Here is a 56,625-nt window from a genome sequence, read left to right as displayed (position 1 = left end):
GGGTTTGCGGATGGAATCGACGTAGCGGGCCAGGCCATCGAAATCAGAGGGATCCGACCCCACGCGGAGTACCGGCACCTCCACCGTGATCCGAAACCCATGCGGTTTGCTTCCAGTTGGCTTACTGGCCGTCATGCATGACATTATGCGCCGCTCCCGGCTCGCTTGGCAGGCCCCCAACAGAGCCCAGTGCCGCCGTCGTGCTTGACACCTACTTTTTGGTGCGGGCCTGAACGAGACTCGCGCGCTTCACGGCTTCTCCGCTTCCAAAGGCGTCTTCATCACCACCGGCCGATTCTCACAAGGGGCCAAAGAATATGCGGCCAGCGTTGGCACTCGAACGATCCTCATCGATGGCACACGTATTGTCAGCCTCATGATCAAGTACCGGGTGGGCGTTCAGGTGAAGCGGAGCTACGACGTCGTCGAACTGGACGAGGACTTCTTCGAATCAACCGAGTGCCTAAGCAGCAATCTACTGTCGCCGTACGGCAACAAAAGTTAAAGCCGGCGTACGGCGACATTCTGGAAAGTCGGCGTACGGCGACAGGAGACTGAAATGCGAACCGTCCGTGAGGCTGGTCCACTCATACGTGAACTCCGCGAAGAGCGCGGTTGGGCGCAGGCGGAACTGGCTCGCAGGGCAAACGTTTCTCGAACCTTCGTCATCGACCTTGAGTCCGGCAAGCCCACGGTGGAAACGTCTAAGTTCATGGACGTCTTCCAAGCCTTGGGGTTCGAAGTTGCGATACGTAACAGCAAGACTGGCCAGGTCCGATGGTAAATGCCCGAGCACTCGACCTTTTTATGGATGGCACGCACTGCGGCCGTGTCGAGCAGACAAGCTCAGGCAATCTGACGTTCCGCTTCATGCGCGCGTCAGCTAGGGCCCGGCGCAATCAGCGGCGCTGCCCTGGTCCCCAAACCGTGAAGCATACCTTTCAGCGTTGACAGCCCCTTGTGACCCGTGCCATATTCAATACCGTGAACCTGTCAGACAGCCGGACAGCCGGACAGCAAGGCCCTGAAAACAGCCGTGCTACACCCACCCCGATCTCCCGCATTTCGGCAGCGGAAGCAGTCTTCGCTGCCCTCCGGCGGGCCATCGAGGGCGGCCAATTCGATATCGGCACCAAGCTGAGCTCCGAAGCGACCCTCGCAGCGCAGTACGGCGTGAGCCGCTCTGTCATCCGGGAAGCCCTGCGGTCCTGCAACACACTGGGCCTGACAGTCACAAAAACGGGCAAAGGCACGTTCATCGTGGCCAACAAGGTCGCTAATGACCTTACCTTGGGTCAATACAGTGCGCGCGATCTTAACGAAGCGCGACCCCACATCGAGATCCCCGCAGCCGGATTGGCAGCCCAGCGCCGCACCGCGGAAGAACTCGAGCACCTCAAGGACATCGTCCAGGAGATGCTCAACGAAAACGACCCCGAAGCCTGGGTGAACTTGGACGCGAGCTTCCACTCCGCCGTCGCACGCGCCAGTGGCAACCGCGTGTTCGCGAGCGTCGTCCAGGACATCCGCGACGCCCTCGCCCACCAGTCCGAAACACTTAACCTCGTCGCAGACAGGCAACACCGCTCCGACGAAGAACACGTCGCCGTACTCAACGCGATCGAAGCAGGCGACGCCGAAGCCGCAAGCAAAGCGATGGCCGACCACCTGCAGGCCGTCAGCGCGGCGCTGGACACGATCCTCAGCAAATGAACCACCCGAAGGACACCATGCCCAGCCTCAAAACGGCACAGCAAACACCTCATCAGGCGCTGGCCCCACAGCACGTCCCCCTCGTCGAGCAGACCCGCGACGGCCTGGTGGAGAGCGTCCACTACGGCTCACTGATCGCGCTGAACGCAGATGGCAGCACCGCGCTGGAAGCCGGGCAGCCGGACGCCCCGATGTATCCTCGCTCGAGCCTGAAGCCGCTTCAGGCCGTGGCACTCCTCAAAGCCGGCCTGGACATCCCTGAACACCTCCTCGCCCTGACCGCCGCGAGCCACTCCGGCAGCAAGCAGCACCGTGACGGGGCTGCCGAAATCCTGCGGCTCCATGGCCTCACCGAAGCAAACCTGGGCAACAGCACCGATCTCCCGTACGGCGTTGCCGAGCGCGAAGAATGGCTTCGCGACGGCAACGGCCCCACCCAGCTCGCCCAGAACTGCTCGGGTAAACACGCGTCCATGACCGCCGTCTGTGTCCTCAATGGCTGGCCCGTGGCAGACTACCTCCACCCGGAACACCCGCTGCAGGTCCTGGTGAGGGACACCATCACCGAACTGACCGGCGAAGACGCAGCTGCGGTGAGCACGGATGGTTGCGGGACGCCGCTTTTCGCCCACTCGCTGCACGGCATGGCCCGCGCGTACGGCCGCCTCGCTGCAGCCGACGAGGATACCGATGAAGGCAAGATTGCCCACGCCATGCGCCGCTTCCCGGAGATGGTCGCAGGTGAGGGCCGCGATGTCACGGCCCTCATGCGCGCAGTTCCGGGCCTCCTGGCCAAGGACGGCTTCGAGGGCCTGCAGCTGGTCGGCCTTCCGGACGGCCGCGGCCTCGCGGTGAAGATCTCCGACGGCGGCGATCGCGCGCGCATGCCCATTACCGTTGAGGTTCTTCGCCGGTTGAACGTCGACGGCGGCAGCCTGGACACGCTTCAGAGCCCGCCTGTGTTGGGCGGCGGCCTTCCGGTCGGCGAGCTCCGGGCAGCGCAAATTTTCAGCACGAACTAACCAAGGACAGCTATGACCACCGTCGATCAGGCGATCCCCGTCCGTTCCGAGCACGACCTCCTGGGCGACCGCGACATTCCCGCGGACGCTTACTGGGGCGTTCACACGCTCAGGGCCATCGAGAACTTCCCCATCACCGGGCAGGCACTATCCACCAACCGCCACCTTGTCAGGGGCCTTGCCGCGGTGAAGATGGCAGCAGCCCGGACCAACCACGAACTCGGACTCCTCGACGCCGAGCGCGCAGGAGCCATTGAGCAGGCCTGCCAGGATGTCATGGATGGCATGCTCCAGGACCAGTTCATGGTGGACGTCATCCAGGGCGGCGCCGGTACGAGTTCCAACATGAACACCAACGAGGTCATTGCCAACCGGGCGCTGGAGATCCTTGGCCACGCGAAGGGCGACTACTCCAAGCTCCACCCGAACGACCACGTCAACCTGAGCCAGTCCACCAACGACGTCTACCCCACCGCGGTAAACCTCGCCACGATCTTCTCCGTCAAGGAACTCCTCCTTGCGCTGGAGGAACTCGAAGAGGCGTTCGCTGAAAAGGGCCGGGAGTTCCGCACTGTAGTGAAGATGGGGCGCACCCAGCTCCAGGACGCGGTCCCCATGACGCTTGGCCAGGAGTTCGGCGGCTACGCTGTGACCATCGGTGAGGACCGTGCCCGCTTGGACGAGTCCCACATGCTCATTCACGAGATCAACCTCGGAGCGACGGCCATCGGCACCGGGTTGAACGCCCCGGCCGGCTACGCAGATGCTGCTTGCCGGCACTTGGCGGAGATCACCGGGCTTCCCCTCATCACGGCCGCGGACCTCATTGAGGCCACGCAGGACGTTGGCGCGTTTGTGCACCTCTCCGGCGTCCTCAAGCGTGTGGCCGTGAAGCTTTCCAAGATTTGTAACGACCTCCGCCTGCTGTCCTCCGGACCGCGCGCGGGATTGGGTGAGATCAACCTGCCGGCTGTGCAGTCCGGCTCGTCGATCATGCCCGGCAAGATCAATCCGGTGATCCCGGAAGTGGTCAGCCAGGTGGCATACGAAGTCATCGGCAACGATGTCACCGTCACTATGGCCGCGGAGGCGGGCCAGCTTCAGCTGAATGCCTTCGAACCGATCATTGTGCATAGCCTGCACAAGAGCATCTCCCACCTGGAAGCAGCGAGCCGCACCCTTACGGCTCGCTGCGTCCGGGGAATCACAGCAAACACCGAGCGGCTACGGCTTACCGTGGAGCAGTCGATCGGTCTCGTCACGGCATTGAACCCGCATATCGGTTATGCCTCCGCCACTGCCATCGCCCAAGAGGCGCTGGCCAGCGGCAAGGGTGTTGCAGAACTCGTCCTGGAGCACGGTCTGCTGACCGCCGCCCAACTCGAAGAACTGCTCAGCCCGGAACGTCTGGCAAACCTCAGCAAATAGGCCGCAACCGGCCAGTTAGCCCAGAACGGCTCAAGTGAGCCGCCCCGCCCGATGAGGCACACCCCCCGCGAGGCACTGCCCTGCGCCCCGGACCCCGGCCGGTGCGTGCAGGACACCCCCAACAGGACACCCCTAAGGATTCCAATGACCAACCAACCCATCACGGACCATACGGTCCCGGCCCAAGCGCACGCCAGCGAGAAGGCCCTCCACAAGGAGGACAAGGGCTACCACAAGGATCTCAAGCCACGGCAGATCCAGATGATCGCCATCGGCGGCGCCATCGGCACCGGCCTGTTCCTTGGCGCAGGCGGACGCCTCAACGCCGCAGGCCCATCGCTCGTGATCGCTTATGCCGTCTGTGGCTTCTTCGCTTTCCTGATCCTCCGCGCGCTCGGTGAACTTGTTCTGCACCGGCCGTCGTCGGGCTCGTTCGTTTCCTATGCCCGTGAGTTCTTCGGCGAGAAGGCGGCGTTCGTCTCGGGTTGGTTCTACTGGATCAACTGGGCTACCACCACGATTGTGGACATCACGGCCGCAGCGCTGTACATGAACTTCTTCGGCAAATACATCCCATGGATGGGTGCCGTTCCGCAGTGGGCCTGGGCGCTCATCGCATTGGTTGTGGTCCTCGCCTTGAACCTCGTGTCCGTCAAGGTCTTCGGTGAGCTTGAGTTCTGGTTCGCCTTGATCAAGGTTGCAGCGCTGGTCGCGTTCCTGGTGGTGGGCACCTACTTCGTGATCTTCGGTACGCCGGTTGACGGGCAGGAAGTCGGCTTCAGCCTCATCACGGACAACGGCGGCATCTTCCCCAACGGCCTGCTGCCCATGATCATCCTCATGCAGGGCGTGCTCTTCGCCTACGCTTCGATCGAGCTCGTTGGCACCGCGGCGGGCGAAACCCCGAACCCTGAGAAGATCATGCCCAAGGCCATCAACTCCGTGGTCTTCCGTATCGCCGTCTTCTACGTGGGCTCCGTCATCCTGCTGGCATTGCTGCTCCCGTACACGTCCTACGAGAAGGGCGTCAGCCCGTTCGTGACCTTCTTCGGTTCCATTGGTGTCCAGGGCGTCGATGTCATCATGAACCTCGTGGTCCTCACCGCCGCGCTGTCTTCGCTAAACGCCGGCCTGTACTCCACGGGTCGTATCCTGCGCTCGATGTCGGTAGCCGGTTCCGCCCCCAAGTTCGCCCAGCGTATGAACAAGGCGGGTGTCCCGTACGGCGGCATCGCCATCACCGCCGGCGTTTCGCTGCTCGGCGTTCCGCTGAACTACCTGGTTCCGGCTCAGGCCTTCGAGATCGTCTTGAACGTCGCGTCCGTGGGCATCATCGTCACGTGGGCCACCATCGTCCTGTGCCAGATGCAGCTCAAGCGATGGGCGGACAAGGGCTGGTTGAAGCGCCCGTCGTTCCGCATGTTCGGTGCCCCGTACACCGGCTACCTTTCGCTGCTGTTCCTGGTGGGCGTGTTGGTGATGGTCTTCATCGATTCGCCGCTCACCATGCTGGTTACGGCCATCGCCTGTGTGCTGATGGTGGTGGGCTGGTTCTTGTGCCGCAAGCAGATCCACGAGATCGCTGCCGCACGCGACGGCTACACCGGCAGCGCTCCTGTGGTTGCCAACCGCCCGATGCGCGGCGGCGACTCCTAGCACTCCCGCCCAGCGCCCGACGGCGGCACTTGGGTTCCGCAACAGCGGAACCCGGGTGCCGCCGTCGTGGGTTAACGAACCCAACTGAGTCGCAATTGTGCGCGTTTTGAGCCCTCAAAACGCGCACAATTGCGACCTAGTTGGGAGATCAACAGACATCCGATCAATGATGACTACTATTGGTCCATGGCTGTCACAGATGAGGCGATCGGCAAGATCAAGGACATGCTGATCCGCGGCGAGCTCAAGGCCGGCGACCGGCTCCCGCCGGAAAAAGAACTGAGCGAAAGGCTGGGGCTCTCACGGAGTTCGCTGCGGGAAGCCGTGAAGGCCCTCGAGCTGATCCGCGTCCTGGATGTCCGCCGAGGGGACGGCACTTACGTGACCAGCCTCGACGCCAAGCTCCTGAACGAAGCGGTGGCGTTCGTGGTTGACCTCCACCAGGACCGCTCCATCCTGGAGCTGTTTGAGGTCCGACGAATCCTGGAGCCGGCCACCGCCCACCTCGCCGCCAGCAAGATCACCCCGGACGAGCTCCTGGCCCTGCGCGGCACGATGGAGGGCATCGACGAGAACACAGCCGTTGAAGAACTCGTGGCCCATGATCTCGAATTCCACAGCATCATCACGGAAGCCGCGGGAAACGACTACCTCGGCAGCCTTTTGGAAGCCCTGTCCAGCAGCACAGTGCGGGCAAGGATTTGGCGCGGACTCACGCAGGAAAAGGCAGTCGCCCACACCCTGGCTGAGCACAAGGCCATCGCCGATGCGTTGGAGCGTGGAGATGCCGAGCTCGTGCGGGCCTTGGTGACCGTGCACATCAGCGGCGTGGAGAACTGGCTGCGGCAGGCGCTTTAATCCTGTGGAAGGGGCGTAACTGCAAGGCCGTATGTGCGGATAACGGTCTCCTCCAGCACAGCGTCCTGTTCAGCGGCGCTCAGCGAGGACACGAGCTCCAGCAACACGTCCATGGTGCGGCCGTATGGTGCGCCAAGGGTGCTGACGGGCCAGTCGCTTCCGATCATCAGCCGCTCCGGGCCAAAGGCGTCCACGGCTTCGTCGAACAATACACGCAGCGAATCCGCAGAATACGCAACACCCGGCACATGCAATCCGGACAGCTTGGCCACGGCATTGGGTTGTTGTCCGAGCGTCCGGAAGTCGGAACGCCACCTTTCCAACGCCTCGGGGTCTGCCAGCGGCGGCTTTCCCAAATGGTCCAGGACCACCGTCAATTGAGGCAGGTCGCGGGCCAACCGGACCGTTGCCCCCAAGTGTCGCGGGAAGGCATCCGGAATGTCCAAAGTGAGGCCCCGATCCGCCACCAGCGCCAATGATTGCCGGACTGACGGAAGGTCGAGGAAATCATCCCGGGGATCGTCATGCGTCAGATGCCGCACACCCCTGAAAACCGATTGCGCGGCAAGGCGATAGAGCTGGGCATCGGCTTCATCGGGCGAGTCGAGCCTGATCCAGCCAACCACTCCCAGGACCCAGGGTTGGCGTGCAGCAATAGCGAGCATGCTCTCGGTGTCTTCCAGGGTGTCATCCGCCTGGACCAGCACCGCACCCCTTACCCCTGCCGCGTCCAAAACTTCACGTGCCTCGTCCTCGCCAAAGCTGCGGTACAGCGCGCCGTGCTGCGGACCGAGCCACGAATAGGCCCGGACACCCCCGGTCACGAATGTGTCCAGGTTCCACAGGTGCAGGTGAGCGTCAATCACGCCGGACGGCCTCCAATGCATCCCAAAGCTCCTCGGGGATGGCCTCTTCCATTCGCGCCGCGTTCGAGGTGACCTGTTCCGGAGCGCTGGCCCCGACTGTCACATTCACCACGGCCGGATGGCGCAACGGGAACTGAAGTGCCGCCGTCGGGAGTTCCACGCCAAATTCGTTGCAGACGGCTGCGAGCGCCCGCGCCCGTTCAACCACCGCACGCGGTGCGCGGTCGTAGTTGTAGTGGGCGTCCTCGGGGACTTCGGGCCGGGCCAGCAGGCCCGAGTTGTAGACGCCCACATTTACGACGCCGGTGCGGCGCACCTCGCAGCGGTCAAGCAGCGGGACGTCGGGCTGCTCAAGCAAGGTGTAACGGCCGGCGAGCATGACGAGGTCGAGGTCGGCGGCTTCGACGCATTCCAAAGCGGCTTCGGCAGAGTTGATGCCTACGCCGATGGCTTTGACTACGCCTTCTTCGCGAAGCTTCTCGAGGGCCGGGAGTCCTCGGGAGATACCGTCTTGGAGATCGTGGACGTCGGCGTCGTGGAGGTATGCGATGTCTACGTGGTCAAGGCCCAGGCGCTCCAGGGAGTCCTCGATGCTGCACCTAATGCCTGCCTCGGAAAAGTCCCACACGCGCTTCTTGTCTGCGGGAACGTCGAATCCTTCAGGGTCGCGGCCGCCACCCGAGGCGGGTTCCAGCAGCCTGCCGACCTTGGTGGAGATGACGAATTCGTTCCGCGGTTTGTCCCTCAGGACGGCGCCCAGCCTTTGCTCGGACAGGCCGAGTCCGTAGTGCGGGGCGGTATCGAAGTACCGTATGCCGGCGTCCCAGGCGGCGAGGACCGTGGCGAGCGCCTCCCCGTCGGGGATGGCCCGGTACAGGTTTCCAATACCGGCTCCGCCGAAGCCGAGCTTACCGAGGTCAAGGCCTCCGGCAGTCATGGCAGTTCCCATACCTTGGGGATACCCGAATCTTGCCCGGAGTAATCGTCCTGGACCTCAAGAAGTTCTGCCATTCGCGCCTGCCAGGGCACGTTGGCAGGATGATCCGCGAGCGCGTGGCGCATGGCCTGGTAATCGTCCACGTCAACCACGTGGAAGAGGTCCAGCCCGCTGCGCCAGATCCGCCAGTTACGTACCCCGGCTGACTTCAGCGCTTCCACCAGCTCGGACGGGATGTGCGCGTGGGCATCCGAGTATTCGGCTTCCGTGCCGGGCTTGAGCCGGGTGTGGAGGGCGATCGACTCAGCCATCCCCAGCCTCCCGGTCAGGGACATTCGCAGCCTCCGGGCTGAGGAAGAGTTCGAGGACGGGAACGGCGACATCCGGCCTCTGGACCGGAAGCTTGATGGTCAGCGTTCCTGGCGGTTGCCCGGCGGGCGTGGTGTTCCATGCTTGCTGGTCGGGATCGACTTCCCTGAGGAACACCTCGGAGGCATCGTTGAGCAACTGCGCGTACTCGACTTTTCCGGCCAGACCGGGCAGATGGAGGTACTCGAAGGGCCATGCGAAGAGGTGCACGTAGAGCCGGTCGCCGCGCTGGGTGTAGCGGGTATCGGCGGGAGGTATGAACCCGGACGGACCGGCGCCGTAAATGGCGCGTGAGTGCAGTTTCATCCAGTCCCCGATTCCCTCCAAGGACGCGAGCGCCCGGGGGTCGATGGTGCCGCGCCCCGTGGGGCCGACGTTGAGCAGCAAGTTGCCACCGTTGGATACGCCGTCCACCAGCATGCGGATGAGCAGGTCCACGGATTTGTAGTTCAGGTTGTCCCGGTCGTAGCCCCAGCTGCCGTTCAGTGTCTGGCAAGCCTCCCAGGTGACAGGAACGCCGTCGAGCTTCATTGGCTCGGTGGGCTGGTACTGCTCCGGAGTGACAATGTCTCCGGGGATACCTAAGCGATCGTTGACCACGATGTCCGGCTGGAGTTCCCGCACCATGGCCAGCAGGGCGTCCGAGTCCCAGTCGTTCGGGCCCTTGCCGCCCCAAAATTCATTCTGGTCCGTGTAGGAGAAGTCGAAGAACAGGTAGTCGATGGTGCCGTAGTTGCTTAACAGCTCACGCACTTGGCCGTGCAGGTACTCGCGGTACCGCGCCATGTCGCGGCCTTTGTTGAGGATTTCGACGTCGGCAGCGTTGCGTTGCGGATGTACCCCGTCAACGGTGAAGTCCGGGTGGTGCCAATCAATCAGGGAGTGGTAGAAGCCGACCCTGAGACCCTCTGCCCTCAGCGCCTCAACATAGGGTCCTATCAAGTCACGGCCTGCGGGTGTGTTGGTGGCCTTGTAGTCGGTGAGCGCCGAGTCCCAGAGGCAGAAGCCATCGTGGTGCTTGGTGGTGAGGACAACGTACTTCATGCCTGCGCTGCGGGCTGCCTTGGCCCACTCGCGGGGATCGTAGAGGTCCGGATCGAAACGCTGGAAGTACTTGGAGTACTCCTCCACCGTGGCTTCTTCGATATTCATGACCCATTCGTGGCGCGCGGGCAGGGCGTAGAGGCCCCAGTGCACGAACATCCCCAGCCGTGCTTCTTCGAACCACGGTGCGTGCTGGATCATACAGATTCCTTCCATACGGGTCCGTCGGGGTAGTTGTGTGCTGCCAGTGTTTCACGGAGCATTTCGTTACCCGCTCCTGGTGCCGACGGCGGCCAGTACGCACCGGCGTGGACATCCACGGGTGTGACAAAGTGTTCGTGGAGGTGGTCCACGAACTCGATCGTCCGGTCTTCCTTTGTTCCGGAGACCGCAACGTAGTCGAACATGGACAAGTGCTGCACCGCTTCGCAGAGCCCCACCCCGCCCGCGTGCGGACAGACGGGGACGCCGAACTTTGCGGCGAGGAGCAGGATGGCGATGTTCTCGTTGACCCCGGCCACGCGTGCGGCGTCGATCTGGAGGACTTGGAGCGAGCCGGCTTGGAGCATCTGTTTGAAGACCACGCGGTTCTGGACGTGTTCCCCTGTGGCTACGGGAATGGGGGCTACGGCCCGGGCGATGGCGGCGTGCCCGAGGATGTCGTCGGGGCTGGTGGGTTCCTCAATCCAGGCGATGTCGTATGGTGCGAGGTGGGCCATCCATTCGATGGCGTCCTGGATGTCCCAGCGCTGGTTGGCGTCCACGGCGATCCTGATGTCCGGTCCCACTGCGGCCCGAGCAGCCCGGACGCGTCGGATGTCGTCCTCCAGGGACGCCCCGACCTTCAACTTGATCTGGGCAAATCCGTCGGCCACCGCTTCCTTGGCCAACCGCGCGAGTTTCTCGTCGCTGTATCCCAGCCATCCCGGCGTCGTGGTGTATGCGGGGTAACCCTCGGCCCGCAGTGCCGCTTTTCGCGCTTCCCTTCCCGGCTCCGCGGCACGAAGAATCGCCAGCGCGTCCTCCGGAGTGAGTGCGTCCGTAAGGTAGCGGAAGTCGACCAATGCCACGAGTTCCTCGGGTGTCATGCCGGCGAGCAACTCCCAGAGCGGTAGGCCGGCACGTTTCGCCTTCAGGTCCCAGAGCGCATTGACCACCGCGCCGATCGCCATGTGCATGACGCCCTTCTCGGGGCCGAGCCACCGGAGTTGGGAGTCGTGGGCGAGCAGCTTCCAGGTAGCGCCCATGTCGTTCAGGAGTTCCTCGACGTTGCAGCCCAGGATGTGGCCGCGAAGCGCCTCCAAGGCAGCCGTTTCAACGTCGTTGCCTCGACCGATGGTGAAAACGAAGCCGTGGCCCTCATGTCCGTCACCGGCGTCCGTGCCGATGATGAGGTAGGCAGCTGAATAGTCCGGATCCGGATTCATGGCGTCGGAGCCGTCGAGCTCCAAGGATGTAGGGAAGCGGATATCGAACGTATCCACCGAGGTAATGATGCTCATGGGGCTCCTGGATAGGGGGTGTCTTCCCTGAGCGTAAACATCGGATGTCTGGGTTGTCAACGGGTCACATTTCCGTATTATGGACGAGAACAGCACACTAGAGCTCGGATGTTAGTCCCGAACGCACGGAGGAAGCCATGACCTTGAAATTCGCCAGGCTGGGTACGACCGGAAACGAACAACCGGCAGTCATCGCCCAGGACGCCGACGGAGTTGAAAAGTACTTCAGCCTCGCGTCACTGACAAAGGACATCGACGGCGGTTTCCTCGCCTCGGACGGTATCGCCCGCACCCGCGAAGCCCTCAAATCAAGCGAACTTCCCGAGATTTCCGCCGAAGGCGTCCGTGTCGGTTCCCCCGTAGCCCGGCCCGGATCCGTGGTGTGCATAGGCCTCAACTACACAGCACACGCAGCCGAATCCGGCGCCACGCCGCCGGAAGTTCCGGTGGTGTTCCTCAAGCCGAGCAACACCGTAAGTGGACCGTTCGATCGTGCGCCCATCCCGCCGTCGTCGGAGAAGTACGACTGGGAAGTCGAGCTGGCAATCGTCATCGGCCGGGAAGCGTCATACCTTTCCTCCGTTGCGGAAGCGGAAGAGTGCATCGCCGGATACGCCGTAGCCAACGACCTTTCCGAGCGTGAGTACCAGATACCCGGGGCAGCCGGGCAATGGACCAAGGGCAAGTCGCTGCCGGGCTCCACCCCGCTCGGCCCCTGGCTCGTCCCGGCCTCGGACATCGATGCCGGCAACCTGCGCCTCACGACGACCGTCAACGGCGAAGCACGACAGGACTCGAATACTTCGGACATGATCTTCGACGCGCCCACGATCGTCCACCACCTCAGCCAGTACATGGTCCTCGAACCGGGCGACGTCATCATCACCGGCACCCCCGAGGGCGTCGCCCTGTCCGGCCGCTTCCCGTTCATTCACCCGGGCGATGTTGTTGAGCTGGAGATCGAGGGCCTTGGACGGCAGCGGCAGGAGTACTACCGCGCGCAGGCCGGGACTCCCGGGAGCTCGTCCAGCTCCGGCAGCCACACCGCCCTCGCCGGCACCAACGCCTGAGGCGGCACCACATGACAACCACGGTGGGCAACGAGTTTGGCGGATTGGCAGCTCTCGTCACCGGCGGAGCCTCCGGTATCGGCGCGGCCATTGCGGACCGTCTCGCCGCTGGCGGCGCGCAGGTGGCGGTCCTGGACCTGAACCCGGAAGCCAGCCCGCACTTCGGCGTGAAATGCAACGTGGCCGACGACGCGTCGGTGCGTGCCGCCGTCGAGACCGTTGCCGAAGAGTTCGGGCGGCTGGACGTGGTGGTCAACAACGCCGGGATCGGTGCGCAAGGCGACATCGCCGCCAACGACGACGACGAGTGGCTGCGCGTCCTCAACATCAACGTGGTGGGGATCGCCCGGGTTAGCCGGGCGGCCCTGCCGTACCTGCGCGAGTCGCCGGCCGCTGCGATCGTCAACACCTGCTCGATCGCGGCGACTGCGGGGTTGCCGCAGCGTGCGCTCTATTCGGCGTCGAAGGGTGCGGTCTTGTCACTGACACTCGCCATGGCAGCCGACCACATCCGCGAGGGCATCCGCGTGAACTGCGTCAACCCCGGCACCGTGGACACCCCGTGGGTGGGACGTTTGCTCGATTCCGCAGCCGATCCCGCCGCTGAACGCGCAGCCCTTAACGCCCGCCAGCCGCATGGCCGGATGGTGGACCCGGCGGAGGTGGCGGGCGCCGTCGCGTACCTCGCGAGCCCGCTGTCCGGTTCGACGTCGGGAACGTCCCTGGCCGTCGACGGCGGCATGCAGGGATTGCGGCTGCGTCCGGTTCAGTAGGGGGCTGGGGTTGTTTCAGTAGAGCCCGTTGAAAATGTTCCAGCCCCAGCCCACGGTCTCGACGCCCTTCCAGCCGCCGTGGCCGTCGCCGTAGTACATCAACAGATCGCCTGCCGCGTTGACACCGTGGACATCATTGAAGCCATCCCGGTTGAAGTCTCCCGCAATGCCGACCATGGTGAGGGCATTCCACCCCTGGCCGATCTGGCGGGAGGTGGCCCACCCACCGTGACCATTCCCTCCGTACAGGTAGAGCCGCCCGGCCTTGTCCTTGGCGAGTACGTCAACGTTGCCGTCACCGTCCCAATCGCCAGGACCGATGAGCAGGTCCATGACATCCCAGCCTTGGCCGATCTTTACGCTCGGACGCCAGCCACCCCAAGGGTGGGACGGGAACAAGTACAGGTCACCGCCCGCCGTGGAACCCAGGAGGTCGTTGAGGCCGTCCCCATCGAAGTCACCAGGGCCTGCCACTTTGTCGATTCCGCTCCAGCCCCAGCCAACAGCATGCCGGAAGGTGTAGAACCCGCCGTCGCCCGTTCCCTGGAACCGATACAACGTCCCGGAGTCGTCCGTGGCCATGAGGTCGGTGATGCCGTCGGTCGTGAAATCACCGGCTGCGATAATCCGCGTGAAGACCTCCCACCCCGGCCCCACTTGACGTGTTTCCTTCCACCCTTGGCGCCCGTCCTCGCCGAGGTACATCACCAGTGTGCCGCCATGGCCACGCCCCAGGAGTTCAAAAGTGTCCCTGCCCGTAAAGCCAGCCGCCCGCATCGGTTCCTTCTGGATGATCTCGCTAGGGTCTGTCACCACTTCCAGCCCTGCACAATTGGTGGCTGAGCCCGTGGCGACGGCTGAAATCCGGCTTCCGAGGTCGCTGGACTCCAAGGGAAACAAGTACGGGGAATAGGGCGGCCGCGCATCCACGGGATCGCCATCCCGCAACCATTGGATGGAGTAACCGGGCTCGCCGTTTCCACCGCAGTTGGCGAAGTGCGCGGGGGCACCCTCCACAGACAGCACTGCGCCGACGACTGGGTTGCCGTGCACGTAGACGTCATCCGTGGTGTCCGCGTCGGCAGGGACTGCGAGCGCAGAGATCCCGGCTGTGAGGGCGAGTGCCACCGCCCATGCCGCGCTACGGCGCACAAGAATGTTCCCGGTCAACCCCACTATTCCCCCTTGCCCACGCGCAAGCACAGCTGTTTGCGCCCATCGTAGACGGCACCCCCGACGGCGGGACGAAAGCAGGCGGCGACAGGCCGCCGTCGTGCTTTTGGATACGTAACGCAACTGTCCCGCAACGTTCCCACGGCGCAATTCCCCTATGCTCAACTCCAAGGAATCAACGGCGACTCACTCAGCAGACCCAGGAGACACGGGCAATGACCAACTGGCGTATCAGGGACTTCCACTCCTCCGATCTCGACGGCATCCTGCACCTCTGGGAGTCACTCAAGGCCGACGGCGTGGAGCCTGTCTACGCGTTGTCCGAGGTCCTGGCCTCGTGCGAGAAGGACCACGCGGTGGTGGCGGTGCAGGGCGACCAAGTGGTCGGGGCAGCTGTCGGACGTGCCGCACACGACCAAGGCTGGGTGGTCTTCCTCGCCACCCTGACCGAGTTCCGCGGGCGCGGGATCGGCACCTCGCTGCTGTCCGCCGTCGAAAACCGCATGGCACCGCACGGGCTCAACAAGCTGTCAGCGCTCATGCCGGAAACGGAGACCCGTGTGGAGGCGTTCCTTGGCCGCGGTTTCGTGGTGAAGAAGAACCTGCGCTACTTCGAACGGACCATCCCCGTGCAGCGGCAGGAACTGGAACCGCTGAGCCTTTTGGGTGGTCGAATCCTGGCGCGGGACCTGTGGGAGAACGTCGCCGGGATGAAACGGGAAAAGGAACTCCTGGAACGCCGCCTCGTGCTTCCGCTGGCCGAAGCCGACCTCGCCGATGAATACGGCGTTGTCCCGCCGCGTGCCGTGGTGCTGTTCGGCCCTCCCGGCACCGGCAAGACCACATTCGCCAAGGCCATCGCGTCCCGGCTGGAGTGGCCGTTCGTGGAAGTGTTCCCCTCGCGGCTTGCTTCCGATCCCAAGGGCCTGGCCGGTGCACTGCGCGAGACGTTCCTGGAGATCGCCGAGTTGGAGCACGCCGTGGTGTTCATCGATGAGGTGGAGGAGATCGCGTCGCAGCGTGCCGGGGATCCTCCGTCGCCGCTGCAGGGTGTCACCAACGAGCTCCTCAAGATCATCCCCGCGTTCCGCGAACAGCCCGGGCGACTCCTGGTCTGCGCCACTAACTTCATCCGCGCCCTGGACACCGCGTTCCTGCGCCATGGCCGCTTCGACTACGTCATCCCCATCGGCCTGCCCGACGTCCACGCCCGCGAAGCCATGTGGCAGCGCTTCATCCCGGCCACCGTGGTGGACGACGTGGATGTTTCGCTGCTGGTGTCGCGCACGGAGGGATTCTCCCCCGCGGACATCGAGTTCGCCGCGCGCAGCGCCTCCCAGCGCGCCTTGGAAAAAGCCGTGTACGACGACGCGGCTGCTTCGGGTGCCTCTGGCGCGGCGGCCTCAAACGGCCGGGCCGCCGCCTCCAACGGCCGGAAGGGGCCGGTCACGCAAGACTACCTCGACGCCATCGCGGACACCCGCACCACAGTGAGTGCTGAAGTTTACGAGGAGTTCCTCGAAGATATCGACGTCCTGGGCCGCGTGTAGGGCACGCTCCCGGCGTGGCCTCGGCGTGGGGCAGGGGCGCCGGTAATGTTTGAAGCATGTCCACGAATCCCCTTCGCCATGCCCTGGCGCGGATGGGCGGCCGCGATCCCCATGAGAAGCACCGCACCGCCACGCCGCTTGAACTGTTCTTCGACCTGACCTTCGTCATCGCCTTCAGCGTGGCCGCAAACCAGTTCGCCCATGCGGTGGCCGAAGCACACTTCGGGGCGGGCCTCCTCGGCTTTTGTTACGCCATGTTTGCCGTCATCTGGGCCTGGGTGAACTTCACGTGGTTCGCCAGCGCCTACGACACCGACGACTGGGTCTTCCGGGTTGTGACCATGGTCCAGATGCTGGGCGTGCTGATACTGGCTATGGGCATCGAGCCGATGTTCCACTCCCTTCTGGAGGGCGACCACGTCAACAACATCGCCATCCTGATCGGTTACATCGTGATGCGCCTGGCCCTGGTGTTCCAATGGTTGCGGGCTGCGCGTCAGGACCCGGCGCGCCGCGAAACGTGCCTGCGCTACGCAAAGTACCTTGCGTTGGTTCAGGTGGGCTGGATTCTGGCGTTGGTGATCGAAACCGACGTACTTACTACCTTCCTGCTGGCTGCCCCTTTGTTCATCCTGGAAATGTCCGTGCCCAAACTCGCGGAACGCAAAATGCGGACCCCCTGGCATGCCCACCACATCGCCGAGCGCTACGGACTTCTTGCCATCATTGCCCTGGGTGAGTGCCTGATCGGTGCCATCGAAACCCTCCGCGCCATCGTTGCTCTTCATGGCTGGTCCCTCGAAGCGGCCGTGGTTGGCCTCGGCGGCACGGGCCTTGCCTTCGGTATGTGGTGGATCTACTTCATACTCCCCTCCGGAAAGTCACTTCACTTGCAGCGCCACCGGTCATTCCTCTTCGGCTACGGCCATATGATCGTGTTCGCCGCGATCGCTGCCACCGGTGCCGGGCTCCACGTTGCGGCCTATTACATCGACCACGAGGCACACATCAGTGCTGCTGCTGCCGTGGCGTCGATTGCTGTTCCCGTGGCGATCTTCAAGGTTTCCCTGACGGCGCTTTACACCACGATGCTGGGGACGGATAAACACGTCTTGTGGAGTACGGCGATGGTGGTTGCAGTACTCGGTGCGAGCGTTGCTTTGGCCGCGGCCGGCGCGTCGGTGCCGGTGTGCATGCTGGTGATGGTCCTGGCACTGGGTGTCTCCATTGCCTTGGACGAACACTCCGGTCACAGGGGTCGGGCCGCAGCACTCCGCCGGTTGGAGGCCGCGGCAGGCTAGCAGCCTCGTTGCGGGGCCTAATTTGCGCGCAATTCGCACGACCTCCCGGCACGATCGTGCCGGTTGATTGGAATCAGGGCTTGAAACTCGCGCATGAAGAGCAGACACTGGACGTATTCGGCACGTTCGTACCGGTAACTTGCCGCTGAGGAGGATCGTTCCATGGCCACCGAATTCTCGTCCCTGCTTGGCTCCGAAGTCCGATCCCGCCGTACCTCACTGCGATTAAGCCAGCAGGACCTCGCGGACCTTGCCGGCGTCTCCGAACGATTCGTGCGCTTCGTGGAAACCGGCAAAACCACCGTCCAACTTGAGCCACTCTTGGCTGTCCTCACCACACTCGGACTCGAATTAAGCGTTCAGCCCACAGCCAGCCCTGCAACCACGCCTGCCCATCCGGCCGGCGAGACAGTCCAGTGACGTTCCACCGCATCGCCGACGTCTACAAGCGGGGCGTTATAGCGGCTCGGCTCGAGCGCCACCAAGGCGGCACCAAATTCAGCTACCTGCCCCGCTACATCGCAACAACCCTGCCCGCGGTCGCGACCACACTCCCCGTAAGTGCCGAGCCGGTCTTCACCCCCAGCGGCGCAGTCCCTCCATACTTCACAGGGCTCCTGCCCGAAGGCCGCCGCTTGAACTCCCTCCGACGCCACGTCAAGGCCAGCGCCGACGACGAACTCGCCCTCCTCATGGCAGCAGGCGGCGACGCCGTGGGCGATGTCCAAACCGTCCCGCACGGTGAGGTTCCCGGCGAAGGAGGGTCCGCCGTCGTACTCGATCCGAAGCTGCCGCTCGACTTCGACGCCTTGCTGGGCGACTCCGGCTTGATCGATCCTGTTGCCCTGGCGGGCGTGCAGGACAAGTTATCGGCGGGGATGATTTCGCTGCCGGTGGCGCAGGCTGGCAAGCGGTACATCCTGAAGCTCAACGCGCCCGAGTTTCCGTGCGTTGTGGAGAACGAGTTCCTCATGTTCCGCTATGCGCGCAAGCTGCGGATTCCGGTGAGCCATGTGCAGTTGGTGCACGACGTCGGCGGGCGGGCCGGGTTGCTGGTGGAGCGTTTTGATCGGGTCACCGCAGCCGACGGCTCGCCACTGCGGCTGGCGGTGGAAGACGGGGCTCAAATTTTGGGCCTGTATCCGGCGGACAAGTACAGCATTCCTTTCAGTGAAGTCTGCACGGCACTGGCCGCACACTGCCCTGCGCCGCTCCCCGCGCTCAGGAACCTCGTAATCCAACTGGCGTTCGCCTGGCTCACCGGCAACGGTGACCTCCACGCCAAGAACGTCTCGATCGTCGAATCCCCGGGGGTCCTGGGTGGTCGGGAGTTCACCATCGCTCCTGTCTACGACATTCCCTCCACAGTTGTTTACGGCGACAAAACGCTTGCCCTCGCTATCGGCGGCAAAAAGACAGGCATTTCACGGAAGCATTTCCTCGGCTGGGCCATGAAGCTCGGACTCACAGACCGCGCGGCACAACATTCTGTGGACATCGCCCTGAAGGCAAGCGGCCCCCTGATCAACGACCTCGACGGCGGCGCCTCACCTTTTGGCGCGATGCAGACAAGGGATTGGGTCAAGGAACTCAAGCACCGGCGGCGCCTCCTCGAGGGCTGAGCCACCTGCCAGCCTACGTGGAAGCCGGCTTGGCGGCTGAAGCTGTCCACACCCACGGCTCCCGGGGAAGCGTTTGAGGCGCGAAGAACTCCACCGCGTCCTCCAGCGGCCCCGCCGGCAGACCGAGCGATGTGAGGATGAGGTCCCGCACCTGCGACGCAGGAATTCCGACGGCCGCAAGGTCGCCCAGCGTTACTGCCCCGTCGCGCTTCGCCAGCCTCACGCCGTCGTGGTTTACCACCAGCGGAACATGCGCGTATTCCGGGACCGGCAGCCCGAGCAGCGTGGCCAAGTACGCCTGCCGCGGGGTGGACGGGAGAAGATCGTCGCCGCGCACCACTTGGTCGATGCCCTGCGCGGCGTCGTCCACCACGACGGCCAGGTTGTAGGCGGTCACGCCGTCGTTCCGGCGCAGGACGAAGTCGTCCACCACGCCCACGTAGTGCCCGTGCAACTGGTCCTCAACAGCCCACTCCTGCACGTCCGAACGCAAACGGATCGAGGCCGGACGCGACGCCCTCCGGATCCCGCGCTCCGCGTCCGACAACCGCCGGCATGTTCCCGGATAGGCACCCTGCGGGGCATGCGGCGCCGAGGGTGCTTCCTGGATCTCGCGGCGCGTGCAGAAGCACTCGTAAGTGCGCCCAACAGCAGTGAGCCGGTCGATCGCCTCCGCGTAGAGCGGCGCCCGCTCGGTTTGGCGCACGACGGCGGCATCCCAGGTTACGCCGATGGCCTCCAGGTCGCGGAGCTGCTCCGCCTCAGCGCCGGAGCGAGCACGGTCGAGGTCCTCAACGCGTAGCAGGAAGTCGCGGCCTGTCGACTTGGCGAAGAGCCATGCCAGAACGGCAGTGCGCAGGTTGCCGATGTGCAGTTCGCCGGAAGGACTCGGAGCGAAGCGGCCAGCAGAGGTCATGCACCAAGCCTAGGCGGGCGACGCCGGACAACCGTACGCGAACAATCACAAGAGCCCCTCAGCTACCGCAACGATCCGGTGGCTCAGGGGCTCTTACTGTGCTGCCTCAAGGGCGGGTGCAGAATGACAATGCGTGAACAAGAGTCAATCAGCGGCTGCTTCCTTGCGGGAAACCTGCGCAAGCGTCCGGGTGGTGTTCCGGGTGCCTGTTGCCTGCGGGGTCCGGCGGTAGCCTCGCCCTGCTTCGTTGCCACTATTTCAGCAGCCGCCCTACAGTTGGTGCAATAGATATGCAGTTGATTGATCGATCTGACCAGTCCTGCACCAACTTTTCGGCAGGAAGTGGTCACTTTGCAGGAACTCGATGCTACGGACCGTCGAATCATCGCAGCTCTGGACGAGGACCCGCGGGTTCCCATCATGGTGCTTGCACAGAAACTGCACCTTGCCCGCGGCACCGTGCAGTCGAGGTTGGAACGCATGACGGCGGCGGGAGCCTTGCGCGCCAACAGCAGCCGGGTGTTGCCTTCCGCGCTTGGCCGGGGCGTGGCTGCCGCCGTCAGCGCCGAGCTCGACCAGAGCCACCTCAATGAAGCCATTGCTGCGCTCCGGGAAATTCCTGAAGTCCTTGAATGCCATGCCCCTGCCGGCGATACGGACCTCATCATCAGAGTCGTAGCCAAGAGCCCCGACGATCTTTACCGGGTGTCGGAGGAGATCAGGCTCTGTCCCGGGATTGTCCGCACATCCACCAGCATGTTCCTCCGCGAGGTCATCCCCTACCGGACCACGGGCCTCTTGAAGGAGTAGGCCTCTTCAGGAAACTCAGACAGGGGGCCCGACGTTGGTTTTCAGGTTCTTCATCACCAACGTCGATGTCAGCCGTTCCACAGCCGGAAGCGCCGCCAACACGTCGTCGTAAAAGCGCTGGTAGGCGGGCAGGTCCGCGGCGATGACTTTCAGCAGGTAATCCGGGGAGCCAAAGAGCCGCTGCGCCTCCACGATGTTGATACTCGCGGCCACTTGCGCTTCGAAGGCGGACATCGTGGCGCGATCGGCTTGGCGCAACGTCACGAAGACGATCGCTTCAAAACCAAGCCCGACGGCGGCCGGGTCAATGTCCGCGCGATACCCCCGGATGACGCCGGACTGCTCCAGGTCGCGGAGCCGCCGATGGCACGGCGCCACCGTCAATCCCACCTTTGACGCCAAGGCCGTCGCAGTCATACGGCCATCGTCTTTGAGGAGACGCAAAATACTTCTATCGATTCCGTCTATCACGCAAGAATTTTACCTTCTTCGCGGCTTGTCACGCTAAAAACGCGAACACTTCTTGAGCGGTTTTCCCTAGAGTTTTCCTACCAACAAACCTCTGGAGAGACCGTGAACCCGCAACTGTTCCTCGCCTTCCTGCTGGTCTCGATCAGCTTGGCCTGCACACCCGGTGTCGACTGGGCCTACTCGATCTCGGCGGGCCTTCGACAACGCAGTTTCATACCTGCAGTCGCGGGCCTGTGCAGCGGATACGTCATCCATACCTTGCTCATGGTGGTTGGCCTCGCGGCTCTCCTGGCAGGTGTTCCCGGCCTCCTGGGTTGGCTGACGATCGCGGGTGCTGCGTACCTTCTATGGCTCGGCTTCGTCACCCTCCGCTCGTGGCGAGGGGCGAGCTTTAGCGCGGAAGCCGCCGTCGTGAATCCCCGCAACCAGTTCCGCACGTTCCTGCAAGGCATGGGCACCAGCGGCATCAACCCGAAGGGTTTGTTGTTCTTCGTGGCGCTGGTTCCGCAATTCGTGAGCCCGGAGGCAACACTGCCGGTGCCCGTTCAGTCCGGCCTGCTGGGGCTCACGTTCGTGATCCTCGCCGGCCTTGTGTACACCGGCGTCGCGCTGACGTCGCGGAAGCTGCTCGCTACACGACCCGGCGCTGCGCGGGTAGTGACGCTGGCCAGCGGGATCATCATGATGGGGCTCGGGACAGTGTTGCTGGTGGAGCAACTCCTGCCCCTCATGGTCCACGCCTAGGCCAGGAGTTCGTCCAGCCGCTCGTAGCCTTCGATCACTCCGTAGTTCATGCCGCTGGACAGGGCCATGTCCCGCGCTTCGACTGATGGGTAGACCTCATGGACAACGATCCTGGCCCGGCCGTCTGTTTCCTCGAAGCGGGTTGTGCTGATGCCAACCTCGCCGGGGGCGCCGTCGAACTCGAAAGTCATGATGATCAGCGCATCGGTCTCAACCGTGTGGAAGACCCCGCGGAATCCATACATGGCGTTATCGTCGCCGCTTTCGTAATGCCAGCTACCGCCGGTGGTGGCGTTGTACTCGGTGACATTCAGCTTGGCGTCGCGCGGACCGAGCCACTTCGCCAGGAGGTCCGCGTCCACATGAGCCTTGAAGACAGCACTGACCGGGGCGTCGAATTCGCGGACGGTATCCACGAACGGGACGCCATCATCAGCGGTAATTGCAGTGGGATTGCTCATTTCACTTCTCCTTTGTTTTCCCGGCGTCCTCGGCCAGGAGTTCATCAAGTAGCCGGAACCGCCGCTCGGCGATGAGCCGGTATTTGTCGATCCAGGACGTCAGCCGCTCAAGGGCGGCTGCGTCCAGGTGGACGGGCCTGCGTTGGGCGTCTCGCGAACGCGTGACCAAGCCTGCGTGCTCGAGGACCTGGATGTGTTTGGATACGGCCTGCGTGCTGATCGCAAAGGGTTCTGCCAACTCGTTGACGGTGGCCTCCCCGCGGGAAAGCCGGGCAACGATAGCGCGCCTCACGGGATCGGCAAGGGCCATGAAGGCCCTGTCCAAAGCATCGTCAACCACAAGGGACCTTTCAGTTATAGTCAATCAAACGGTTGATCAACCAATTGATTGATTACAAGATTACGCCTCCCGTGGCTCATGCACAATGGTTTTATTCGCCGCCGAGCTGCCTGAAATCGTTCTCCCACAGCCGGCGCATCTCGGCGTCCTTGCGGATCAGCTCCACGGGCTCCAGGTCGGCTGGCGGGGATGGCCTCATGGACCGGGGCGTCAAGGAACGGCGCCCCTGGTCCAAGGCAAGAAGCGCGCGGTCAGTGAGGGCATCGTTCTTCAGCGCCAAGCTTGTCTTCCGGCGGCGAAGGACCTCCTTCAAGGCAGACTGCGCCGACTCAAAGTCACCGCGAGCCCGCTGCGACCTCGCCCGGATGAGAAGCAACGCGGCAGACAAGTCATCGGTGTTGAGCAGCCCTTCGGTCCACACCACTACGTCGCGGTGCCTGCCCAGCGCATGGGCTGCGGAACACCGGGCCAAGGCAGAGGGCAACGACGGCGGCAAGGCCACCACCGCCTCAAGGGCCGACTCGATCAAACCCATCTCCCGGAGGCAATGCGCCAGCGCCAGGAAGACGGACTCCTCGCTGAAAAGCACCGGCACCTCGATGCGTTCCGCCACCTCCACCCGGGTGACCACCCGCCCAAGGTAAAGGGCGGAGAACTGGCTCGCGTCGTCGTCGATCCTTGTTGTCAACCCCCTCCGCAGCAACTCCGACGCCCGCAAATAACTGCCGTGCTTGTAAGTGAGAAGGCCGGCCATCACATGGCAGAGTCCCGCCCAGCCGGGGTACATCCGGGCCAGGGCAAGGAGCCCTTCCGGTTCGGTGGACGAGAACACGGCCTCGTGCATCGCTTTCGCCTGCCGGTTGGAGAGCATCTTCAAGCGCGGCACAGGCCCGGCCACGGACAGCTTGGCGGAGTTGCGACCGTTGAGAACGCCCGAGAACGCATCACCGAAACCGTCCGTCAGGCCTCGCACCGGGGTGCGGACGTACCCCTCAAGGAACGGCGTGAGGTCGCGGGTGTCGTAGAAGAACGATCGGAATTCCCCATTCGGACCATGGCTCATGAACCCATGCTAACCGGCCCTTTCCCCTGCTATCAGCGGCGTTTCAGTAGTATTATGGCGGCGTCGGCAAGGTTTTCCGACAACCCCTTGCCGCGGGCCGGTTCTCCATGAGAAGAGCCGGTTAACAGCGTGAAAGGGAGGACTAATGACCACCGCTTCGCACCCCGCCCACCACCATGCGATGGGTTTGACGCTCCGCAATACCGCCATGGGCGTTGGCATTGTATTTCTGCTGGTAGGCGTCCTGGGCTTCATCCCGGGAATCACCACCAATTACGGCGCCATGACCTTTGCAGGACATGAATCCGGCGCCATGCTGCTTGGAGTCTTCCAAGTGTCCGTACTCCACAACATCGTCCATCTGCTGTTTGGCGTGGCAGGCCTGGCCATGGCAAGGACGGGCCGCATGGCTCGCCTCTTCCTGCTCGGTGGCGGCGCCGTTTACATCGTCCTTTGGATCTACGGCCTCATCATCAACCAGGCAACGCCAGCTAACTTTGTTCCATTCAACACCCCCGACAACTGGCTCCACCTGGTTTTGGGCGTGGCCATGATCGGCCTGGGTGCTTGGCTGGGCAGGGACGCCATGGACGAAACAACGACTGCGAGAAGGGCCAGGTAGCTTTTCTCACTAACAACGACGGCGGCCGTCCCCTTCGCGGGGCGGCCGCCGTTTGCTTTCTCCCGCCGAGATGGCACTTAATGCCAATGTTCCCGCGGCGGATTGTCATTAAGTGCCATCTCGGCGCGGCGGGGCACAGCTAAGCCGGGGACCGGCCGCCCAAGCGCGTGGTGACCTTGGCCGCAGCTTCCCGGCAGGCTTCACCGAGGCTGGCCAAGGTGTCCTCGGATACGCGGAATTTGGGGGCCGCGATCAAGACGGAAGCCACGATGTCGCCCCGGTACCCGAAGACCGGAGCAGCTATTCCTACCTCGTCCATGGACGTCTCGCCAAAGTTCGCAGCCCAACCGCGCAGCAGGCTCTCCCGGAGTCGCTGCAGGTACGACTCTGCGGCAACATCGTCCAAGCCCGGCAAGGTTATGGATCCGCTGCGAAGCAGCTTCCGCACGCGGTCTTGGTCTTCGGCGGCGAGGAAGACCTGCACGGACGAACTCAATGCTTGGTTATACCGGGCGCCCAGCGGCGCGAGGTGCTTCACTTGGTGCCGGCTGGGAATCTGCTCCACGCACATCGACTCGTTGCCGTTCCACACCATAAGCGCACTGGTCTCGCCCGTACGCTCGGTCAACTCCCTCAAGACGGGGTAGGCGACGCGGCGCTCTTCAAGTTCCGCCAGGAGGGGGCCCGCCATGGCGATCATCCCCAGCCCCAAGCGGAACCTCCGCGAATCGACGTCGCGCTCCACCAGTCCCTCTTGCTCCAAAGTGGCCAAAATCCGCGAAACTGTACTCTTGTGCAGGCCCACCCGGCCGGCAATTTCCGTGACTCCGAGCAGGGGTTCGTCCGCACTAAAGCTCTTCAACACTGCAATTGCGTTGACGATAACGGAGGCGCCCCTGCCATCGCCGTTGGCGGGAGCATCGCTGGATTCCGAGGGAGTCATGGGTTCACTATATTTCGCTTGTCGTGAGTGGCCCGCACCGGTGGGTGAAGGCAGAAGGGCCGGTGGACGCGCTGCGACACGTCCGCCGGCCCCGGCATCTCAAGCCCCGATGATGTTGTGCTCGGGGCCGAACGGGAACTTGGTGATGTTTTCCGCGCCGTCCTCGCCCACCACGAGGATGTCGTGCTCCCGGTACCCCCCGGCACCCGGCTGGCCCTCCAGAACAGTGATCATCGGCTCCATGGATACCACCATGCCCGGTTCCAGCACGGTCTCAATGTCCTCGCGCAACTCCAGACCTGCTTCGCGTCCGTAGTAGTGGCTGAGCACACCGAACGAGTGTCCGTAGCCGAATGTCCGGTTCGCGAGGAGACCATGGCTGACGTAGATCTCGTTGAGTTCGGCGGCGATGTCCTTGCAGACTGCGCCGGGCTTGATGAGTTCCAGGCCGCGCTTGTGGACCTCCACATTGATGTTCCACAGTTCCAGCGAGCGGGCATCCGGCTCGCCGAAGAACAGGGTGCGTTCGAGTGCCGTGTAGTAGCCGCTGGTCATGGGGAAGCAGTTCAGGGAAAGAATGTCGTGTTCCCGGATCTTGCGCGTGGTTGCCCAGTTGTGCGCACCGTCGGTGTTGATGCCGGACTGAAACCACACCCACGTGTCGCGGATTTCTGAGTCCGGAAAGGTCCGGGCAATCTCGTGGACCATGGCTTCGGTGCCGATCAAGGCGACCTCGTACTCGGTGATCCCGGCCGTGATGGCATTCCGGATGGCTTCCCCGCCAAGGTCGCCAATGCGGGCGCCGTGCTTGATGACCTCGATTTCCTCTGCTGACTTGATCATGCGCTGACGCATTGCCGCTTGCGCCACGTCCACCAGGGCTGCGTCCGCGAAAGCCGCCTGGATCTTGTTGCGGTTGTCCAACGGCAGCGAGTCATCCTCGACGCCGATGCGGCGCGGCTTGATGCCGCGGGTACGGAGGACTTCCTGGATGGCATGGACGTAGTTGTCCCTGCGCCAGTCCGTGTACACAAGGTTCTCGCCGTAACTGCGGCGCCAAGGCATACCGGCGTCGATATTTGCAGTAATGGTGACCGTGTCATCCTTGGTGACCACCATCCCGTAGGAACGGCCAAAGGAGGTGAAGAGGAAATCGGAGTAGTACTTGATGGAGTGGTAGCTGGTGAGGACGACGGCGTCGAGGTCCTTTTCTGCCATGATGCGGCGGAGGCCGTCGAGGCGGCGCTCGAATTCTGCAACGGAGAAGGTCAAACGGACTTTCCCGCCATTGTTGAGAACCTTGAGGCGCTCCAACTTGGCGACGTCGCTGACAGCCTGGTCTTGTGTGATGGTCATGAGTGTTCCTTTCGGTGGGTTGTTGTTGTTCTAGTCCTGTTGCAGGGGCTTCTTGGAAGTCTCCGCGGCGAACAGGACTGCGATGAGGGAAACAAGGGAGGCAGCCACGAGGTACCAGCCGGGAGCGAGCTGGTTGTGGGTCATGCCAATGAGGAGGGTTGCCATGAACGGCGCCGTGCCACCGAACAAAGCGTTGGAGAGGTTGAAGCTGACGGCGAAGCCCGTGTAGCGAACCTTCGTGGGAAAGATTTCGGCAAGGAAGCTCGGCAAGGTGCCATCGTTGAGGGTCAGCATGCCGCCGAGCAGGATTTGCACCAGCACGATCACCAGGAAGCTCCCCGTATCCAGGAGCATGAAGGCCGGAACGGTGAGGAGCATAAAGAGCACGGAAGCGGTGATAAGCATGCGCTTTCGCCCGAACCTGTCCGAGGCAATGCCCGTCAGGAAAATGAAGCCGATGTAGCTGGCCAAGGCGATGGTTGTTGCCAGGAATGACTCAGCAGCACCGAAGCCCAACTCCTCGGACAGGTACGTCGGCATGTAACTGAGGATGACGTAGAACCCAACGGCGTTCAGCAAAACCGCTCCCGTGGCAATGACGAGCTGTTTCCGGTAGGTCCGGAACATCGCCAAAGCGGGCGCCTTGACTCCGGTGTCCTTTTCGGCCAGCTCCCGGAACGCCGGGGTATCTTCCAGCCTGGTCCGGATGTACCTGCCGATGAGGCCCATGGGTGCCGCCAGCAGGAACGGCAAGCGCCAGCCCCACTCGTTGAGCTGCTCCGCACTCATGACGGATGTCAGGAGCGCCGCCAGCAAAGAGCCGAGCAGCAGTCCGGCCGCGGTACTTGCCGGAACGACGGCGGCATAGAGTCCGCGCCGATGTGCGGGTGCGTACTCCACAAGAAATGCCGAAGCGCCGGCGTATTCGCCTGCCGCGGAGAAACCCTGAACCACCCGCACCAGTAGGAGCAGGATCGGCGCCATGACCCCGATGGTGGCGTAACCAGGGATCAGCGCGATGCAGAAGGTGGCTACCGACATCAGAAGGATGGATAGGGACAATGCTTGCTTGCGCCCGATCCGGTCGCCGATGTGGCCCCAAATGAAACCGCCAAGGGGCCGGACGAAGAAGGAGATCGCGAAAACACCGAACGTTGCCAGAAGGGCTGTCTGGCGGTCGGATTCAGGGAAGAAGGCGGTCGAAATGATGCCGGCTAGGTAGCCGTAAACGGCATAGTCGAACCACTCGACAAAGTTGCCGATGAAGCTTGCAGTGACGACGCGTCGTCGCGTGTCCTTGCTGGCGAAGTTGGTTGTGGGGTTGGAGCCTGACGCTGTTGAGGCACCTCGGGCTGCCACAGAAGAAGTTTCGTTACTCATGTGTGTCCACCAGAAATTAAGGAGTTGCACTAAACGCAACGCTGTTGCAGCAGACTAAGTGTGAGCTACGCCATGGTCAAGGGTGGATTATTTCGACTGGACTGAGTAGATCTGAGCGCAGGTAAGTCACAGCTCGGCGCGAGAACCAGCTGCATATGTTCGAAATTTGTTGCGTTGAACCCAACAATGTTGTGCTCGGAACGCTCTCTCACCTTTTGCGCCTTTTAGACCGACGCTCTATCACTTGCCTGAAGAAAGCTCACGTCGGCACTCGGGTGAGTGCCGACGTCGACGTCCAGAGGACGCAAACGAGAGAGGGACGCCAAAAAACCGGTCATCGGTGAGAGAGGGACGCCAAAAAACCGGCCAGACGTGAGAGAGGGACGCCAAAAAACCGGTCATCGGTGAGAGAGGGACGCCAAAAAACCGGCTAGACGAGAGAGAGCGACGCCAAAAAACCGGTCAGGCGTGAGAGAGGGTTGCTAGAGGACCTTGCGGATCGTTTCTTCGAAGCTGACCACGTGGTGCAGGGCGAGTTCGGAGGCTCGGTCTTCGTCGGCGTCGGCGATGGCGGTCAGCAGATCGGCGTGCTCGGAGATGTGGCCCGAAACGGACGGCATCCGCTCCAGCATGTAGCACCAGATGCGCGTGGCGAGGTTGTCGTACCGGATGAGGACGTCTTCCAGGTGGGCGCTGGCGGAGGCCTTGTAGATGAGCCGGTGAACCTGGATGTCGTAGCGCATAAGCTCGGAGGACGTGGTGTCCTGGCCTTCGAGATCCTTGATGGCTGAGGCGATGGAGCGGAGCTCTTCGCGCATGGCCGGACTTGCCATGCGGGCAGCCCGGCGTGAAGCCAGGGGCTCCAGCAGCTCCCGGATCTCGGAGACTTCGGCCAGTTGCGTGATGTCCACACCGGTGGCGAAGGTGCCCCGGCGGGGGTAGGAAACCACGAGGTGGTCGCTCTCGAGTCGTTTGATGGCTTCGCGCACGGGAGTGCGCCCGATGCCAAGCTCGGCAGCGATCTGGCCGTCGTTGATCGGATCGCCCGGCTTGATGTCGAGCATGATGAGCCTGTCGCGCAGGAGCAGGTAGGCGTTCTCCGCGAGGGAGCTTCCCTGCGGCGCCGACTCCAGTGCTTCCAGTGCTGTGCTCATTTGCCTTCTTCCCCTTGTCACCATCCGGTCTGCCGGACGACTTGCCGCGGACCCGTTGACGTCTATGTGACTTCCAACATACCATGGCAACAGTTCTAATATATCAGTTGCCTAACAGTCGGCTGCTACACGTACTTCAAAAGGAGAACACCATGGTTGAACCGCTGATCCGCCCGCTCGCACAGGCGGACCCGGAGGTTGATCAGGCGATCGCCCAGGAGCTCATCCGCCAGCAGAGCACGCTGGAGATGATCGCTTCCGAAAACTTTGCTCCCACCGCGGTGATGGAGGCCCAGGGTTCGGTCCTGACCAACAAGTATGCAGAGGGATACCCGGGCAAGCGGTACTACGGCGGCTGCGAACACGTTGATGTGATTGAGCAGCTGGCCATCGACCGCCTGAAGTCACTCTTCGGAGCCGAATACGCCAACGTCCAGCCCCACTCCGGTGCGCAGGCCAACGCCGCGGCAATGCACGCACTGATCACCCCCGGCGACACCATCATGGGCCTCAACCTCGCACACGGCGGCCACCTGACCCACGGCATGCGGATCAACTTTTCCGGCAAGCTCTACAACGTGGTCCCCTACAGCGTCCGCGAGGACACCCACACCATCGACATGGCCGAGGTTGAACGCCTCGCCCAGGAGAACAAGCCCCAGCTGATCGTCGCGGGCTGGTCCGCATACTCCCGCCAGCTGGACTTCGCCGAGTTCCGCCGGATTGCCGACTCCGTAGGCGCCTACCTCATGGTGGACATGGCACACTTCGCCGGCCTGGTGGCCGCGGGTCTGCACCCGAGCCCGGTCCCCCACGCCCACATCGTCACCTCCACTACGCACAAGACCCTGGGCGGCCCGCGCGGCGGCGTCATCCTGACGAACGACGCCGACATCGCCAAGAAGGTCAACTCGGCTGTGTTCCCCGGTCAGCAGGGCGGCCCGCTTGAGCACGTCATTGCTGCCAAGGCCGTCGCCTTCAAGTTCGCAGCAGAGCCTGAGTTCAAGGAACGCCAGGCCCGCGTGCTGGAAGGCTCCAAGATCCTCGCCAAACGACTCCTCCAGGACGACGTTGCAGCAGCAGGCATCTCGGTGGTCAGCGGCGGGACGGACGTGCACCTGGTCCTGGTTGACCTGCGGAACTCCGAACTCAACGGCCAGCAAGGCGAAGACGCCCTGCACCGCATCGGCATCACAGTCAACCGCAACGCCGTCCCCTTCGACCCCCGCCCGCCAATGGTCTCCTCCGGGCTCCGCGTCGGTACCCCGGCACTCGCCGCCCGCGGCTTCGGCGCCGAAGAGTTCACCGAGGTCGCAGACGTTATTGCGACGGCGTTGATCGCCTCGGCGGGCACCGGCACCCTTGATGACCAGACCGCCGTCGGACTCCGCAACCGCGTCACCGCGCTGGCTGACAAGTTCCCCCTCTATCCCCACCTCGGCAATGGCGCCGCAACTGAATCCGAAGCAGAACTGATTGGAGCAGCCCAGTGAGTGTTGACCACCTCCCCGAACACCCGGACTTCCTCTGGCGCAACCCGGAACCCAAGAAGTCGTACGACGCCGTCATCGTCGGTGGGGGCGGGCACGGCCTGGCCACCGCCTACTTCCTGGCCAAGAACCACGGCATGACCAACATTGCCATCTTGGAAAAGGGCTGGCTGGCTGGCGGCAACATGGCCCGCAACACCACCATCATCCGTTCCAACTACCTCTGGGACGAGAGCGCCGCCATCTACGAGCACGCACTGAAGCTGTGGGAAATCCTGCCGGAAGAGCTTGAGTACGACTTCCTGTTCAGCCAGCGCGGCGTCATGAACCTCGCCCACACCTTGGGCGACGTCCGTGAAAGCATGCGCCGCGTTGGTGCCAACCGTTTGAACGGTGTGGACGCTGAGTGGCTGGAGCCGGACCAGGTCAAGGAACTCTGCCCCATCCTGAACACGAGCGATAACATCCGCTACCCCGTCATGGGCGCCACGTACCAGCCGCGGGCAGGCATCGCCAAGCACGACCACGTGGCCTGGGCGTTCGCACGCAAGTGCGACGAAATGGGCGTGGACATCATCCAGAACTGCGAAGTCACGGGCTTCATCAAGGATGGCGACCGAGTGACCGGTGTCCAAACCACCCGCGGCACCATCCACACGGAAAAGGTTGGCCTCTGCGCTGCCGGCCACAGCTCGGTGCTGGCCGAGATGGCAGGTTTCCGCCTGCCGATCCAGTCCCACCCCCTGCAGGCACTGGTTTCCGAACTGCACCAACCCGTCCACCCCACGGTGGTCATGTCCAACCACGTCCACGTGTACGTCTCCCAGGCGCACAAGGGTGAATTGGTGATGGGCGCCGGCGTCGACTCCTACAACGGTTACGGCCAGCGCGGTTCGTTCCACGTGATCGAGGAGCAGATGGCAGCAGCCGTGGAGCTTTTCCCGATCTTCGCCCGGGCCCACGTGCTCCGGACCTGGGGCGGCATCGTTGACACCACGCTCGATGCCTCGCCGATCGTCGGGCTTACCCCGGTGGAGAACATGTTCGTCAACTGTGGTTGGGGAACGGGTGGCTTCAAGGGCACTCCGGCCGCGGGCCTGACCTTCGCCCACACCATCGCCACGGGCGCGCCGCACAAGCTGAACAAGCCCTTCGCACTGGAACGCTTCGAAACCGGCGCCCTGATCGACGAACACGGCGCCGCAGCCGTGGCCCACTAGCCAGGACAGGACAGGAAAGACATGCTCCTCATTTCATGCCCCAACTGCGGGCCCCGCGACGAAACCGAATTCCACTACGGCGGACAGGCACACATCGCCTACCCCGAAAACCCGAACGACCTCACGGACCGTGAATGGGCTGAATACCTCTTCTACCGGGAGAACACCAAGGGCACCTTCGCCGAGCGCTGGGTCCACAGCACCGGTTGCCGCCAATGGTTCAACATGCTCCGCGACACCGTGAGCTATGACATCCACTCCATCTACGCCATGGGCTCACCGCGGCCGGATATCGCAGCAGCAGACCAAGGTGCCGCAGGCCAGGCCGGCACCCCCGGACTCGCCCCAGGAGCCCCCACCACATCCACCTCTCCGGAAGGAGCCCAGAAGTGACCAGCCAGAACGCCCGCCTCGCCACAGGCGGCCGCATCGACCGCAGCATCTCCTGGCGGTTCACCGTGGATGGCCAGGAGTTCGTCGGCCACCCCGGCGACACGATCGCTTCGGCCCTGCTGGCCAACGGCCACATCAACGCAGGCAACTCCCTCTACGAGGACCGGCCCCGCGGCATCATGGCTGCCGGCGTCGAAGAACCGAACGCCCTGGTGAAGATCGCACCCCGGTTCCGCGGCCACGTCGCCGAATCGATGCTCCCCGCGACCGCAGTTTCATTGGTGGACGGGCTCAATGCAGAGCTCCTGAACGGACTCGGCAAGCTCGATCCGAACGAGGACAAGGCGGAGTACGACAAGAAATACGTCCACACCGATGTCCTGGTGGTTGGCGGTGGCGTTGCCGGTTTGGCGGCAGCCCGCGAAGCTGTCCGCACAGGCGCCCGCGTCATCCTGATCGACGACCAGCCCGAACTCGGTGGCTCGCTGCTGTCCGGTTCCACCGCCCCGGAGCTTGTTGAGCAGATCGAAGGCAAGCCCGCACTGGAATGGGTTGCCGATGTTGAGGCCGAGCTGGTTTCTGCCGAGGAATGCACGGTCCTGCACCGCACCACTGCCTTCGGTTCCTACGACGCGAACTACTTCATCGCAGCCCAGAACCGTACGGACCACTTGAACGTTCCGGCGGCACCGGGTGTCTCCCGTCAGCGTATTTGGCACATCCGTGCTGCACAGGTGGTCCTGGCCCCCGGCGCCCATGAACGCCCGCTGGTCTTCGAAAACAACGACCGCCCGGGCATCATGCTCGCCTCGGCCGTCCGCAGCTACCTCAACCGCTACGCCGTAGCAGTCGGTTCCCGCGTCGTCATCAGCACCACCAACGATTCCGCCTACTTGCTCGCAGCGGACCTGAAGGCCGCAGGCGTAACGGTTGCCGCCGTCGTCGACGCCCGTCCGCAGATCAGCGAAAAGGCCGCCGCCGCCGTCGAATCCGGCCTGCGCGTCCTGATCGGCAGCGCAGTTGCCGACACGTCGGCTGATGAGAACGGCCGCCTGAGCGGCGTCACCGTCCGCAGCATCAACGACGACGGCGAACTCACCTCAGGCGTGGAGCAGATCGCCGCCGATGTTCTCGCCGTTTCCGGTGGCTGGAGCCCCGTGGTTCACCTCCACAGCCAGCGGCAGGGCAAGCTGCGTTGGGACGACGAGCTCGCGGCGTTCATCCCCTCCAGCGTGGTCCGCAACCAGCAGGTTGTTGGCGCAGGCCGCGGCAGCTACGAACTGCAGGACTGCCTGGCTGAAGGCATCTCCGCCGGTGCCGCTGCCTCCATCGCAGCCGGCTTCGAGTCCGCAACCACTCCTTCCGAACTCGCTGCCCCCGTGGCGAGTGCACCCACCCGCCAGCTGTGGCTGGTCCCGGGCCAGGAAGGCGAACCCGGCGAGTGGCACAACCACTTCGTGGACTTCCAGCGTGACCAGTCCGTGGCCGACGTCCTCCGTTCCACCGGAGCGGGCATGCGGTCCGTGGAGCACGTCAAGCGGTACACCTCCATCAGCACCGCCAACGACCAGGGCAAGACCTCCGGCGTCAACGCGATCGGCGTCATCGCCGCAGCGCTCAAGTACGGCGGAGCGGACGCTGTTCCGGGTGTCGGCGAGATCGGCACCACGGCCTACCGTGCTCCGTTCACCCCCGTTGCCTTCGCAGCCTTGGCAGGTCGCCAGCGCGGCGAACTCTTCGACCCCGCCCGCGTCACCTCGATCCACCCGTGGCACGTTGCCCAGGGTGCTTTGTTCGAAGACGTCGGACAGTGGAAGCGCCCCTGGTACTACCCGCAGGCAGGCGAGGACATGGACACCGCGGTGCTCCGCGAATGCGCCGCGGTCCGCGATTCGGTGGGCTTCATGGACGCCACCACGCTGGGCAAGATCGAGATCCGTGGCAAGGACGCCGGTGAGTTCCTGAACCGCGTCTACACCAACGCGTTCAAGAAGCTCGCACCCGGCTCGGCCCGCTACGGCGTCATGTGCACGCTGGACGGCATGATCTTCGACGACGGCGTGACCCTGCGCCTGGACGAGGACACGTACTTCATGACCACCACCACCGGCGGCGCAGCCAAGGTGCTGGACTGGTTGGAAGAGTGGCACCAGACAGAGTGGCCGGAACTGGATGTGGTCTTCACCTCGGTGACCGAGCAGTGGAGCACCATCGCCGTCGTTGGTCCCAAGTCCCGTGCAGTGATCGCCAAGGTGGCCCCGCAACTCGCCGAAAACGGAGGCTTGGACGCCGAGGCCTTCCCGTTCATGACGTTCCGTGAAACCACCCTCGCCTCGGGTGTGCAGGCCCGCGTCTGCAGGATCTCGTTCTCCGGTGAACTGGCGTACGAAATCAACGTGCCGTCCTGGTACGGGCTCAACACCTGGGAGGCCGTTGCCGCCGCGGGTGCCGAGTTCAACATCACCCCTTACGGCACGGAAACCATGCACGTCCTCCGCGCCGAGAAGGGCTACCCGATCGTCGGCCAGGACACCGACGGCACGGTCACCCCGCAGGACGCCGGCATGGAATGGATCGTTTCCAAGGCCAAGGACTTCATCGGCAAGCGCTCCTACCTCCGCGAGGATTCCAAGCGCGAGGACCGCAAGCACCTGGTGAGCGTGCTGCCCGTGGACCACTCGCTGAAGCTGCCCGAAGGAACCCAGCTCGTGGAGAAGGGCATCGCCGTCAACCCGGCTTACGGCCCCGTTCCCATGGAAGGCTTTGTCACCTCGAGCTACCACAGCGCCGCACTTGGCCGTTCCTTCGGCCTGGCCCTGATCCAAAACGGCCGCAACCGCATCGGCGAAACCCTGGTGGCCTCCCTCGGCGACCAGCTGGTGGACGTGGTTGTTGGCGAAACCGTACTTTTCGATGCTGAAGGGACCCGCAAAGATGGCTGAGACAGCAACCCCCGCAGAAACCGTCAACAGCGTACGTGAGGCCCGCCGCAGCCCCGCACAGCACCTTGCCGAGGCCTTCGCCTCCGGCTCGGTGGACGGCGCAGTGACCCTCAAGGAAATCCCCTACCAGTCCATGGTGGGGATCCGGGTGGACAGGAATTCCGACGCCGGAGCCCGCGTTGCGTCCGTGACCGGCGGCTTGCCTGCCGCGTGCGGTGAGGTAACCGGCGCTGACCCGGTCAACGTCCTGTGGCTTGGGCCCACCGAATTCCTGGTGGTGGCACCGGAAGAAGCCCACGACTCGCTCGGAGGTTCCTTGGTCAGCGACCTGACCTCGGCCCTGGGCGGCGACGCAGGACAGGTGGTGGACCTGTCCGCCAACCGCACCACGTTCGAGCTCTCCGGCAGCCGGGCGCGCTCGGTCTTGGAAAAGAGCTGCGCACTGGACCTCCACCCGCGCGTCCTCAAGGCAGGCACTGCCCTCTCCACGGAAATCGGGCACATCCCGGTAGTGCTGTGGAAGACCGGCGAAGAGACCTTCAAAATCTTCCCGCGCGCCTCCTTCGCGGACTTCCTGGGACGCTGGCTCCTCGATTCCATGCGGGAGTACGCGTCGCCTGAGGTCCCGTAATGGCACAACGTAGGGAGTACTTGCCATGACTGCCATGCAAACTGAAGCAGCTGCAACCTCTGTTCCCGAGGCAACCGTGGAGCACGTGCTCACCCTGGACTGTCCCGAGGGCCCCGGGATCGTGCACGCCGTTTCCGGCTTTCTGCTGGAGCACGGCTGCGACATCATCGACAACAAGCAGTTCGGCGACCGCGCCGAGGGGCATTTCTTCATGCGGGTGCACTTCGCTTCCGCCGGGGATGAGTCCACGGTGGACGCCCTGCGTTCTGCGTTTTCCCCTGTGGGCGAGAAGTACAGCATGAACTGGCAACTGGAGCGCCAAGGCTACAAGCGCAAGGTCCTGATCATGGTGTCCAAGTTCGGGCACTGCCTCAACGACCTGCTCTTCCGCGCCCGGATCGGCGAGCTGCCCATTGACGTCGTGGGCGTTGTCTCCAACCATCTGGACCACCAAGGGTTGGCGGAGTGGCACGGAATTCCGTTCTTCCACGTGCCGGTCACCGCGGCCACCAAGCCGGCGGCCGAGGCGCGTTTGCTGGAAATCATCGACGAACTCGATGTGGAACTCGTAGTGCTTGCGCGCTACATGCAGGTGCTCAGCGACGACCTCGCCCGCAAACTGGATGGCCGCGCCATCAACATCCATCATTCGTTCCTGCCGAGCTTCAAGGGCGCAAAACCGTACCACCAGGCGTACGCCCGCGGAGTCAAGACAGTGGGTGCCACCGCGCACTACGTCAACGGGGAACTGGATGAAGGACCCATCATCTCGCAGCAAGTAGTGGAGGTGGACCACACGTTCGGACCGGATGATCTCGTAGCCGCCGGTCGGGACACGGAATGCAAGGCCCTCAGCAACGCCGTTCGTTGGCACTGCGAAGGGCGGATCATCCTGAATGGGAACAGGACGATCGTGTTGAAGTAGCGCCTTGCTTCTTGCTTGCCTGCGGGCTTCGTCCGTCTTTGCGCGGATGACCACGCGGGTCCGCTGCCCTATTCGCCGTTCCGCAACGGCCGATGTGGGCAGCGGACCCGCGTTTTGGCGTTGGCCGCTAGAGGCGAGCCAACCGCGCCGCCACGTGGAGCGCCGCGAGCCTGCCCGTACCTCGGGGGTCTCCCCCGCACAGTTCGAAGATCCGCTGGAGCCGGTGATGCAGGGACTGCCGTTCCAGGTGCAGTTCGCGCGCCGCTTGGGCCGTGTTGCACCCCGAATCCAGCCAGACGGTCAGCGTCAACAGCAGCTCCGACCGCCGGAGCCTGTCATGTTCGACGACCGCACCCACCAACCGCTGAACGAAGCCCTCGCGCGTGGCCGGCGCCAGTGACTCCCCCGCGAGCAGCTCAATTGCGAAGGCCTCGGCATCCACTACCCCGGGCGCCACGAAGGGCAGTTCCAGCGTGCGCCGTGCCTCGGTCAGCGACCACGGCGCCGCCTCGATCCCGCTGCCCACCGGGCCCACGGCCACCGCGGATCCCGGAGGCAGATCAAGCGCGCGCAGGCCCTCCAGCAGGGCAGTACGGCCAGCACCCGCGTCGGCAGGAAGTGCCGCCAACGCGATCAGCTCCGCGTTGTCTGCGTAGCTGGCGCTATGGGGCACACACGTATTCAGGAAGGCATCGACGGGTGCACGCAGGTGTCCCGCTCCGGCCGAGCGGACCACGACGGCGGCTACCGCACCTTTCGCCGGGAAACCCGAGGCCGGACCGAGCTGCTGGAGCTGCCACGACTGGCTACCGGAATTGATGGCACGCATGAGCTCGATCCCCGCGAGTTCCTTCAACCCCGGGGGCATTCGCTGCAGGAGTGCCAGTCCGAGGATATCCACTGACCGTTCCCCCGCCACGCGGACGAGGGCGCTGTCGCCGTCGTCGGGCATGTGCAGCTCGAGGCGCGCGGCAAGGACGCCGCGCACCGGAACGTCCACCGTGGTGACGCTGCCGCCGTCGAGCCCCAACATCGCTCCCGCCGCACCGAGCGTAAGGCCTGACGGCGACACGAGCCGCGCGCCGGCCCCGGTCCTTTCCGCCAGGACTGCAAGTAGCTGGTCGAGGCTGCCACCGTGCGCGAGTTCCGCCGCCATCGCGTGGCTGGCCTGGTCGCCGCGTTGAAGTTGTTCCACCGACTCGCTGACGAGGAGTGAATTGATTTCCTGCATAACGCCAACGAATGGCACCACGCGCCTTAACTCAATGACCGGCAAACCCGCGGCCTCAGCCGCTTCCAGCATCGGCGCGGGGACTTCCGCCAAGGCGGTTCCCGTCTCCAGGGCCAAGGCAGCAATGCCCCGCGCTGCCAGCTCACGGACGTATTCGGCCTGCCGTTCCGGGGTGACGCTGGCGAGCGCTTGCCCACCGCTGAGGAGGAGCTCCCCACCCCTGAGCAAGGGTGCGATGTCCAATACTTCGCTTGAATGAACCCAGCGAACGGGACGGGACAGCGCTTCCGGGACGTCGTTCAGCAGCAGCGGCTCCGATTTCCTGAAGCTTTCGTACTCCATCGCTTGGCCGAGCAGGACAGACATGACACTCCGTAAGCAAATAGGGGATTCCTTTAGACACATCGTACCTTGTTGCTGTGATCTGGGGCACATACGCTGAAAGGGTCCCTTTCACACACGGAGGCTCCCCATGCAAGACAACCTCTCCCCGGCGCATCCAGAATCACCAAGTCCCGGCCAGGCGCCGTCGGGTCCGGCAACGGCGCCGGACCAGGACAGCGAAGCCTGGCTGCAAGCCATACCCGAGTCCGACCGCACGCGTAAAGTCTCCGGCCAGTTTTGGATCTGGGCCGGCGCCAACCTTGCTCCCATTAACTGGGTGCTGGGCGCCTTGGGCATCCACCTTGGCCTTGGTTTCGCAGACACCGTGATTGTCCTGTGCTGGGAAACCTGATCGGCATGCTGCTGTTCGGCTGTTTCGTCCTCCTCGGCCAGAAAACCGGCGCCACTGGGATGGTCCTTGCCCGGGCCGCGTTTGGCCGGCGGGGCAACTACCTCCCGGCCGCAATCCAGGCACTCCTGGTGATTGGCTGGTGCGCAGTCAACACGTGGATCATTTTGGACCTGGTTATGGCGCTCTTTGGAACACTGGGCTGGGTGGATCCCACCGCCCACAACTACGCCTGGAAGATCGGTGTGGCCACCGCAATCATGGCGGCCCAGGTTGCCATCGCGTGGTTTGGCTACAAGGCCATCGCCGCTTTCGAAAAGTGGACCGTCCCGCCCACCATCATCATTCTTGCCGTCATGTCCGCCGTAGCCTGGTTCGGTATGAAGATCGATTGGGGCTATGCAGGTCCGGCAGGGAACATTCTTGAAGGATCCGAACGGATTGCCGCCATGAGTGCTGTCATGACCGCCATCGGGATTGGCTGGGGCATCACCTGGTTCACGTACGCCGCCGACTATTCACGCTTCGTCAGCACGTCCGTACCCAAACGCAAGGTCTACCTGGCGTCCGTCCTCGGGCAGTTCATTCCCGTGGTCTGGCTCGGAGTCCTCGGCGCCAGCCTCGCCACCAACAGCGGCGAGATCGACCCCGGCAAGCTGATTGTCCAGAACTTCGGAGTCCTGGCTCTTCCCGTCCTGCTCATGGTGCTGCACGGCCCCATAGCTACCAACATCCTGAACATCTACACGTTCTCCGTTGCCACACAAGCCTTGGACATCAACATAAGCCGCCGCAAGCTCAACCTGTTCGTGGGCGTCTTCTCGCTGGTCGCCGTCGTATTCTTCATCTTCCAAGAGGACTTCGCGGCAGTGCTCGACGCATGGCTTATCGGCTTGGTGGCGTGGGTGGCCGCCTGGGGTGGCGTCATGTTGGTGCACTACTTCTGGCTTGATAAGCGCTGGCCCGCGAAGGTGGAGCGGCTCTTCGACGGCGTGGGCACGCCACGCTTGCCCGTGGTCAACTGGGCCGGCATCACGTCACTGCTTGTGGGCATCTTCGCCACTTGGCTGTTCATGTACGGACTCGTCCCCGCCATGCAGGGCCCCGTTGCCGTGGCCTTGGGCGGTTGGGATCTCTCCTGGCTGGCCGGCGGACTCACCAGCGCGGCCGCCTACGCCATGCTCGGCCCGCGGGCCCATAAGAAATACCTCCTCGCGGATTCAAACCACGTCTCCGCTACCCAAGCTGCATCCGCCCCGGCCGTTGAAAGGACCACAGCATGAACCAGCCCGCCTTCGCGGACTCGCTCCACCCGACCACGTGGCCCGACGGCTATCAAGCCGCTGCATCATTCACGTTCGACATCGACGCCGAGTCCTGCACCATCGCCCATGATCCCTCCAGCACCCGCCGCATGTCCCTCATGAGCCACCAGTCGTATGGCCCAAAAATCGCAGTGCCGCGGCTCCTCCAGATACTGGACCGCCAAGACGTCAGGGGAACGTTCTTCATCCCCGGGTTCACCGCAGAAAGCTACCCGGACGTTGTCCGCAGAATCGCCGATGCCGGTCACGAAATCGCCCACCACGGTTTCCTTCACGAACCCATGCAAGGCATCGACGCCGCCACCGAGGCCGGCTACCTGGACCGCGGATTGGAAGCCCTGGCCACGGTCGCCGGTGTCCGGCCGGTGGGCTACCGGGCTCCATGGTGGGAGTTGAACTGGCAGTCCCCGGCGCTTCTCGCGGACGGCGGTTTCCTTTACGACTCAAGCCTGCTCGACGGCGACGCCCCCTATCGCATGTCGGTGGCCGAAGACGATCCTCGGGACATTGTTGAGATTCCTGTGGACTGGGCGCTGGACGATTGGGAGCAGTACGCGTTCTACCCCGGCGTCACGGGAAGCGGGGTCATCGAGAGCCCGGCCAAGGCCTTGGAAATGTGGACTCTTGAGGCACAGGCGCACCACTCCCAAGGCAGCTGTTTCGTCCTGACCAACCACCCGTTTATCTCCGGCCGGCCATCCCGCGCTGTCGCGTTGGAGCAGCTGATCGAACGGGTCAAGGACCTCGACGGCATGTGGGTCACGACGCTTGCAGAGATCGCGCAACACACGAAGGACACGGTCCAGGAAATCCACACCCATGCCAGGATCGATGTCCCCTTGTTCCCAGGAGCCGGCGCTTCATTCCGCCCGGCCCGGGTGCGGGAGTTCAACCGTTAACGGCATTGATCCACACGCCGATAATCCACGTGCTTGCTGCCGCACAGGCAAGGCCAAATTCCACCAGGATGCCAATGCCGGTCGCCTTGAGCGCGGCGAGGCTTGACCGGACTGCGGTACGGAAGTTGCGGGTGCGCTGGACCTCGCTCAGCAAAAGTCCGACGGCGAACCCCACCAGGAGCCCGACCACCGGTATCAGGAACATCCCCACGACACCCAAAACCAAGCCGATCACGACGGACCTGTTGGGAATGCCATGCTGCTTCAGTTTCCGGCCCGTCAGAACCGCACTCGCCGCCATTCCGGCAATCACGAACACCAACCCGATGCCGAAGATCACCCAGCCGAGCGGGCCCGCACCTCCCCAAATTGCCCACGCAAGGAGGCTCGCACCGATCAGGACGCTTCCGGGCAGTACGGGAATGATGGTTCCAGCGACGCCCACCGCTATAGCGAGGCCGCACAGGATGGTCACTACGAGTTCGGCGTTCATGTGCCCAAGTCTAGGACCCGGCGAAAGATGGTCGTTCCATGCCTTAAGCAAAGAACGACGGCGACGCTCCCCTGCTCGGGAGGCGTCGCCGTCGTACGTCTTGCGTAGGTGACCGCTACTCGGCGACCGCTGCGGCTACTGCCGCGGTGACTGCCGGCGCGACGCGGGCATCCAGCGGGCTCGGCACGATGTAGTCGGCGGAGAGGTCTTCCTCAGCCAACTCAGCGATGGCGCGTGCTGCGGCGATCTTCATTTCGGAGGTGATGCGGCGGGCCCCGGCGTCCAGGGCTCCACGGAAGATACCCGGGAAGGCCAGCACGTTGTTGATCTGGTTCGGGAAGTCGCTGCGACCAGTGGCAACAACTGCTGCATACTGGCGTGCGACCTCGGGAAGGACTTCCGGGTCCGGGTTGGACAGGGCGAACACGATCGACTGGTCGTTCATGAGCTTCAGGTGCTCTTCATCCAGCTTGGAGGACGAGACGCCGACGAAGACGTCCGCACCCGTGAGTGCTTCGGCAGGTCCGCCGGTGATGCCACGCGGGTTGGTGCGCTGGGCGAAGCGGGCCTTGATGCTGGTGGAGTCGCCGGCAAGGTCGGCGCGCTCGGAGTTCACGACGCCCTTGGAGTCGAGCAGGATGATGTCGTTGATGCCGACGGCAAGGAGGATCTCGGCAATGGCAATACCCGCAGCGCCGGCGCCGGAGACCACAACCTTCAGGCCTTCGAGCTCGCGCTTGGTTACCTTCACTGCGTTGGTCAGGGCTGCGAGGACTACGACGGCGGTACCGTGCTGGTCATCGTGCATGACCGGGCAGTCGAGGGCTTCGATGAGGCGCTCTTCGAGTTCGAAGCAGCGGGGAGCGGAGATGTCCTCGAGGTTCACGGCTCCGAAGCTGGGACGGAGGCGGACGAGGGTCTCGATGATTTCGTCCACGTCCGTAGTGTTGAGCACCAGGGGGATGGAGTCGAGGTCGCCGAAGGTCTTGAAGAGGGCGGACTTGCCTTCCATCACCGGGAGGGACGCGCTGGGGCCGATGTTGCCGAGGCCAAGGACAGCGGTGCCGTCACTGACCACCACTACCAGGCGCTCTGCCCACGTGTGGGTGCGGGCGAGCTTTGGGTCGGCGTGGATGGCGCGGCTCACCTGGGCGACACCAGGGGTGTACGCGATGGAAAGGTCCCGCTTGTCGTTCAGTGGAACAGTGCTGGAAACAGTCAGCTTGCCGCCTTCGTGTGCTGTGAAGATCTCTTCTTCGCTCAGCACCAGTGCGGATTCGTTTTCGGTGGCGATGGTCTCGGTGGACACGTCTTTGTCTCCTCAGGCTAGCCGTGGACCCACGGCATTATTTGGGCAGGAACAGAACTGCGGGGTCGGACCAAGGGTGGCTGGCCCGGAAGGTGCATCTGCAGGTATGGGCTGCTAGCCGCTTCGGTGTTTCAAGCGTAGGGAAGCGCGGGAGGTACAAGATTCAATACCAAGAGAGACGATTCGAGAGTAAAACGTTTATGCAGACATAAATGTGATCCACGTCATGCAAAAAAGCGTATTCTTGACCCCCAGTGGACTAGACCACGGCCCGTCATTCATCAGTCCCCGGCGAGCAGGGAGCATGCTTTCTTGAGGTCCTGTTCGGCTTCGAAGAGGGACAGCCTCCGGCACCGAACAGCCTGGACCAGACCACTCACGAGGTGCAGGAGGATCCGGGCCCTGGTGGAGTCTTTGGTGGATTCCTTGCCGCCGTCCTTGCTGAGGAAACCGACCACTTCCTCGGACAGGACGTCAATCTCCTTCAACAGCTGGGCCGTGTCAGCATCCTTGCCGGCAGGCCGGATCAAGCAATGTTCCACTCCGGGCTGCATGACGCGTAGGTGGAAAATCTCCATCATCAGGCCGGACAGCGCGTTGCCCTTGCTTCCGGCCTGGCTGTTGCCGCGTTGGCTGTTGTCGCGTTGGCTGTTACCCCGTTGACTATTCCCCCGTTGCTTGGCCTCGCGCTGGCGCAGCCCGTCCCGAAGCTCACGCAGTTGCTGCCGGTAGACGGCCAACATGAGGTGCGCCGTGGAGGGAAAGTACCTGTACAGGGTTCCGAGCGGAACGTCAGCGCGGGCGGCAACGTCGGACAGGCTCAGGGTGTCGAACTGCCGCTGGGCGAAGCCTGCGGCCGTCTTCAGGATACGGGCATAGCGCAGCTGCTGCCGCGGGGTGGTGGGTGCGGCAGCCATACGGGGCAGCCCCGTGGTCAGATCAAGGGAGTACGGTTCCAAGGTCAATGGTTCGGGCATATCCGGCGATCTCTTTGCAGGCTGGCAAGGACGGCCGGCTCAAGTCAATGACCTGCGGCTGGCCGATCGCATCAATGATACGGGAGCAAAATGACCGTTGCCTGAGAGCCGTCCCGACGCCTGGACAGCATGCCGTTCCCCGGATTCCCCTCCACGCGCACTTACACTTCAGGAAGCTTACGGAAACCCAACTGGGTCGCATTTAAGCGCGTTATGGGGGCTGAAAACGCGCTTAAATGCGACCTAGTTGGGTGCGGCACACGGAAGGATGACGCATGGGGACAGTACGACGCCGGGTGGCGGCAACGGTCTTGGGCGCCGCTTTGGCGGTCATGGCACTTAGTCCCCTGCCGGCGTCGGCAGCCAGCAACGGGCCGGACCCGATAGTCACCGGCGACACCTTCGTCGGCAAGACGCTCACCACGGAAATCGGGCCGTACACCTTCTATGGTTGCGGCGGCGGAAAGGGTCCGGACTTCACCATCTATTGGACACGGGACGGTTTCCTTGTGGCCGGCGAAACCGGCCGGAACTACCTCTTGCAGCCGGACGACACCGGGGCACGTATGGCCGCGCACCTGACGGCCAGCAAGACCGCCTGCAGTGGCGAGACCCTGCACAGCAACGAGACGTTGCCTGTGGGAGCAGCCAATCGTGCCCAAGGATTCACCGGGCGCAGCTTTGAACTCCTGGCTCGTGGCGCGGACGGTGCTTTGATGCTGTACGGACGTAAGGGCCCGGCCTGGGACACCACCCGCACCGTGGGCTGGGGATGGAACGTCTTCAATCTCGTTCTCGCCCCGGGAGACTTCAACGGAGACGGCAAGGGCGACGTCATCGCACGCGACGCTGCAGGAAACCTCTACCTCTACGCCGGGGACGGCACCGGAGGCTGGAAACCGGCCCAGACCATCGGCAAGGGCTGGAACATCTTCGACTCCATCGTCAGCCCGGGAGACTTCAACGGGGACGGCCACAATGACATCCTTGCCCGGGAACCCGGCGGCGCCCTCTATCTGTACCCCGGAAATGGTTCCGGAGGCTGGTTGGCGCGGACCGCCGTCGGGCAGGGCTGGCAGGTGATGGACATGCTCCTGACACCCGGCGACTTCAATGGGGACGGCAAAGCCGACGTACTGGGCCGTGACCGGGGCGGCTACCTGTACTTCTACGGGGGCAACGGCGCCGGCGGGTGGACCCGGTCGTGGCTTATCGGTGTCGGCTGGAACGCCCTCAAAGCGGCAGGCGCGGCAGGTGACTTCGACGCGGACGGCTTCCCGGACGTCTTCGGCGTGGATCAGCAAGGGAGGCTGGTCATCTACTACAGCGACGGACGCACCGGTTGGCGGAAGTCCGAAGTGGTCGGTAGCGGTTGGGGAGGCTTCTCAACAATCTTTTAGCCAATTCCCAGCCGCGGTAAGATTGGCGCATAAGTCTGGGGAGGACACCATGAACGCTCTATCATGCCCTACGTCTGGCGTGCGCCGAGCGGTAGCCGGGATTGCGGCCGCGCTTATTACGGCCTTGTCATTTGCCCCGGCACCTGCCTTGGCAACCATGGACCCCGCAAACCCTGTGGTTCACGGTGCGCCGTTTGTGGGCTCCACACTCACTTTGGAGATCGATCCGGCATCGTTCCGGGGCTGCGGTGCTGCCGCCGGCCCCGACTACCGCATCTACTGGACGCGGGACGGCGTCCATGCCGAGGACCACTGGGACTGGTGGCGGTACACCCTCGGTGAAGAGGACCGAGGCAAGACGATCGCCGCCCACGTCGTGGCCAGCCAGAACGGCTGCGAACCCGTCGAAGTATCCAGCGCTGAAACCGCCCCGATTTCAGCATCGCACCGGGCCAACGGTTTCACGGGACGCAGCGCATTTGAAATCCTCGCCCGCCGCTCCGACGGCACCCTCATGCTCTACCCCCGCGTCGGCGGCGCCTGGGAAAGCGCCCGGACCGTCGGTCCCGGATGGAACGGCTTCGGAACAATTCTGTCGCCCGGCGACTTCACGGCCGACAGCACCAACGACGTCCTCGCGAAGGACTCATCCGGACGCTTGTTCCTCTACGAAGGGACCGGAGACGGCGGCTTCTACGCGGGCCGCCAGATCGGCAGCGGCTGGAACGGCTTCACGGCAATCGTCTCGCCGGGCGACTTCGACGGCGACGGCAACAACGACGTCCTCGCCCGGGATTCCGGTGGCGTCCTTTACCTCTACCCCGGCAACGGCGAGGGCGGCTGGCTGAACCGGTCGGTCGTGGGGACCGGCTGGAACGTGGTTAACCAGATCATCACTCCCGGCGACTTCAACGGCGACAACAACGTGGACATCCTGGCCCGCGACGGGGCCGGAGCCCTGCGGCTGTACAGCGGCAACGGCAACGGAGGCTGGAACGGTGCGGGCACCATCGGTTGGGGCTGGGGCGGAATGACCACAATCGCTGCCGCCGGTGACATAGACGGCAACGGTAACGTGGATGTGTTTGCGGTAAACGGCTCCGGCCAGCTGCTCGCCTACTACGGCGACGGCGACGGCGGCTGGAACGGCTCAGGCACCATCGGTTGGGGCTGGAGCGGGTTCAACGCAGTGTTCTAGGGATTGGGGGAACCATGACAACTCTCATTACGACGCGTTTTCGAATCCTCCTGGCCGTACTCCTGTGCGCAGCCCTGACCGTCGCGCTTCCCGCTCCGCATGCTTCCGCAGCGGGCCCTGCGCCGCTGCCCACAGTGGTGACATTGACCTCACCGGCCACAGTCGGTCCGGGGCAAACCATCTCCATCTCCTTCACGTTGTCCGGTCCGGCACATGAGGTGGGGTTCACGTACGTCAACCAGGACACCCTGGAGCAGGCCACACTCTATGGACCGACCAGCTCGGCACCCGGTCCGTATAGCGGCCAAGCCAAAGTCCCCGTCAATGGCAGTTCCTTCAAGCGGACGGGCCGGTACAAGCTGGTCAGCGTCAACATCGTGCTCACCGCCGGGCAGGGAGTGGTGCGCTACGGCAGGGACGGCAACATCCTCTTCCTCAGCAAAGGACTCGAGGCCCCAACGCAGCGGCCGGGCGCACTGGACGGCATCGACTTCGCCGTCGACAACCCCAACTTCCCTCTGGTGGACAATCCAAATACCAAACCACCCGTAGTTTCAGGCGTTGCGCGTTACGACCAGGTGCTGACCACGGACAACGGCTCATGGACGCATCCCCCCACCGGGTACGTCTACCAGTGGCTTCGCAACGGACAGCCCATCGCGGGCGCCATCGTGAACAGCTACCGCATTGTTGAAGCGGACCTGGACCAGACTCTTTCAGTCCGTGTCACGGCAACCCGCTCCGGGTACAGGGCTGTGTCCGCATCCTCCCTGCCCCTCACGCCAACGTCACCCATTACTGCCACTGCGCCGACGCTCCAAGGCAAATTGACCGTCGGCGAGAAGCTCACCGGTGTCTTCACCGAGAGCAGCGTTTCAACAGGCACTGCCGGCGGGCCGGTCAGCGTCAGGTACGAATGGGTACGGAACGGTACCGTGATCAGCGGTGCCACCAGCAAAACGTACACCTTGCAGGCTGCCGATCGTGGCGCCGTCGTGGGTTTCCGTGCGGTAGTCCAGGCGGGCAATCCCGCCGTCACCAGGCCCTTTACGGTGTACAGCCGCACTGTGGTGCGGAATAAGTCGCATACAGCAGGTTTCGACGCCGGAACCTCCTTGGACCTGTTTGCGCGCAATGCTTCGGCGAACCTTCTTCTGTACGCCACCGACGGGGCCGGCCGCTGGCAGACGCCGCGGACCATTGGGTACGGGTGGGACGTCTTCGACGTCGTGTTCAACGCGGGGGACTTCGACGGCGACGGGTTCAACGATGTTGTGGGCCGGGACGCCGCCGGAACCTTGTTCCTCTATCCCGGTAACGGCACGGGAGGCTGGCTTCCGCGCAAGGAGATCGGCTGGGGTTGGGACATCTTCGATTCGGTCTTCCCGGTTGGCGACTTCTCCGGGGACGGCAACAACGACCTTCTCGCGATCGCCCCCTCCGGCGCCCTGGTGCTGTACCCGGGCAACGGCAGTGGCGGCTTCCGCTCCCCCGGAGCCGTGGGCCAAGGCTGGGACGTCCTCAACCAGGTGTTCTCACCCGGAGACTTCGACGGCGACGGCAACCCCGACGTGATGGGCCGGGACGGCGCCGGGAACCTGCGTCTCTACGGCGGCAACGGAAACGGCGGCTGGACCACCGCGCGTTCCATCGGCACCGGCTGGAACGTCATGTCCCGCATCGGCGGCACAGGCGACTTCAACGGCGACGGTTTCAACGACGTCTGGGCCATTGACTCCGCCGCCCAACTGAACATGTACTACGGCGCCGGCAACGGCGGGTGGAAGGGTGCCGGAGTAGTTGGCTGGGGCTGGGGCGGGTTCACCGCGGTTTTCTAGAACTCAGCCGATTGTGGTTGCGTTTGGGGTTTGACTTGTCTTTCGCGTGAATTTTTGCCAATCAATTCCCGGGCTGTCGTTCCTTCCATGTACTCTCAAGTCACTTACACCCGCCGGTTGTCTGTGGCCGGCCCGAATTGGGGGGAATCATGGGGACCACTCCTCTGCGCCGTTTGCGCACTTGGCTGGCCGCGTTTGTGGGCAGCATCGTTTTGGTTGGTGGGCTGGGTTTCGCACCTGCGGCAACTGCCGACGACACCTTCGCGCCGGTACCAGTAGCGGTCTCTACGACGCCGGAGACAATCGGCTCCGGCGGGCACGCAACGTCCCGGATCATTTTTCAGGCGTCCGGCCCGATCGCTGACGTCTATGTGGCCTTCCGGAACACGGTGACCGGTAAATTCCACGAGCAAATAACGCAGGGCTCTTATAACGCCGCCGATTCGACGTACTCGTTCGATGTGTTCTTCGAGCAGGGTACGCCGCCGGGCAGCTACCTAGCCCAGTACATAAGCATTCGCACGGCCGCGGGCCAGGAAGTCGGATACTGGCGCGACGGTTCCATCTACAACCCGAACGGTCTCCCGGTATCGGGAACGGCTGCAGTGCCGTTGAGTGCCTTGGATTTCAACTACGACACCCCCGTGGACATTGATCGGCCCCATACAACCGGGGTTTACCGCGGAGGAGACCGCTACTGGGATCCATACACCATGGGTTTGTTCATTCGAGATTCCTGGGGCCGTTTGGGCCTTTTCCCCACAGGCGGAAACGGTACGTGGCAGCAAGCTTACGAAGTAGGCTCCGGCTGGAATATCTTCAACACGATGTTCACGGCAGGAGATTTCAACAGCGATGGCGAGAACGACGTCATCGCCCGCGACAGTGCCGGTTCACTCTTCCTCTATCCCACAAATGGGTGGGGCGGCTGGGACCCGAGGCAACAAATTGGCTGGGGTTGGGGCATCTTCAGTTCGATCTTCGCTGCCGACGACTTCAACGGCGACGGCAACAATGACCTCCTGGCCCGCAAGACCAACGGTGAGCTGGTCCTTTACCCGGGTAATGGCCACGGCGGCTTCCTCGCACCATTCACTGTTGGCTGGGGCTGGAACGGTATGACGTCGATCTTCTCACCGGGTGATTTCGACGGCGACCGCAAACCTGACGTACTGGCCCGTGACAGCGCCGGAAACCTCGTCTTCTACGGCGGCAATGGCAGCGGCGGCTGGACCAGCAGCCGTGTGATCGGCCAGGGCTGGAACGCCATCACCAAGCTGGGTGGTGCCGGCGACTTCGACGGCGACGGCGCCAACGATGTCTGGGGCATCGACACCTCCGGCCAGATGCGAATGTACTACGGCAACGGCTCAGGCGGCTGGAAGAGCTTCGGCGTGGTCGGCTGGGGCTGGGGCGGATTCAACGCCGTTTTCTAGCGCTGGGTTTTAGGGTTGGCAAGGTCCCGTCCGATTGCGTCTCGGACGGGACCTTGCCTGCCTGTTGGCTACCCGACCTCGTACAAATTTCTATTCTCGCTGGCCCTGTCGGCCAGCCTGTTCCCTGGAGGAATCCCTTGGAGCCTCGTACTCCCTCCCGCGTGTTCGCATCCAAGAGACGGCGGCTACTGTCAGTCCTGGCCGCGTCCCTGGTGGCGGGTCTTCTTGTTTCCCCCTTGCTGCGGGCACATACTGCGGAACCTGCAGTTGCGGCGACCATGCGCTACGTCTATGTCTCCAGCACACCCCAGCTGGTCGGGGACCCCACGGTAGGCGGTCTACTGAAGGTGGACATCTCGACCACGTTCGCCCATGTGTCCCCCGCAGGCGGCATTCCCACGATTTCCTATTCTTGGACGCGGGACGGTGCAGTAATTCCGGGCGCAACAGGCATCACCTACCGAGCTACGTCAGCAGACTTAGGACGGGTGCTCGCCGCGTACCTCACTGTTACCTACGACGCAGACTCGACACTCACCGTTCAGGCTGCCCACCCGCTCCGCGTGGCAGCAGCACCCCGGGCCCGCGGATTCAGCGGAGACGGCACACTGGATATCTTTGCCCGCGACTCTTCGGGCCGGCTGTTGCTCTACCCCACGGACGGTCGCGGAAACTGGCAAGCAACCCAGGTGATCGGTTGGGGTTGGAACAACTTCAACCTGCTGGTCTCACCCGGAGACTTTGACGGTGATGGCACGGTGGACGTCCTGGCACGTGACGCCCAAGGACGGCTCTTCCTCTACCAAGGCAACGGTACGGGTGGTTGGAAGAAGGCACTCCAGATCGGGCAGGGCTGGCAGGGCTTCAGGGAACTTAGTGCGGCAGGCGACTTCAATGGCGATGGCACCAATGACATCCTCGCAGTGGATACAGCAGGCAGCCTCTTCCTTTACCCCGGAAATGGTACAGGCGGATGGCTCCAGTCGCGCTGGATAGGCCAGGGATGGCAGAACATGGAGTCTGTGGGAGCGGGTCATTTCCTCGGCTATTCGAGCGTTGTCACGTTGTCCAAGTCATTCTGGGGCGACCTCCAGGCACGGACATCCAATCGGAATGGATACTTTGAGGAATATGGCCTTCCCGGAAGCTATGCCGGAACCATCGGATGGGGCTGGGACTCCATGGCACGCTTCGGCATGGCCGGTGACTTCAATGGAGACGGAGATTCAGACGTCTATGGAATCGACCGCAGCGGCCGGCTCACAATGTACCTGGGCGACACATCCGGTTTCCGGCAATGGGGTATCGCCGGTTTCCGCTGGAAGGGTTGGCCCACCGTCGGCTGGGGCTGGGGCGGCTTCACAGCCGTTTTTTAGGCCTACGCCACGCTCTTGATCTTCACCACGAACACCGCGCCCAGCAAGCCAATGACGGCAGCGGCTACGTACAACGAGATGTAGCCGCCCAGGTACTCGACAAACGGGAACGCAAGGAGGGGTGCGATCACCTGCGGCAGCGAGTTGGCGATGTTGATGACACCCAGATCCTTCCCACGGTCCATTGCCGTGGGAAGGACCTGCGTTATGAGGGCGAAGTCCACTGCGAGGTAGGCGCCGAAGCCCAGGCCGAGCACGATGGCACCGGCCAGGGCGCCAATCCATGTAGGCGCGAACGCCAGGATGAGCGACGCGACCGCGATGATGACGGAGGATGCGATGACCAGCGGCTTCCTTTTGCCCATCCGGTCGCTGAGGCGTCCGCCGAGCACACTGGTGATGATCACGGTCAGGGCGTAAAGACCGGTCAGGATCAGCACGCCAAACTCCGGTTTTATGCCTTCGGTCTCTTCGAGGTGCACGGCATCGCTGAGGAAGTACAACAGGTACAGCGTGACCATGTGGTTGCCGGTGCTCACGAGGAGCCGGGTCAACCAAGCCCAGCCGAAATCCGGGTGCCGTTTGGGGGATACCCAAAAACCTCCAAGGAAGGATCGAAGGCTGAACGGCGGCCGCTCCTGCTGCGGGAGAGGCTGGTCGTCGCTTTTGAAGAGGTACAGCACGACGCCGGCGAGCAGCGCAGCAGCGCACAGCCAGTAACCGGCGGCAAAGTCACCGGCAACGACGGCGGCAATCACCGCACCGAGAAGGATGCCTACCGTCTGGCCCATCGCCGCCAAGCCCCCAACAGTTCCCCGCTGGACGACAGGTACGCGGTCCGGGATCGCTGCCGTGATGGCGGCATACATGCCGTTGGCCCCCGCCTGAACAACGCACCACAGCACGGTCATGACGGCGACGTCCGGTGCTCCCGCCAACGCCACCAAGGCAGCCGCTCCAAGAATGGCCCCGATAAGGACCCACGGTACCCGTCGACCGAACCGTGACGTGGTGCGATCACTGAAGGCACCGAACAGGGGGTTCGCCACCATGGAGACAGCGGCACCGCAGCCCGTGACCAGAGCCAGGATCGCCTCTTTCTCACCCTCGCTGAAGTGGGCCGCCTGTTGGCCCAACAGCACTTGGAGAGGCCCGAAGAAGGCTGCGTTGATGCCTAGATTGACCAGCACTACCCCGGTGACCCACAGAGGCCGGACACGCTCCACCGGTTCGGCGAGGGCCGTCGTCGTGCTTCCGCGGACCGCGGCTGGATCAGGTACCGGGCCGGGAAGGTCGGACAGGCTCATGGCAGGTTCCCCCTAGGTTCACAATGTCTGGTTTCAGCCTAGCGCGGCGCAGGGACACGAGACCCCTGATCGCGTTGTTGTCCACATACGCCGAAATGTGCGGTGCCGCAGGCCGGCGGGCGGGGTTAGTGTGGCATCAAACGTTTGAAGGAGAACAACATTGAGCGAGCTCATGAACACTGCCGATCTCTACGACGAGCGCGGCGAGGAACTGGAGTCGATTGCCGTCCAGTTCCAGAACCTTGGCGGCCACACGCACTTCAGTGGACACGTCCGCACCATCAGGTGCTTCGAGGATAATGCGCTGGTGAAGACTGTGCTTGGGACGCCCGGTGAAGGCGCTGTTCTGGTGGTTGATGGCCAGGGATCCCTCAGGACTGCGCTCATGGGAGACATGATCGCCGAGAGCGCCGTGGCCAACGGCTGGGCCGGAGTTGTCATTAACGGCGCCATCCGGGACCGTGAAGCCTTGGCTCGCCTGCCACTGGGCGTCAAAGCACTCGGCAGCAACCCCAAAAAGAGCGCCAAGACAGGTGTCGGGGAAGTGGATGTTGAAGTGGTCATCGACAAAGTCCGCATCCAGCCTGGCGTGCTGATTTACTGCGATCCGGATGGCGTGTTGGTCGAGCGCTGAGGGTAATTTCTCCTGTCGGGAATGAAACAGGCATTAGGATAGTTACTGAAAGCAACTATCCTGCTCATTCCGCTTTTCTGCCACCTCTGGAGAAGATATGTCCAAAACCGCGCCCGTCCGGGCTGCCGGCGAGGTCCTGACGCACCGTCAGACGCTCACCGTCATGGTGGGACTCATGCTTGGCATGTTCCTGTCCTCGCTGGACCAGACCATCGTGTCCACGTCCATCTACACCATTGCCAACGACCTCGATGGCTTGTCACTCCAGGCGTGGGCCACCACTGCCTACCTGATCACGTCCACCGTCAGCACCCCGCTCTACGGGAAGCTCAGCGACATCTTCGGGCGTCGGCCCCTGTACCTGGCTGCTATCGTGATCTTCCTTGCCGGTTCCCTGTATGCCGGCTCAGTGCACTCCATGACGGAACTGGCGCTGGCCCGCGGCGTGCAGGGCCTCGGTGCCGGTGGCCTGCTGGCGCTGGCTTTGACGATCATCGGCGACATCGTCGCGTTGAAGGACAGGGCAAAGTACCAGGGCTACTTCATGTCCGTGTTCGGCATCTCGTCCGTGCTGGGACCCGTCATCGGCGGCGCATTCGCCGGGGCCTCCAACATCCTGGGCTTTGATGGTTGGCGCTGGGTCTTCTTCATCAACTTGCCCATTGGGCTCGCAGCCCTCGTCGTGGTCTTCCTCTACCTTCACTTGCCCGCACGCCATGTGAAGCAGAAAATCGACTACTGGGGTGCGGCCGCCATCACGCTGGCCATTGTTCCGCTGCTGCTCGTTGCCGAGCAGGGGCGCGCATGGGGTTGGGCCTCCGGGACCTCATTCCTTTGCTACGGACTCGGAGTCATCGGCATCGTGTGGTTCCTTCTGGCCGAGAAGCGTGCCGGAGACTACGCACTGATTCCGCTGCGGCTTTTCAGGAACGCGACCTTCGGCCTGTCGTCGCTGTTGAACTTCATCATCGGCATCGGCATGTTCGGTGCCATCGCCATGCTGCCCATGTACCTGCAACTGGTGAAGGGCCTCACGCCCACGGAGGCAGGACTCATGATGATCACGTTCACCGTGGGCATCCTCTTCGGTTCCATCACCGCCGGGCGTACCATCTCTTCCTCGGGGGTTTACCGGGTCTTCCCGATCCTTGGTACCGCCGTCCTGGCCGGTGCCGCCGTCGTCATGGGCCTGTCACTCGGCGTGGACACGGGTCTTTGGGTTCCCGGACTGATCGCCGTGTTCTTTGGCGTCGGCTTGGGCTTCTGCATGCAGCCACTCACGCTCGCCATGCAGGTATCGGTGCCGCCCAAAGACATGGGCGTCGGCACGTCCACGGCAGCGTTCTTCCGTTCCATGGGTGGCGCCGTGGGCACGGCCGTGTTCATCTCGATGCTCTTCAGCCTGGCAGCAGACAAGATTGCTGATGCCATGAAGAGCGCAGCCTCGAACCCGGACTACCAGGCAGTCATGCAGGACCCGGCCGTGGCGTCCGATCCCGCCAACGCGAAGCTCTTCGACTTCTTCAAGAACGGCGCAAACAACGAGTCCCTGAACGACACCAGCTGGCTGCACTCGGCCAATAGCACGTTGACCCGGCCCATCACGGAGGGATTCGCACAGGCGATCGACATCGTCATGCTCACGGCTTCCGGCCTGATGCTCGTCGCGTTCCTGATCAGCTTCGCGTTGCCCAACAAGAAGCTCACAGACCCCAAGGCCGCAGCCAAGGAGCCCGTCCCGGCGCACTAACGGGGGACGCCGGGTTCCCGTACCAGCCGTGTTGCCTGCTCCAGATCATCCCGCAGATCGCGATCACGCATGTGGGCAGGCAGCACGGAGCCCGCGGATAGCAGGTTCCGGAGCCTTTGGCTCGCGAATTCCTCAGGTTGCCGGCCCTGCAGCCGGAGCGCTCGGACCGCACAAACAAGTTCGACGGCGGTCACGGTAGCCAGTGCGGCTGCTGTGGACTGCAATTGCGCGGAGGCAAGGCTTGCAAAGCTCGCGTCTTCTTCCGCTCCGAGGGAGAGCACCACGGTCTGCAGGCTGGCAGGCTGGGCGTTCGCGCGGATCCGACCGACAGCCGCCGCCGCAACGTACTCAAGCATCATGACACCGGATTGGCCGGACCCATCCTCGGCCAGAAAGGGATACAGACCCGTGTAAGCGGGATCGCAGAGGAGGTCGATCCTGCGCAGGTGGGTAGCGCACGCCGCCCCGATGGCGATGTTCAGGGTGTCAAGCCGGCGGGCCAGGCTGGTCATCTGGAAAAGCCCGTGATGGGCGACATCGTTGCTTCCGTCTGCCGGCGAACCGTGGACCAACGGATTCTCGTTGCCGGCCACCACCAGTCGGCCCAGCAGCGCGCCGAGCGCCTCCCGCTCTTCAATCTGGGAACCGAAAATCTGGGGCAAGGTCCGCAAGCAATAAGGATCCTGAATCCTTGCGGGTGTACCGCTGCCCTCAACCAGCGCACGGAAGTTGCTGGCCGCCGTCGTGATTGCCGGGCTGTCGGCAGCCGCTGCGACAGCCTGGCTGAAGGCTTCCGGATTGCCGGACATCGCAACAAAGGACAGTGCGGCTACTGATGCGGCGTTCTCCAGCAAATGCGCCAAGTCGTGGTGAGCCAACACGGCTTGCGCGATGGTGAGGGCGCTGGAACTGATGAATGGAAGAGCGTCGGCCGTGGGCCACCCTTCGAGCACAAAGGGAACGGACCCGCCGCCAAGCGGACTCCGCTCGCCCAGCATCGTCAGCGCGATTCCAGCCAAGGCCGGGAGGTCTGCCGTTCCAATGCCGCCAAACTCCCTGACTTCAGGAACCACATCCGCGTTGATCATGCCGGCGAGTGCTTCCGCGATGACGGGACTGATCCCGGATCCACCCGCCGCCAGCTGGGACAGCCTGACCGCCATCGTAGCCCGGACAGTGCGACGGTCGAGTGGCCTACCCGCGTCCACGGCATGGCTGCGCAGGAGTTTGAGGCCGTGGGTGTCTCCCCCGTCGGGCTCGGCAAGGGACACGGTCCGGTTGGCACCTACCCCGGTGGAGCGGCCATAGACCGGACGTCGGGAAGCAGTGGCAACAGCCGACTCCTGCGACGCCTCCATGCGGGATACGGCCTCGCTTGCCAGATTAACGGAAGCACCGTCGGCAACGGCCACTATGTCTGCCAGGGCCAGATTCCGGCCGTCGATGTCAATCATGGAGCGATCCTTTCATTGCCACTGAGCTTGGTCTGCCCACCTGCCCGGCAGTTGTGGTTGTTGTGGGACTCACAACAACCACAACTGCGGGTTAGTCGGTTTCCGGCGCGATGCGGACAGGGTTCCAATTCTCCGGGAACCCGCGGTCATGATTCTCTGGCCACAAGACCACTCCGGTAACCTGCCCGGTTTGGCCTGTCGAGGGCTGGGAACCAGTGGGGAGCTGCGAAGTCCGCGGACTCGTGGACACCGGCATCTACTTGACCGTTTCCATGGGGATGCGGACGCCGCGTTCGTGGGCGACGTCGATGGCGCGGTCGTAGCCGGCGTCGGCGTGGCGGATGACGCCCATGCCGGGGTCGTTGGTCAGCAGCGCGGTCAGTTTCGCCGCGGCGAGTTCGGTGCCGTCGGCCACGGAGACCTGTCCGGTGTGGATGGACCGGCCGATCCCGACCCCGCCGCCGTGGTGGATCGAGACCCACGTTGCGCCCGAGGACGCCGCGGTCAGGGCGTTCAGCAG

The 56,625-nt window shown here is 63.6% G+C and carries 52 protein-coding genes and 2 pseudogenes (1 of these 54 only partly in view); 31 read left to right on the top strand and 23 right to left on the bottom strand.

Annotation, left to right across the window (positions count from 1 at the left end; translation table 11 throughout):
• Positions 1 to 84 carry the 5' portion of a hypothetical protein gene (locus AB0N65_RS18480; RefSeq protein WP_364164994.1) on the bottom strand. The gene continues 474 nt to the left of window position 1, outside the view, so 84 of the gene's 558 nt are visible here — the first part of the coding sequence; it begins with the start codon at positions 82 to 84; its stop codon lies beyond the left edge, outside the window.
• 145 nt (positions 85 to 229) lie between these two features.
• Between AB0N65_RS18480 and AB0N65_RS18475 the strand changes: the two genes are divergently transcribed.
• The 7 genes from AB0N65_RS18475 to AB0N65_RS18445 all read left to right on the top strand — a co-directional run bounded on the left by AB0N65_RS18475 (position 230) and on the right by AB0N65_RS18445 (position 6,677).
• On the top strand, positions 230 to 505 hold the full coding sequence (locus AB0N65_RS18475; protein ID WP_364165079.1) for a restriction endonuclease: 276 nt from the start codon (positions 230 to 232) through the stop codon (positions 503 to 505).
• Positions 506 to 559: 54 nt separating this feature from the next.
• The gene (locus tag AB0N65_RS18470) at positions 560 to 784 is read left to right on the top strand and encodes a helix-turn-helix domain-containing protein (protein WP_364164991.1); all 225 of its coding nucleotides are present in this window, start codon (positions 560 to 562) and stop codon (positions 782 to 784) included.
• 200 nt (positions 785 to 984) lie between these two features.
• Complete coding sequence (locus tag AB0N65_RS18465) at positions 985 to 1,713, top strand: FadR/GntR family transcriptional regulator (RefSeq protein ID WP_364164987.1); 729 nt, start codon at positions 985 to 987, stop codon at positions 1,711 to 1,713.
• Between the two features lie 17 nt (positions 1,714 to 1,730).
• The gene (locus AB0N65_RS18460; protein WP_364164985.1) at positions 1,731 to 2,735 is read left to right on the top strand and encodes an asparaginase; all 1,005 of its coding nucleotides are present in this window, start codon (positions 1,731 to 1,733) and stop codon (positions 2,733 to 2,735) included.
• A 12-nt stretch (positions 2,736 to 2,747) separates the two neighbouring features.
• Positions 2,748 to 4,163: an aspartate ammonia-lyase gene (locus AB0N65_RS18455; protein WP_364164982.1), complete on the top strand. Its 1,416-nt coding sequence runs from the start codon at positions 2,748 to 2,750 to the stop codon at positions 4,161 to 4,163.
• 144 nt (positions 4,164 to 4,307) lie between these two features.
• Complete coding sequence (locus tag AB0N65_RS18450) at positions 4,308 to 5,819, top strand: amino acid permease (protein WP_364164979.1); 1,512 nt, start codon at positions 4,308 to 4,310, stop codon at positions 5,817 to 5,819.
• A gap of 186 nt (positions 5,820 to 6,005) precedes the next feature.
• A complete protein-coding gene (locus AB0N65_RS18445) occupies positions 6,006 to 6,677 on the top strand; it encodes a FadR/GntR family transcriptional regulator (RefSeq protein ID WP_364164976.1) in 672 nt (223 codons plus the stop codon).
• Here AB0N65_RS18445 and AB0N65_RS18440 read toward each other — a convergent pair.
• From AB0N65_RS18440 to AB0N65_RS18420, 5 genes are read right to left on the bottom strand one after another with little or no spacing between them, the layout of a single operon-like run.
• A complete protein-coding gene (locus tag AB0N65_RS18440) occupies positions 6,674 to 7,543 on the bottom strand; it encodes an amidohydrolase family protein (RefSeq protein WP_364164973.1) in 870 nt (289 codons plus the stop codon). The genes AB0N65_RS18445 and AB0N65_RS18440 overlap by 4 nt on opposite strands.
• Positions 7,536 to 8,480: an aldo/keto reductase gene (locus tag AB0N65_RS18435; protein ID WP_364164970.1), complete on the bottom strand. Its 945-nt coding sequence runs from the start codon at positions 8,478 to 8,480 to the stop codon at positions 7,536 to 7,538. Before AB0N65_RS18435 ends, AB0N65_RS18440 begins: the two co-directional genes overlap by 8 nt.
• Positions 8,477 to 8,791 carry an L-rhamnose mutarotase gene (locus AB0N65_RS18430; protein ID WP_364164967.1) on the bottom strand — a complete coding sequence of 105 codons (315 nt, stop codon included), beginning with the start codon at positions 8,789 to 8,791 and terminating at the stop codon, positions 8,477 to 8,479. Before AB0N65_RS18430 ends, AB0N65_RS18435 begins: the two co-directional genes overlap by 4 nt.
• Positions 8,784 to 10,094: an alpha-L-fucosidase gene (locus AB0N65_RS18425; protein ID WP_364164964.1), complete on the bottom strand. Its 1,311-nt coding sequence runs from the start codon at positions 10,092 to 10,094 to the stop codon at positions 8,784 to 8,786. Before AB0N65_RS18425 ends, AB0N65_RS18430 begins: the two co-directional genes overlap by 8 nt.
• A complete protein-coding gene (locus AB0N65_RS18420; RefSeq protein WP_364164961.1) occupies positions 10,091 to 11,395 on the bottom strand; it encodes an L-fuconate dehydratase in 1,305 nt (434 codons plus the stop codon). The genes AB0N65_RS18425 and AB0N65_RS18420 overlap by 4 nt, the downstream gene beginning before the upstream one ends.
• A gap of 137 nt (positions 11,396 to 11,532) precedes the next feature.
• On the opposite strand from AB0N65_RS18420, the gene AB0N65_RS18415 reads away from it, so the two are divergent.
• Positions 11,533 to 12,465 carry a fumarylacetoacetate hydrolase family protein gene (locus AB0N65_RS18415; RefSeq protein ID WP_364164959.1) on the top strand — a complete coding sequence of 311 codons (933 nt, stop codon included), beginning with the start codon at positions 11,533 to 11,535 and terminating at the stop codon, positions 12,463 to 12,465.
• A gap of 11 nt (positions 12,466 to 12,476) precedes the next feature.
• Positions 12,477 to 13,238, top strand: a complete 762-nt coding sequence (locus tag AB0N65_RS18410; RefSeq protein WP_364164956.1) for an SDR family oxidoreductase — start codon at positions 12,477 to 12,479, stop codon at positions 13,236 to 13,238.
• 15 nt (positions 13,239 to 13,253) lie between these two features.
• On the opposite strand, the gene AB0N65_RS18405 is transcribed toward AB0N65_RS18410, so the two are convergent.
• Entirely contained in the window at positions 13,254 to 14,414 is a 1,161-nt protein-coding gene (locus AB0N65_RS18405; RefSeq protein ID WP_364164953.1) for an FG-GAP-like repeat-containing protein, read from the bottom strand.
• A 212-nt stretch (positions 14,415 to 14,626) separates the two neighbouring features.
• Between AB0N65_RS18405 and AB0N65_RS18400 the strand changes: the two genes are divergently transcribed.
• The 4 genes from AB0N65_RS18400 to AB0N65_RS18385 all read left to right on the top strand — a co-directional run bounded on the left by AB0N65_RS18400 (position 14,627) and on the right by AB0N65_RS18385 (position 18,884).
• Entirely contained in the window at positions 14,627 to 15,961 is a 1,335-nt protein-coding gene (locus tag AB0N65_RS18400) for a GNAT family N-acetyltransferase (RefSeq protein WP_364164951.1), read from the top strand.
• Between the two features lie 56 nt (positions 15,962 to 16,017).
• A complete protein-coding gene (locus tag AB0N65_RS18395; protein ID WP_364164948.1) occupies positions 16,018 to 17,262 on the top strand; it encodes a low temperature requirement protein A in 1,245 nt (414 codons plus the stop codon).
• A gap of 162 nt (positions 17,263 to 17,424) precedes the next feature.
• Positions 17,425 to 17,682, top strand: coding sequence for a helix-turn-helix transcriptional regulator (locus AB0N65_RS18390; protein WP_364164945.1), 258 nt, complete (start codon positions 17,425 to 17,427; stop codon positions 17,680 to 17,682).
• Positions 17,679 to 18,884, top strand: a complete 1,206-nt coding sequence (locus tag AB0N65_RS18385; RefSeq protein ID WP_364164942.1) for a HipA domain-containing protein — start codon at positions 17,679 to 17,681, stop codon at positions 18,882 to 18,884. The genes AB0N65_RS18390 and AB0N65_RS18385 overlap by 4 nt, the downstream gene beginning before the upstream one ends.
• Positions 18,885 to 18,897: 13 nt before the next feature.
• On the opposite strand, the gene gluQRS is transcribed toward AB0N65_RS18385, so the two are convergent.
• Positions 18,898 to 19,800 (bottom strand): tRNA glutamyl-Q(34) synthetase GluQRS, encoded by a 903-nt coding sequence (gene gluQRS, locus AB0N65_RS18380; protein ID WP_364164939.1) that lies wholly within the window; start codon positions 19,798 to 19,800, stop codon positions 18,898 to 18,900.
• Positions 19,801 to 20,151: 351 nt separating this feature from the next.
• On the opposite strand from gluQRS, the gene AB0N65_RS18375 reads away from it, so the two are divergent.
• Entirely contained in the window at positions 20,152 to 20,610 is a 459-nt protein-coding gene (locus AB0N65_RS18375) for an Lrp/AsnC family transcriptional regulator (protein ID WP_364165076.1), read from the top strand.
• Between the two features lie 15 nt (positions 20,611 to 20,625).
• On the opposite strand, the gene AB0N65_RS18370 is transcribed toward AB0N65_RS18375, so the two are convergent.
• On the bottom strand, positions 20,626 to 21,081 hold the full coding sequence (locus AB0N65_RS18370) for an Lrp/AsnC family transcriptional regulator (RefSeq protein WP_364164936.1): 456 nt from the start codon (positions 21,079 to 21,081) through the stop codon (positions 20,626 to 20,628).
• Positions 21,082 to 21,183: 102 nt separating this feature from the next.
• Between AB0N65_RS18370 and AB0N65_RS18365 the strand changes: the two genes are divergently transcribed.
• Positions 21,184 to 21,825 (top strand): LysE family translocator, encoded by a 642-nt coding sequence (locus AB0N65_RS18365; RefSeq protein WP_364164933.1) that lies wholly within the window; start codon positions 21,184 to 21,186, stop codon positions 21,823 to 21,825.
• Here the strand turns inward: AB0N65_RS18365 and AB0N65_RS18360 are convergent.
• The 3 genes from AB0N65_RS18360 to AB0N65_RS18350 all read right to left on the bottom strand — a co-directional run bounded on the left by AB0N65_RS18360 (position 21,822) and on the right by AB0N65_RS18350 (position 23,689).
• A complete protein-coding gene (locus AB0N65_RS18360; protein ID WP_364164930.1) occupies positions 21,822 to 22,286 on the bottom strand; it encodes an SRPBCC family protein in 465 nt (154 codons plus the stop codon). The genes AB0N65_RS18365 and AB0N65_RS18360 overlap by 4 nt on opposite strands.
• Position 22,287: 1 nt before the next feature.
• The gene (locus AB0N65_RS18355; RefSeq protein WP_364165073.1) at positions 22,288 to 22,596 is read right to left on the bottom strand and encodes a metalloregulator ArsR/SmtB family transcription factor; all 309 of its coding nucleotides are present in this window, start codon (positions 22,594 to 22,596) and stop codon (positions 22,288 to 22,290) included.
• 121 nt (positions 22,597 to 22,717) lie between these two features.
• Positions 22,718 to 23,689, bottom strand: coding sequence for a hypothetical protein (locus AB0N65_RS18350; protein ID WP_364164927.1), 972 nt, complete (start codon positions 23,687 to 23,689; stop codon positions 22,718 to 22,720).
• A gap of 145 nt (positions 23,690 to 23,834) precedes the next feature.
• On the opposite strand from AB0N65_RS18350, the gene AB0N65_RS18345 reads away from it, so the two are divergent.
• Positions 23,835 to 24,311 (top strand): DUF4383 domain-containing protein, encoded by a 477-nt coding sequence (locus AB0N65_RS18345; RefSeq protein ID WP_364164924.1) that lies wholly within the window; start codon positions 23,835 to 23,837, stop codon positions 24,309 to 24,311.
• A 139-nt stretch (positions 24,312 to 24,450) separates the two neighbouring features.
• On the opposite strand, the gene AB0N65_RS18340 is transcribed toward AB0N65_RS18345, so the two are convergent.
• From AB0N65_RS18340 to AB0N65_RS18325, 4 genes are all read right to left on the bottom strand, one after another.
• The gene (locus AB0N65_RS18340; RefSeq protein WP_364164921.1) at positions 24,451 to 25,254 is read right to left on the bottom strand and encodes an IclR family transcriptional regulator; all 804 of its coding nucleotides are present in this window, start codon (positions 25,252 to 25,254) and stop codon (positions 24,451 to 24,453) included.
• A 99-nt stretch (positions 25,255 to 25,353) separates the two neighbouring features.
• Positions 25,354 to 26,610: an aminopeptidase P family protein gene (locus AB0N65_RS18335; protein ID WP_364164918.1), complete on the bottom strand. Its 1,257-nt coding sequence runs from the start codon at positions 26,608 to 26,610 to the stop codon at positions 25,354 to 25,356.
• Positions 26,611 to 26,640: 30 nt separating this feature from the next.
• The gene (locus AB0N65_RS18330) at positions 26,641 to 27,990 is read right to left on the bottom strand and encodes an MFS transporter (protein ID WP_364164915.1); all 1,350 of its coding nucleotides are present in this window, start codon (positions 27,988 to 27,990) and stop codon (positions 26,641 to 26,643) included.
• 482 nt (positions 27,991 to 28,472) lie between these two features.
• Positions 28,473 to 29,144 carry a GntR family transcriptional regulator gene (locus AB0N65_RS18325; protein ID WP_364164912.1) on the bottom strand — a complete coding sequence of 224 codons (672 nt, stop codon included), beginning with the start codon at positions 29,142 to 29,144 and terminating at the stop codon, positions 28,473 to 28,475.
• Between the two features lie 152 nt (positions 29,145 to 29,296).
• On the opposite strand from AB0N65_RS18325, the gene glyA reads away from it, so the two are divergent.
• From glyA to purU, 6 genes are read left to right on the top strand one after another with little or no spacing between them, the layout of a single operon-like run.
• Positions 29,297 to 30,637: a serine hydroxymethyltransferase gene (glyA, locus tag AB0N65_RS18320; protein ID WP_364164909.1), complete on the top strand. Its 1,341-nt coding sequence runs from the start codon at positions 29,297 to 29,299 to the stop codon at positions 30,635 to 30,637.
• Positions 30,634 to 31,854 carry a sarcosine oxidase subunit beta family protein gene (locus tag AB0N65_RS18315; protein WP_364164906.1) on the top strand — a complete coding sequence of 407 codons (1,221 nt, stop codon included), beginning with the start codon at positions 30,634 to 30,636 and terminating at the stop codon, positions 31,852 to 31,854. Before glyA ends, AB0N65_RS18315 begins: the two co-directional genes overlap by 4 nt.
• A gap of 21 nt (positions 31,855 to 31,875) precedes the next feature.
• Entirely contained in the window at positions 31,876 to 32,247 is a 372-nt protein-coding gene (locus AB0N65_RS18310) for a sarcosine oxidase subunit delta (RefSeq protein ID WP_364164903.1), read from the top strand.
• The gene (locus tag AB0N65_RS18305; protein ID WP_364164900.1) at positions 32,244 to 35,189 is read left to right on the top strand and encodes a 2Fe-2S iron-sulfur cluster-binding protein; all 2,946 of its coding nucleotides are present in this window, start codon (positions 32,244 to 32,246) and stop codon (positions 35,187 to 35,189) included. The genes AB0N65_RS18310 and AB0N65_RS18305 overlap by 4 nt, the downstream gene beginning before the upstream one ends.
• Positions 35,182 to 35,820, top strand: coding sequence for a sarcosine oxidase subunit gamma family protein (locus tag AB0N65_RS18300; protein WP_364164897.1), 639 nt, complete (start codon positions 35,182 to 35,184; stop codon positions 35,818 to 35,820). Before AB0N65_RS18305 ends, AB0N65_RS18300 begins: the two co-directional genes overlap by 8 nt.
• 25 nt (positions 35,821 to 35,845) lie before the next feature.
• Complete coding sequence (gene purU / locus AB0N65_RS18295; RefSeq protein ID WP_364164894.1) at positions 35,846 to 36,745, top strand: formyltetrahydrofolate deformylase; 900 nt, start codon at positions 35,846 to 35,848, stop codon at positions 36,743 to 36,745.
• Positions 36,746 to 36,872: 127 nt separating this feature from the next.
• Here purU and AB0N65_RS18290 read toward each other — a convergent pair whose 3' ends face one another.
• On the bottom strand, positions 36,873 to 38,342 hold the full coding sequence (locus AB0N65_RS18290; protein ID WP_364164891.1) for a PucR family transcriptional regulator: 1,470 nt from the start codon (positions 38,340 to 38,342) through the stop codon (positions 36,873 to 36,875).
• A 106-nt stretch (positions 38,343 to 38,448) separates the two neighbouring features.
• Between AB0N65_RS18290 and AB0N65_RS18285 the strand changes: the two are divergent.
• Together AB0N65_RS18285 and AB0N65_RS18280 are read left to right on the top strand one after the other, a co-directional pair.
• Positions 38,449 to 39,992, top strand: a pseudogene (locus AB0N65_RS18285) (cytosine permease).
• A complete protein-coding gene (locus AB0N65_RS18280; RefSeq protein ID WP_364164888.1) occupies positions 39,989 to 40,933 on the top strand; it encodes a polysaccharide deacetylase in 945 nt (314 codons plus the stop codon). The pseudogene AB0N65_RS18285 and the gene AB0N65_RS18280 overlap by 4 nt, the downstream one beginning before the upstream one ends.
• Here the strand turns inward: AB0N65_RS18280 and AB0N65_RS18275 are convergent.
• The 3 genes from AB0N65_RS18275 to AB0N65_RS18265 all read right to left on the bottom strand — a co-directional run bounded on the left by AB0N65_RS18275 (position 40,923) and on the right by AB0N65_RS18265 (position 43,712).
• Positions 40,923 to 41,426, bottom strand: a complete 504-nt coding sequence (locus AB0N65_RS18275) for a DUF456 domain-containing protein (RefSeq protein WP_364164885.1) — start codon at positions 41,424 to 41,426, stop codon at positions 40,923 to 40,925. The two genes, AB0N65_RS18280 and AB0N65_RS18275, sit on opposite strands and share 11 nt — an antisense overlap.
• Before the next feature lie 115 nt (positions 41,427 to 41,541).
• Positions 41,542 to 42,735, bottom strand: a complete 1,194-nt coding sequence (locus tag AB0N65_RS18270; protein ID WP_364164882.1) for an NADP-dependent malic enzyme — start codon at positions 42,733 to 42,735, stop codon at positions 41,542 to 41,544.
• 281 nt (positions 42,736 to 43,016) lie between these two features.
• Complete coding sequence (locus AB0N65_RS18265; protein WP_364164879.1) at positions 43,017 to 43,712, bottom strand: TetR/AcrR family transcriptional regulator; 696 nt, start codon at positions 43,710 to 43,712, stop codon at positions 43,017 to 43,019.
• A 275-nt stretch (positions 43,713 to 43,987) separates the two neighbouring features.
• Here AB0N65_RS18265 and AB0N65_RS18260 point away from each other — a divergent pair, with 275 nt between their 5' ends.
• From AB0N65_RS18260 to AB0N65_RS18240, 5 genes are all read left to right on the top strand, one after another.
• Positions 43,988 to 45,112: a VCBS repeat-containing protein gene (locus tag AB0N65_RS18260; RefSeq protein ID WP_364164876.1), complete on the top strand. Its 1,125-nt coding sequence runs from the start codon at positions 43,988 to 43,990 to the stop codon at positions 45,110 to 45,112.
• A 49-nt stretch (positions 45,113 to 45,161) separates the two neighbouring features.
• On the top strand, positions 45,162 to 46,310 hold the full coding sequence (locus AB0N65_RS18255) for a VCBS repeat-containing protein (RefSeq protein ID WP_364164873.1): 1,149 nt from the start codon (positions 45,162 to 45,164) through the stop codon (positions 46,308 to 46,310).
• 14 nt (positions 46,311 to 46,324) lie between these two features.
• Positions 46,325 to 48,148, top strand: coding sequence for an FG-GAP-like repeat-containing protein (locus tag AB0N65_RS18250; RefSeq protein ID WP_364164870.1), 1,824 nt, complete (start codon positions 46,325 to 46,327; stop codon positions 48,146 to 48,148).
• Positions 48,149 to 48,297: 149 nt separating this feature from the next.
• A complete protein-coding gene (locus tag AB0N65_RS18245; RefSeq protein ID WP_364164867.1) occupies positions 48,298 to 49,584 on the top strand; it encodes a VCBS repeat-containing protein in 1,287 nt (428 codons plus the stop codon).
• Between the two features lie 137 nt (positions 49,585 to 49,721).
• Positions 49,722 to 50,960 carry an FG-GAP-like repeat-containing protein gene (locus AB0N65_RS18240; RefSeq protein WP_364164864.1) on the top strand — a complete coding sequence of 413 codons (1,239 nt, stop codon included), beginning with the start codon at positions 49,722 to 49,724 and terminating at the stop codon, positions 50,958 to 50,960.
• Positions 50,961 to 50,962: 2 nt separating this feature from the next.
• Here the strand turns inward: AB0N65_RS18240 and AB0N65_RS18235 are convergent, their stop codons facing one another.
• Positions 50,963 to 52,267, bottom strand: coding sequence for an MFS transporter (locus AB0N65_RS18235; RefSeq protein ID WP_364164861.1), 1,305 nt, complete (start codon positions 52,265 to 52,267; stop codon positions 50,963 to 50,965).
• A gap of 160 nt (positions 52,268 to 52,427) precedes the next feature.
• Here AB0N65_RS18235 and rraA point away from each other — a divergent pair, with 160 nt between their 5' ends.
• Together rraA and AB0N65_RS18225 are read left to right on the top strand one after the other, a co-directional pair.
• The gene (gene rraA, locus AB0N65_RS18230) at positions 52,428 to 52,901 is read left to right on the top strand and encodes a ribonuclease E activity regulator RraA (RefSeq protein ID WP_364164858.1); all 474 of its coding nucleotides are present in this window, start codon (positions 52,428 to 52,430) and stop codon (positions 52,899 to 52,901) included.
• Between the two features lie 97 nt (positions 52,902 to 52,998).
• Positions 52,999 to 54,651: an MDR family MFS transporter gene (locus tag AB0N65_RS18225; RefSeq protein ID WP_364164855.1), complete on the top strand. Its 1,653-nt coding sequence runs from the start codon at positions 52,999 to 53,001 to the stop codon at positions 54,649 to 54,651.
• Here AB0N65_RS18225 and AB0N65_RS18220 read toward each other — a convergent pair.
• A complete protein-coding gene (locus AB0N65_RS18220) occupies positions 54,648 to 56,105 on the bottom strand; it encodes an aromatic amino acid lyase (protein WP_364164852.1) in 1,458 nt (485 codons plus the stop codon). The two genes, AB0N65_RS18225 and AB0N65_RS18220, sit on opposite strands and share 4 nt — an antisense overlap.
• Before the next feature lie 256 nt (positions 56,106 to 56,361).
• Positions 56,362 to 56,625 (bottom strand): annotated as a pseudogene (locus AB0N65_RS18215) (urocanate hydratase); the annotation flags it as partial.

It is taken from the genome of Paenarthrobacter sp. NPDC089322 (assembly GCF_040684895.1).
Classification (GTDB): Bacteria; Actinomycetota; Actinomycetes; order Actinomycetales; family Micrococcaceae; genus Arthrobacter.
The sequence above is the reverse complement of the archived record's forward strand: the minus strand, read 5'-3'. Positions and strand labels throughout refer to the sequence as shown.

Excerpts from the sequence above, each read along its gene's own strand:
- AB0N65_RS18275 (WP_364164885.1), bottom strand. The coding sequence starts at position 41,426 with ATGAACGCCGAACTCGTAGTGACCATCCTGTGCGGCCTCGCTATAGCG.
- AB0N65_RS18410 (WP_364164956.1), top strand. The coding sequence starts at position 12,477 with ATGACAACCACGGTGGGCAACGAGTTTGGCGGATTGGCAGCTCTCGTC.
- AB0N65_RS18280 (WP_364164888.1), top strand. The coding sequence starts at position 39,989 with ATGAACCAGCCCGCCTTCGCGGACTCGCTCCACCCGACCACGTGGCCC.
- AB0N65_RS18235 (WP_364164861.1), bottom strand. The coding sequence starts at position 52,267 with ATGAGCCTGTCCGACCTTCCCGGCCCGGTACCTGATCCAGCCGCGGTC.
- AB0N65_RS18350 (WP_364164927.1), bottom strand. The coding sequence starts at position 23,689 with ATGAGCCATGGTCCGAATGGGGAATTCCGATCGTTCTTCTACGACACC.
- AB0N65_RS18460 (WP_364164985.1), top strand. The coding sequence starts at position 1,731 with ATGCCCAGCCTCAAAACGGCACAGCAAACACCTCATCAGGCGCTGGCC.
- AB0N65_RS18225 (WP_364164855.1), top strand. The coding sequence starts at position 52,999 with ATGTCCAAAACCGCGCCCGTCCGGGCTGCCGGCGAGGTCCTGACGCAC.
- AB0N65_RS18390 (WP_364164945.1), top strand. The coding sequence starts at position 17,425 with ATGGCCACCGAATTCTCGTCCCTGCTTGGCTCCGAAGTCCGATCCCGC.
- AB0N65_RS18220 (WP_364164852.1), bottom strand. The coding sequence starts at position 56,105 with ATGATTGACATCGACGGCCGGAATCTGGCCCTGGCAGACATAGTGGCC.
- gluQRS (WP_364164939.1), bottom strand. The coding sequence starts at position 19,800 with ATGACCTCTGCTGGCCGCTTCGCTCCGAGTCCTTCCGGCGAACTGCAC.
- AB0N65_RS18360 (WP_364164930.1), bottom strand. The coding sequence starts at position 22,286 with ATGAGCAATCCCACTGCAATTACCGCTGATGATGGCGTCCCGTTCGTG.
- AB0N65_RS18430 (WP_364164967.1), bottom strand. The coding sequence starts at position 8,791 with ATGGCTGAGTCGATCGCCCTCCACACCCGGCTCAAGCCCGGCACGGAA.
- AB0N65_RS18355 (WP_364165073.1), bottom strand. The coding sequence starts at position 22,596 with ATGGCCCTTGCCGATCCCGTGAGGCGCGCTATCGTTGCCCGGCTTTCC.
- AB0N65_RS18455 (WP_364164982.1), top strand. The coding sequence starts at position 2,748 with ATGACCACCGTCGATCAGGCGATCCCCGTCCGTTCCGAGCACGACCTC.
- AB0N65_RS18415 (WP_364164959.1), top strand. The coding sequence starts at position 11,533 with ATGACCTTGAAATTCGCCAGGCTGGGTACGACCGGAAACGAACAACCG.
- AB0N65_RS18445 (WP_364164976.1), top strand. The coding sequence starts at position 6,006 with ATGGCTGTCACAGATGAGGCGATCGGCAAGATCAAGGACATGCTGATC.
- AB0N65_RS18330 (WP_364164915.1), bottom strand. The coding sequence starts at position 27,990 with ATGAGTAACGAAACTTCTTCTGTGGCAGCCCGAGGTGCCTCAACAGCG.
- AB0N65_RS18265 (WP_364164879.1), bottom strand. The coding sequence starts at position 43,712 with ATGCCCGAACCATTGACCTTGGAACCGTACTCCCTTGATCTGACCACG.
- AB0N65_RS18245 (WP_364164867.1), top strand. The coding sequence starts at position 48,298 with ATGGGGACCACTCCTCTGCGCCGTTTGCGCACTTGGCTGGCCGCGTTT.
- AB0N65_RS18290 (WP_364164891.1), bottom strand. The coding sequence starts at position 38,342 with ATGTCTGTCCTGCTCGGCCAAGCGATGGAGTACGAAAGCTTCAGGAAA.
- AB0N65_RS18310 (WP_364164903.1), top strand. The coding sequence starts at position 31,876 with ATGCTCCTCATTTCATGCCCCAACTGCGGGCCCCGCGACGAAACCGAA.
- AB0N65_RS18335 (WP_364164918.1), bottom strand. The coding sequence starts at position 26,610 with ATGACCATCACACAAGACCAGGCTGTCAGCGACGTCGCCAAGTTGGAG.
- AB0N65_RS18340 (WP_364164921.1), bottom strand. The coding sequence starts at position 25,254 with ATGACTCCCTCGGAATCCAGCGATGCTCCCGCCAACGGCGATGGCAGG.
- purU (WP_364164894.1), top strand. The coding sequence starts at position 35,846 with ATGACTGCCATGCAAACTGAAGCAGCTGCAACCTCTGTTCCCGAGGCA.
- AB0N65_RS18250 (WP_364164870.1), top strand. The coding sequence starts at position 46,325 with ATGACAACTCTCATTACGACGCGTTTTCGAATCCTCCTGGCCGTACTC.
- AB0N65_RS18450 (WP_364164979.1), top strand. The coding sequence starts at position 4,308 with ATGACCAACCAACCCATCACGGACCATACGGTCCCGGCCCAAGCGCAC.
- AB0N65_RS18470 (WP_364164991.1), top strand. The coding sequence starts at position 560 with ATGCGAACCGTCCGTGAGGCTGGTCCACTCATACGTGAACTCCGCGAA.
- AB0N65_RS18260 (WP_364164876.1), top strand. The coding sequence starts at position 43,988 with ATGGGGACAGTACGACGCCGGGTGGCGGCAACGGTCTTGGGCGCCGCT.
- AB0N65_RS18300 (WP_364164897.1), top strand. The coding sequence starts at position 35,182 with ATGGCTGAGACAGCAACCCCCGCAGAAACCGTCAACAGCGTACGTGAG.
- AB0N65_RS18395 (WP_364164948.1), top strand. The coding sequence starts at position 16,018 with ATGTCCACGAATCCCCTTCGCCATGCCCTGGCGCGGATGGGCGGCCGC.
- AB0N65_RS18345 (WP_364164924.1), top strand. The coding sequence starts at position 23,835 with ATGACCACCGCTTCGCACCCCGCCCACCACCATGCGATGGGTTTGACG.
- AB0N65_RS18420 (WP_364164961.1), bottom strand. The coding sequence starts at position 11,395 with ATGAGCATCATTACCTCGGTGGATACGTTCGATATCCGCTTCCCTACA.
- AB0N65_RS18255 (WP_364164873.1), top strand. The coding sequence starts at position 45,162 with ATGAACGCTCTATCATGCCCTACGTCTGGCGTGCGCCGAGCGGTAGCC.
- AB0N65_RS18425 (WP_364164964.1), bottom strand. The coding sequence starts at position 10,094 with ATGATCCAGCACGCACCGTGGTTCGAAGAAGCACGGCTGGGGATGTTC.
- AB0N65_RS18435 (WP_364164970.1), bottom strand. The coding sequence starts at position 8,480 with ATGACTGCCGGAGGCCTTGACCTCGGTAAGCTCGGCTTCGGCGGAGCC.
- AB0N65_RS18400 (WP_364164951.1), top strand. The coding sequence starts at position 14,627 with ATGACCAACTGGCGTATCAGGGACTTCCACTCCTCCGATCTCGACGGC.
- AB0N65_RS18325 (WP_364164912.1), bottom strand. The coding sequence starts at position 29,144 with ATGAGCACAGCACTGGAAGCACTGGAGTCGGCGCCGCAGGGAAGCTCC.
- glyA (WP_364164909.1), top strand. The coding sequence starts at position 29,297 with ATGGTTGAACCGCTGATCCGCCCGCTCGCACAGGCGGACCCGGAGGTT.